We start from the raw sequence: 57,671 nt of genomic DNA, 5'->3' as shown, positions 1-57,671 counted from the left end.
TCTTGATGCGGTCGAAGCGGGCAAATACCCTGGCTCCCTGAAAAAACTTGATGTGGGTGTAGGCTCGCCCGGAAAACCACCCCCCGCCCAAGGGTTTGACTTCTACCAGGGTAAACTCAAAGTCAGCCGCCATGATCTTGTCGCCTACGCGCAAATTTGAGATCGGAGTTTGATTGCTGAGGTCTACCACCAGGGGTTTGCCGCATTGTACTCCGGTAGGCTTAGGAGTGGGCATTCTAAAATCTACGGTGGCGGTTTCTTCGCTGCCAAAGGCGTTGCAGTTGGCGGTAAGTTTGAACGAATAGGATACTCCAGGTTCCATATCATTGATTTGGGTGCGATTGGAGAGGGCGCGCTTGGTGTACCATTTATAGGCATCACCTTCACGCTTGAAGTGTAGGGTATAACCCGTGTGGTCGGGCAGGGCATCCCAGTCAAGCTGTACCTGGTAGGGGTTAAGGGCAGTCGCCTTTAAGCGAATCGGGATGGGGCAGGGTTTGCCATAACGAAACACTCGAATCTGGCTCACTCCATCGTTGATAAACAAGGTTCTGCCCTGGGGGTCGCGCGCCTGGATGCGAATGGCGTACCATTTGCCCAAGCCCAGCATAGGTTCGGCTTGCATGCCATAGTTATAAGTCAGGCTAGTTGTGCTGGTACGAAATATTTCTGGACCCAGACAATTGAATATTTCGCCTTGAGATATTCGGCTGGCGGCTTGGTTATTTGCGTCTATATTCGCATATTTGTTTTGACAATCGGGGCGTAGCTCATTCAATATCAATTCATACTCAGGATTGAAAGGAGTGTTGGCGGGTCTTGTCCAACTGATCGGAATGGGTTTTAAGCTTTGATTGCTTCCATTGGTCTGACTCATCATTAGAGGAAAATTCAGAATAGGTGGCTGCAAAGCAAATACCCTCAGTGTTTTCTCTGATAAAATATCTACATTGGACACCGACACGCTAGGGCGGTAACGGTCTACAAATGAGAAGGTTAGCTTGTAAATACCATCAGGGATTCTTTTCGTCTTTAAATACTGTTGTCGAGAGTATCCAAAAAAATCTAAATTGTTTACATCGAAGTAATCCGACAAATCGGAGCCATTCATTGTTTGGCTAGGTCCCAAATCGAGCAAAGGCAAATAGTTTGCCTTGGTTTGAATGACAATTCCCCGCCCATCCATACTTTCCAATTTGATACGTAAATAACCCGCATACGAGGTGACCCCATTTAATATAAGATGCAGGGTAAGGGCGCTAGAATAGCTATAGGAGTGTAAAAAGGGGCTATGAGGAGGACTGACTGTGGCGATTAACTTGACGCTATAGTTTCGTTGAGCAGTGGTGTGATCACTGGCTCCTAAAAGCAAAGCTCCCACAATAAGAAGGCACTTGAATAAATGGATACGCATGACCTTGGTTTGGTTTAAGTAGTTGGTTTTGAGCTTTAGCCATTAGCTTTTTTGTTCCTGGCTTTTGGGCTCCGTTGAATTTTAGCTGTTGGCTTTTCTTTATCTTGGCTATTGACTGAAAGGCTATCGATTAGATATACCCATCTCAGTGGTGGTTTTGGACAGTTTTAACAAAAAATATTTTGAAAATGTGGAAAGGCAGGCAGTATTTGTTCAAAGGTACTCATTTCAAGCAAATTTACCCCAACAATTCGCTCTTGAAACTGTCGGGGTAAGGTTTTTTTAGTTTTGGGGGGATTTCAGACAAAACCAATGCGCTCTAGCTGTGTAATTCGTTCTTCATTTACCGTTTAGCTACATCATCGTTTCCAAATACCACCCTCAAGCAGTATATTTATAAAGTAGATCACCTTCCTCATTAAACCCTAAATAACTACTTATGGCAAATAACAAAATGCTACTGGAAGAAAAGAGCCGCGACATTGGAAACTTTGTGGTGGGTAGGTTGCTGCCTGTGCGTGAAAAACGGCAAGTGGGTCCTTTTACTTTTATTGACCACATGGGTCCTTCGCTCATTGACAAAGGCAAATACGTAGATGTAGATCAACACCCTCATACTGGTTTGTCAACGCTTACTTATTTGTTCGAGGGTGAAATAGCTCACCGCGATAGCACAGGTGCCCACCAAGTAATTACCCCAGGCGATGTAGGTTTCATGACATCGGGCAGTGGTGTAGCACATACCGAGCGAACTCCTCAATATTTGCGCGGCAAAGCTCCTCACACTTTGCATGGCTATCAGGTGTGGGTGGCTTTGCCCAAAGAAAAAGAAGAAATGTCTCCCCGCTTCGATTTTATACCTAAAACAGATTTACCTCGCTGGCAGGAAAACAATCTTATGTTTACTTTGGTAGCAGGTGAGGGTTATGGCAAAAAATCGCCCTTGCCTGTATATTCTCCTTTGTTTATGGTAGACATTAAAGCTACCAAAAGTGCCTGGCTAGATATTAAAGGACAACTAGAAGGGGAAGTAGCAGTAGTGGTAGTAAAAGGCAAAGTAACCGATGACACCAACACCATAGAAGCAGGGCAAATGCTGGTATCGAAGACCGAAAACGAATGTTGCATCCAATTAGAGGCTGATACACAGTTGTTGTTATTTGGTGGGCAGCCTCTGCCCGAACCCCGCTACTTATTTTGGAACTTTGTGTCATCATCGCGTGACCGCCTAAAAAAAGCAAGTGAAGACTGGAAAAACAAACAGTTTCCGAAGGTACCAGGCGATGATACTTATATTCCTGTTCCATAACATTTGGGGGGTTGTTTAAACATTGAGTAAAAACTAAAAATAGTGACTCATTTATTTTATAAACACCTGAAAAAAAGAGCATTACAACTTTATTAATTACCTTTTGGAACAGGGCTTGGCTTGCCACCTGCCGCTTAAAGCTTGAGACTCTTGGTGCTCCTGACTAAAAACTGTAATTTTGCGGCTCAAAACATTAGAACAACAACAATGAAGATACGCAATATTATAGCAGGGCTTTTATTAGTGGTTTGTTTTCAGGGGAAGCCATTGGCCAATGCAGCAATGCCGGGTTTTTGGGACGTTGGCGCAGGTATTAACTTTATTCCGTTTTTTGCCAAAGACAGTGTACACCTTGACAAGATTCAAATGCAAAGTGAGTTGGTGACTATTATGCTATACCCAGGCTTTGCTGTAGTAAAAGGCGAATACCAGATGTACAACCACAGCGATGCAGCCATTAACCTTACTACAGGCTACCCTATCAATAGTGGGTTTATGAACAAAGCTGCTTATAGCGTGCAAATGTCTGACTTGTATGGTTTGCAAGTGAAGATAGATGGCAAAAATGCCACTGTAAAAAGAGCCAGTAGTGCCAATGTAGAAGCTTACCACCATAAAACCCTTGACCATACCGACAACTGGTACATTTGGGAGGCGGCTTATGCCCCTCAAAAGGTGACTCAATTGACCGTGTACTTTATTGTAAACACCAATACCGCCCAGCTCCGTAAAGGCTACAATGCCGACTATCACAATGGATTTAGCTATTTGCTAGAGTCAGGGCGTGCATGGGCAAAAAACATAGGCAAAGGTAGAATTTATGTACACTTGATGGATACGCTGAAAGTACAATCGGTACAAGGGGTATACCCTTTCAAAACGTTTAAAACTGATGGCAATCAACAAATGGTGTATGACTTTGCTGACCTTGAACCCACCGAAAACAGCAATGTAGTGATTCGTTATTCTAAAAAACTGGACAATTTTGACTTCAATAAAGTATTACAGACTGCTCAAGGGTATTTTAAGAAAATAGATGCACTTAAGGGGGATATGCTCAACACTGCCGAATGGAAAACAGTGCAAGCAACAGATTTTAATATTTATAGCAAAAATGGAGGAATTTTGGTCATTTTCCCACTCATTATGGCTTACCTTATTCCTATACTTATTGTGGCATTTGCCGTGATTATGTGGTACAAGTACAAACGAAAAAAAGCAAGACAATAAATATTATCCAGGGCAAACCATCCAAGGTTTGCCTTTTTTTCTACCTACCAACTTTTACCGTATTTCTACCGTATATTTTTATATCAATAAGTGCCAACACAGCATTCAATATACCTAAAAAGTAGATGCCACAAGCGGGCTATGAACAAACCAATCTCTTACTTGTAGTTTATCGCTGATTGCACCAATACGTATCGGCACCTCAGGGCTTGTTGCTACTTATTAACTGACCTTTCGCAGACCTACTTTATTTTGATGGTTATATGGCTTTATTGCTCAATGGTTGGGCTACGCATTGCGCAACAATATAGCCATTCAACAATAGAAACAGGTGACCTTCAGAAAACTGTGTAACTTGAGTTATTAACTATTTCATTTTTTAAATGATCATTACATGATGTTTTACATTAGTTCTATACCACCCCCTGCCAGGCGTTTGACCTCTGCATAAAATTTCCTCAAAAAAATTATTGATCAAACTCTTAACACATACCCTCTCATGTATACTACCCTTTTGGTAATGGCTACCCTTTTGTATATTTCTATATTTGTAACAACCATCGTAAAATGGGGCAGCATATTCATCCACCTTCGTAAAAGAAAAGGACTGGATGCCTTTGCTGATTTCTGCATTTTTCTACTGTTGGCAATGATCTCTTATTCCTTGCCATTGGTTTGGTTTTCGGGTACCATTGTTACTACCTCCAGCATAAGTATTTTAACCATTGTGGCGCTGATGAGCCTTGAAGCAAAAATATCGACCAATAGCCCGAAAAAACACAAACGTTCGAACAGGCACTCCAATGCTTATTTAAAGCCTCCCTTGAAAGCATTTTTTGAGGAGAAACCAATGCCTGTACATAAGATTCAAACCTTTGAAAAAAAAGCTAAAAAAATGTGGGATGCCTATCAGCGTGACAAGAAAACCCAGGCGCAGTTCTGGGCTGACTATGAAAAAACACTGAAAGTGGTAAAAGAACTAAAAGTCTGAAGCTACAAAAGCCAAAGCCGAAGAAACTATTCTTCAGCTTTGGCTTTTTTCATTCCCCAAGAGGGGATAAACACACAAAATCTATACTTCGCCCATTGCCGCCATCCCTTTCAACATAAAACCTGCTGAAGCGGGGTTAGTAGCTAAAGGTATGTTATACAAATCGCATATTCGCATCAACATTTGTACATCGGGCTCGTGTGGGTGCTTGCCCAAAGGGTCACGAAAAAAAATCACCGCACATAGTTGTTTCTCAGCCGCCATTGCGGCAATCTGTGCATCACCACCCATAGGACCCGATAGTTTGGCTTCTACTTCATACCCTGCTTTTGCTACATGGGTACCTGTAGTACCAGTGGCTATCAATGCTACTTTGGTGAGCACCTCTTCGTTTTCCTTCAGAAAATGTACCATTTCGGGTTTGCGCCCATCGTGTGCTATAATGGCAATCTTTTTCATATTTGATTGCTCATTACTTTAGTATCATTTCTTTTACGGCTTTCTTATTTTCGTAAGTCACTATATTTACATAGTACAAACCTTTGCCAAATTTTTTGGTGTCTGATAAGTCAAGCGTATGCTCAAACTCTCCTTCTACCTCGCCTACCTGATCGCTCGACAAGCCTACTCCTTCTACATTGGTCACGGCTACACTTATCTTGATTTTACGGGGTACTTTAAACTTTACTTTTGCCTTTTTAGCAGTACTATCTACTGTAATACTTATCACTTCAGGTTGGTTAGGCGGCAGCTCAGCCTGGGTGTTGGCAGTCGTATCTTTAGTTTCCCCTTTGTTTTTATTTTTTTTATCGCCACAGCTTGCCAACAAAGCTACAGCAAGCACAAATATCCAAGAATAACGCATCATTGTATTTCTATTTTTCGGTATGTAAAGGCTTGTTTAATGTTGATCATCCGGGTTAAAGAACTTATTATTTTTAACTCCAGAGACAAAGTTTAGACAAACCCTCATAATGGAAATTATTTAAAACACATAAATAACAAAAAATTAAAGTTTATGCTACTCCTCCTAAAACAATCTGCTTTGGCAAGCTGATATATGAGCATAAAGTTTCAGTACCTCCTATTATTTTGTAAAGTCAATAATTTGGACAAAAAACGATGATTGGTTGTGTGGTGTCAAAAATGAAACTTATAATCTATCAACTATTGTCTGTTTTTTACTAATTTTGCCTAATTCAAACAAAAGACAAAAAATATCTTATAATTCTGATGAAGTATAATGAGTACAAAGACCTCAATTACGCTCAGCTAGAGGCAGATATTCTTGAGTTTTGGGAAGAGAACCAAATATTTGAGAAATCTATAAGTAGTCGTGAGGGACAGAAAACCTTTACGTTTTATGAAGGCCCACCGTCAGCGAATGGAATGCCTGGAATTCACCACGTAATGGCTCGTACAATTAAAGATATTTTTTGTCGATACAAAACACTCAAAGGATTTCAGGTAAAACGTAAAGCTGGATGGGACACCCACGGCTTGCCCGTAGAGCTCAAGGTAGAACAACAGCTTGGCATTACTAAAGACGATATAGGTAAAAAAATATCGGTAGAAGACTACAACAAAGAATGCCGCAAAACAGTGATGCAGTTTACCGACATCTGGTCTAAGCTTACGCAAAAGATGGGGTATTGGGTAGACATGGGCAATCCATACATCACCTACCACAACGACTACATCGAGACTGTGTGGTATTTGCTGAAAAAACTCCACGAAAAAGACTGGTTGTATAAGGGTTATACCATTCAGCCATTTTCGCCCAAAGCAGGTACTGGGCTTAGCTCGCACGAACTAAACATGCCAGGTGCCTACAAAGATGTAACTGATACATCTATTGTAGCCCAGTTTAAAGTAAAACGCAGCGAACGTTCTGAGTTTTTGTTTGAAAACAATGACGAAGATGTGAGAATACTTGCCTGGACCACTACCCCCTGGACGTTGCCGTCTAACTGTGCGCTTGCTGTGGGCGAAAAGATTACTTATGTAAAAGTAAAAACCTTTAATGCATATACTCACCAGCCTATATCGGTCATACTTGCCAAAGATTTAGTAAGCAAGCACTTTTCTGACAAAGCTAAAGACCTAAAACTGGAAGACTACAAGAAAGAAGATAAGTTGATTCCTTTTGAAGTAGTACAAGAGTTTAAAGGAAGTGATATAACGGAGGTTCGCTATGAGCAGTTGATGCCTTATGTAACCAACGAAGAACTTGAAAAGAATGCATTCCGCGTAATACCTGGCGACTTTGTAACCACTGCCGATGGTACGGGTGTGGTACATACTGCCTCGGTGTTTGGTGCTGACGATTATCGTGTAGCCCAACAAAATAACGTGCCTCCGGTATTGGTCAAAGACGAAGAAGGTAACAATGTTCCTTTGGTTGATCGCCAAGGAAAGTTTGTAAAGGAAGTTACTGATTTTGCCGGACTATACGTAAAATCCGAATACGAGGAAAATCCGGAAGCAGTACCCGAATATAAATCTACTGATGTATTGATCTCTATCAAACTAAAAACTGAGAACAAGGCATTTAAAGTAGAAAAATACAAGCACAGTTACCCACACTGCTGGCGTACCGACAAACCCATATTGTATTACCCACTTGACTCTTGGTTTATCCGTACTACAGCGGCAAAAGACAAGTTGGTACAGTTGAACCATACAATTAACTGGAAGCCAGAGAGTACAGGGACAGGACGTTTTGGCAACTGGTTGGAAAACCTCGTAGACTGGAACTTGTCGCGTCAACGTTACTGGGGCATACCCTTGCCTATATGGCGTACCGAAGACGGTAAAGAAGAAGAATGTATAGGGTCGGTATACGAACTTTACGAAGCCGTAGAAAAATCAATCAAGGCTGGATTGATGCAAGAAAACCCAGTGGGCGAGTTTGAAAACATCAAAGAAGTAAAAACTGATGATGATGGCAGTACGCTGCTAAGTGCTGATGTGATTTCGGCTTATTTCAAACGCAAAAACTTTGACTTGCACCGCCCTTATGTAGACGATATTGTATTGGTATCGCCTAATGGTAAACCAATGTACCGTGAGCAAGACTTGATAGATGTTTGGTTTGACTCAGGGGCTATGCCTTATGCTCAATTACATTACCCTTTCCAAAACAAGGATATGATAGATGAGCGTGACGAGTTTCCGGCAGATTTTATTTCTGAGGGAGTAGACCAAACCCGTGGTTGGTTCTTTACTTTACACGCCATTGCTGGTATGCTGTTCGACTCGGTAGCTTTCAAAAATGTGGTCTCTACCGGATTGGTGCTGGATGCCGAAGGACGTAAAATGTCTAAACGATTGGGCAATGCGGTAGATCCTTTTGAAACAATGGATGCACACGGAGCTGATACTACCCGTTGGTATATGATCTCTAATGCCAACCCTTGGGATAACTTAAAGTTTGACATAGAAGGTGTAAAAGAAGTATCAAGAAGGTTTTTTGGTACACTTAAAAATACGTATTCGTTTTTTGCTACGTACGCCAACCTTGATGGATTTAACTACAGTCAAGCAGAAGTACCTATAGCACAACGCCCGGAAATAGACCGTTGGATATTGTCTAAGTTGAATACTTTGATCAAACAAGTAGATGGTTTTTATGATGACTTTGAACCTACCAAGGCAGCTAGAGCTATCCAGACCTTTACAATGGACGACTTGAGCAACTGGTATGTACGCCTCAACCGTAACCGTTTTTGGAAAACCAAGCTGAACGATGACAAAGTAGCCGCCTACCAAACATTGTATACTTGTTTGGAAACTATTTTGAAGCTGGCTTCGCCAGTCATGCCATTTATGAGTGAGGCATTGTTCCTTGACCTTAATAAGGTAAGCGGTCGTGATGCGTCTGAGTCTATTCACTTGACTACCTTCCCCGAAATAGATGAGGCAGTTATAGATACTGACCTGGAACGTAGAATGACTTTGGCGCAAAAGCTGTCTTCATTGACCCACTCATTGCGTAAAACAGCCAAAGGTAATAAGGGCATCAGGGTACGTCAGCCTTTGCAAAAAATCATTGTGCCAGCAGTAGATGCGACTACTCAAAGTCAGATAGAGGCAGTAAAAGATTTGATTCTTGCCGAAACCAATATCAAAGACATAGAATTTATTGGTGACAACTCTGACATTGTGGTCAAAAGCATCAAGCCTAACTTTAAAGTGTTGGGTAAAAAGTACGGCAAAGACATGAAAAAAGTGCAAGGCATTGTCAATGCGTTTAACAAAGATGAGATTGCTACTATAGACCGTACTGGTGCTTTGAGCAAAGACGGCTTTGATTTTGTTGCCGAAGATGTAGTGATTGTTTCGGAAGTAAAAGAAGGACACTCGGTGGCTTCTGACCCTGACGAAGCACTTACCGTAATATTAGATGAAACCATTACCGAAGATTTGCGCAAAGAAGGGATTGCCCGTGACTTTGTAAACCGAGTGCAAAACCTACGCAAAGATACTGGAATGGAAGTAATCAATAAAATAGGCATTGTATTTAACAGTACCGACGAATTGGTAAAAGATGCACTGAAAACACACCACGACTATATAAGTACTGAAACTCAAGCCCTTTCGCTGGCAGATCAGGCAACTATAGAAGGTGGAGAAACTTTAGAGATTGAAGAATTTACCTTGACTGTAAAAATTGAGGTACTTGCCAATGTAGAGAATAACTAAAAAGTATCGCTTTTTAGCCATTAATATATACATTTACTGGAAGGTCAAAGCACGAGCTATTGGCCTTCCAGTTTTTTTATGTCTCAAATTATGTTTGCTTTACAAAACCGTGCATTAATTATCAGCGTTGCTTATAGCATTTTGGGCAGTTACTCAGATGCTGAAGATGTGGCGCAAGATGTCACCGAAAAATGGTTGCAACTGGACACTACACATGTCACCAATCAAAAAAACTACCTCATCAGGCTTACTGTAAACCACTGCCTCAACCACCAACAACGCCAACAAAGGTTACAATACAAAGGGCAATGGTTGCCCGAACCAGTAAATAATGCTCTGTTAGAAACCAGTCAAACATTTGAATTACAAGACTTACTCAGCTACGAGCTTGCTACTCAACTTTCCCGCCTTAGTCCTTACGAAAGGGCTGCTTTTATCTTGAAAGAAGCTTTCGAATTGAATCACCATGAAATAGCCGAAATTATTGACAAAACCCCTGACAATACCCGACAGATATTTAGCCGGGCAAAGGCTAAAGTTAACCAATATAAAGCCCCCGTTGCTGCCTCAGTAACCGATAAAAACAAGGCGCTTCAATTTGCTTTGCATATCCAACAAGGTGACTTAGAACAATTGATTGCGCTTTTTAAAGATGACATTCAGGTATTTTCTGATGGGGGTGGCAAAGTTACCGCAGCCAGAGTGCCCATTATTGGCGCCCAAAAAGTGGCAAACTTTTATATCAAACTTGGTAAAAATGCCCCTGACAACACCAGAGTGGTGTATGATACTGTTTTGGGACACCCCGCATTGTTGCTGTATCGGGCAAGCCAACTGACTGGCGTGGTTATACTGAGTATTCACCAAGGCAAAATACGGCGCATTTATAGCGTGCTCAACCCTGATAAATTGACCAAAGTAATTTAACTGCCTCTCTCCTACCCAAAAAAATACACGAAAGCTGTCACACATCATACAACTTGTTTGTCTTATGTCAAATTGTTTGAAAAATACTCAAAGACAAAACGTATGAGACTCAAAACCAACACCCTGCATTATGTTTCGGGCATTACCCTCAGTATTTTTATTGGTGTACACTTACTCAACCACCTTACTGCATTAGCAGGAGCAGCAGTGCATGTCAAAGTAATGCACCTACTACGGCAAGTATACCGCCAGCCGATTATTGAGGTATTTTTACTAACGATAGTAGCCATACAAATAGCCAGTGGTATACAATTGGTGTGGCGCAAACGCAAAGAAAAGAGTACATTTTATGATAAACTGCAATGGTACAGTGGTTTGTACCTGGCTTTTTTTCTGATCGTACATACTCTAGCCACAGTATGGCAAGGCAGGCAAGTGCTCCAGCTAGACACTAATTTTTACTATGCAGCCATTGTAGTTAACAGCATTCCAGTTGCCTTATTTTTTATGCCTTATTATTTGCTTGCGGTTATGAGCGTATTTGGGCATACTGCCGCTGTGCATTACAAAAAAACATCGGGCAAAAACCTTATAAATGCTCAAAAACAAGCCCGGTTCATCTTAATCACAGGTTTTGTAATAGGTGTGTTGATTTTAATAAGCCTTCAGGAGTCTTATCAAGGCATTCGTATTCCGGCTGAATACCAAAAAGCCATTCAGTTTTAGACAAGCAAAGTGAAAACTATAAACCCCCACACTACAATAGAGTAATGTGGGGGTTTAACTATAAAAAAAGGTGAAACCAGCGGCTCACCTATGATGCTCAATTTCTTGAGTAAGGCAATTTTAAAAGGTCTTACTGATCTTTTTTCTTTTCTTCAAACTCTTTTTTAATTGCTTCGATATCTACCTTTTTGATGGTAGGTTTAGTTGATTGGTGTTTCATAACCGCCTTACGGTTATTTGCGCGGGCACGGTTTGTACGTCCCTTGCGCTCTAATCTGGTCACTGCCATTGTTCTATCTCCGTTCTGATTCTACAAAAAATTTCATGCGAAATTAAGCCTTTATTTTTCAATCTACAAATTGATGTCTGGTTTTAGCACATATCAACAAAAAAAATCCTTAGCTTTGTAGCTTATTCCAATAAATAAGTAATGTTTTATTATTTGTGTGTCAACATAGCTACAAGCAATTAGTTGTGACCAACAAGTAACGACAAATGGTTAATAGTCAGCATTTTGCCTACACTTGCCAATCCAAAACTAAGTACACTGTAAATTAAGTAAGTTGTTATTTAGTTCGAGTTTATTTTGTTTGCTGGCGATCTTTACAAATAGAGCATAGCCAAAGCTACGCGATTTTTGTAAAGAGAAGTCAGAGGGCAAAAGAAGCCGAAAAAAGCATAAGATATTTATTTTACAGTGTACTAAGGAATAGTACCAAAATAAATTTACATTTTTAACGTCATATTTCGCTGACAGAATTCGTTAAAAAAACTTGCCGTAGCGCTGCTATGCCGCGTTTTTTTGCCTCTTCTGCCAACAAAATATTTTGGCGTTACTATAGAACTTTATTTTTACACCATTCCTAAGGAATGGTGAGAAATTAAATTGCTATTCTTGAGGTAGATGTTTTGTTTTGAGACGAGGCTATTTTTTGCGCCCATAGCAGCGCTACGGGCAAAAACCGATGGCTACAGCTATGCTGTGCCGAGCTCTGCCAAAGGCTAAAAATAACGAAGTATCAAGGCGAAAAATCACCTCTCAGAGTGTAAATTTATTTTTGAACAATTCCTAAGCTTGTTTGAACACAATAATTAAACAAAGCCCAATACTCAAATAAGAGTTAATCAATAAAAAAAGCCAACATACAGAAATGAAAGCTCAAAAACCCAGCCTTCCTAAAGGCACCCGCGATTTTGGTCCGGAGGTAATGGCAAAGCGTAACTACATATTAGATACGATCAAATCTACCTTTCAGAAATTTGGTTTTGCCCCTCTCGAAACCCCTTCTATAGAAAAGTTGAGCGTACTTACCGGGAAATACGGCGACGAAGGTGACCAATTGATTTTTAAGATTTTAAACTCTGGTGATTATCTTGGAAAAGTAACCCAGGATGACATCGATGAAGGGGCTAAGCATCTTACCCCAAAAATCGCTGACAAAGCCCTTCGTTATGACCTTACTGTTCCTTTTGCCCGCTTTGTAGTCATGCATCGCGACAAGCTGGCTTTTCCTTTCAAGCGTTACCAAATACAACCTGTATGGCGTGGCGATCGCCCCCAAAAAGGACGTTACCGTGAGTTTTATCAGTGTGATGCCGATGTAGTAGGTACTGACTCTTTGATCTGTGAAGCTGAGATCATTATCATGATCAATGAGGTGTTACCTAAGCTTGGAATCGATGATTTTTCGTTGAAAATAAACAACCGAAAGGTTCTCACGGGCATTGCTCAGGTAATAGGACACGAAGAACGCATTGGAGATATTTGTGTAGCTATAGATAAACTGGATAAAATAGGTAAAGACAAAGTAATAGAAGAGCTTGCCACCCGTGGTATAGATGGTGCTGCTATAGAAAAGCTCCACCCGTTTTTCGACATCAAGGGAAGTATTACCGAAAAGATAGCCAAACTTAGGGCCATTTTTGCCGATAAAGCTCCTGCTGGGCTGCAAGGTTTAGATGAGGTAGAGCAAGTACTAAACTATATAAAAACCATGACCCAGTCGGCTGAACCTGAAAAAGACTTTAGCCTTGATTTTGACATTACCCTTGCCAGAGGCTTGAGTTATTATACGGGGGCTATTTTTGAGGTAAAAGTAAACAATGTTCAGATTGGAAGTATTAGTGGTGGGGGTCGTTACGACGACCTTACAGGTACTTTTGGCCTTTCAGGAGTATCAGGAGTAGGGTTTTCGTTTGGGGTAGATCGTATTTATGACGTAATGGATGAACTCAACCTGTTTCCAGCAAATACCCACGCTTCGGTACAGGTGATGTTTACCAACTTTGACCCCAAGGCTGAGGCTTATACTTTGCCTTTTTTGCCACGTTTTAGAAACAGAGGAATTAGTTGTGAGATATTTCCGGATGCGGCAAAGCTGAATAAACAATTTAAATATGCCAACCGTAAGTCTATTCCTTATGTGGTGATTGTGGGCGAAGAAGAAATGAAAAGTGGCAAGCTTACTTTGAAAAACATGGATTCTGGCGAGCAAGAAGCTTTGACTGTAGATGAGATCATTGAAAAGTTGAAGCCTATCCAGAAAGTGGTATAAAGATAGAAATACATAAGTAACGTGTGTTTCAACACTGTTACTTATGTATCAGTTTATTCATCATTTGCTCTTGAAGCTCTACCAAAAGTAGATGACTCGACTTAATTACTTTTACATCAGAAGCTAAATCAAATAAGCGGTTATTCTCTATATTTGATTTAGTTTGTAATACAATTTTTAATTGATAACCTTTTCCTTTGCAGGCTTTTTCCAGCTTTTCAATTGCATCTTCTAAACTCTCTGATTTTGTCTGAATCTTGATAGGAACGGGTTTATCATTAAAGTGATTTTTAAGAAAACCATCAATCCCTAAGTTTCTTTGTACAGGTATAGCATCTATACTTTTTAAAAGGTTAAGCTCTTCTTCTGTTTTTTCTATATAACTTTTTGCTCCCTTTTTCAACAACGCTGAATCAGTAATTAACATATCCTGTAACCTTTGGTTAGCCAGACTAATGGCTTCCTCCGAACTATCAATGCCTATAAAATTTCGTTCTAGGCTTTTAGCTGCCACACAAGTAGTTCCACTTCCACAAAAAGGATCTACTATTAAATCCCCTTTATTACTTCCTACGTTTAATATTTGTTTTAATAATAATACAGGTTTTTGGGTGGGATACCCAACTCTCTCTTTAGCCTTTGGATTCAAATAAGGAATTTCCCAAACATCTGATAAAGGTACCCCTTTCTTTTCTTTGCCTAATATAACCTTACCACTGTCATCTGTTTTATATACAGACTTCCCATTAGCTGTTTTCTTTCTCTCCTGTAAAATCTGATCAACATTGGTACTTGGGGCATAGTCGGTATAATATTGATTAAACTTAAACTCTTTAGTTTTTGAATAAAAATAAATATTCTGATGAGCGTTTAGCAAACCTTTTTTAGAGTTTGACCACCTTTTGTAACTCCATATAATTTCACTTCTAAAGTTTTTTACCCCAAAAACCTTGTCTAATACTGTTCTTATATGATGAGACACTGTTTTGTCACAATGCAAAAAAACACTTCCTGAGTTTTTAAGCACCCTTCGACTTTCTATTAGACACCCTTCTATTAAAACTAAATAACTATCTAAAGACTTCCAATGATCACTAAACTGATACTTTTTGCTACCATCTCTATTAGTTAATGTGTGATTCTTCTGAGTAAAAAAGGGAGGATCAAAATAAACTAAATCTACCGAATCAGCCTCTAGTTTTCTTAAAATCTCTATACAATGCCCTTGATATAATTTATTTACTTCCATTTTCTGGCATTCGTTTATTTGCAATATTTATCAATATACTTTTTAAATCATAGCCTGTATGCTCCCGAACAAAACTCCAGGCATCATCACCCACATAATACGTTCCTCCAACACCTGTATACAAAGTTTTTAAAGTTGCCTGTATTTTTTGTGCTTGTAATCTTTGAGGGTAATAAAACATAATGCGAACTGGTATATACCCCTGACTTTTGACTACCTGTATTCTAGTATGTTCTTTGGTAATATGATCACCATCTGTAGTGGCATCCCTCCACTTAATCTCAAAGGCATATTGTCCATCTACAAAGTCTATTTCAAAATTTTTAGGCTTTTTACCTTGAGTATTTTTCACAAATCTTTTACCACCTTTAAGATTATTAAACTTCAAACATATTGAAGTTGCTTCTTCGAGAAAAGAACCTGCATATTTATATAAAAAACGACCTGTATTTTGATATTCATCTATCAACCTCCCTTCTTGTCTAGCAATGCCTAACACACGATATATTAAATAATGTGAATTATCATCGTTTATCATTTCTTGCTTACGCTTCAAAACTTTAAGTTGCAGATTAGCGGCATATTCTTCTGCAAGCAATTCAATTTTTTGAGTTAATAAGCTCGTTGCCTGACCTGAAGTTATAGACCCTAATACCTCATTATCAAAATGAATACTAATAGCTGTTTTTAGCTCTTCTTTGCTTTTACCAACGACCTCCTCGATACCTATTTTTTTACAATACTCTATAAGTTCTGCTTTATTTAACTGTTCTATTCTAAACATAGTTGATTATATAGATAAGTTTGATAAAAATATTTATAATCCCTCTCCTCTATTGTTGTACAATGCCACATAGGTTTCTTATTTTTGCATTGTACTCATTAAACATCCATCAACCGTTCAACAGCGCATCTGATTACAAAGACTCTCACAATAACCTTTTATATAGGATGAGTGTCATTTGTGCTTTGTAAACAGAAAAAAATTTCAATATAGCAAAAATCAGATTAAGTAACAAAAAATCAAATTAAACGTTCTTCTGATTAGTATAACTATTGTAAAAAATAGCTTGAAACACTCAAAAATTGATTATTTATTAAACACTACTAAGTAATTTTTTTCAAAAACTAAACTATTAAAAAGCCATGATTTCTGCGATCATATTCTCACTATTATTAAACATAAACACCAGTAGTGACCACCTACTGGAAACCTACCACGTAGTACACGTCAAAGGCAAGATTCAAAACGTAAGCACAAAAAAATACTTACGCCGTGGTATGAAGATCAAATCTTCAGACAATTTAAAACTAAGCAAAGGAGCCAAAGCAGTAATGATTGGTAGCCGTCGTGGACGCTTTATTTTAACTACCAAACGTGCCAAGAAAAAAGGCACCGAATTTTATGCTTTTGTCAAAGATGTGGTATCGCCTCTTAAGAAAAACGCCAAAGCAAGTACGCGTGGCGCTGAAGACACCGATGTAGAAAGTTTGAAAGGTTATTTTGGTGACACTGATTTTGCCATTATTGGTAAAAAAGTAGCGTTTAATGTAAACTTGTCAAATTACCCATTGAGCAAAACCAAATTTTTGGTTTGTCGTTATGTGTACAATGGCAAGGCTATCAACAAAAAACTACCTTATCAAGGCAACACAGTTACTTTTGATAAAAGTAGAATTTTCACTAAAAATGGGGTTAAAATAAGCCCGGATGAAGTAGAGCAAATTGAGATTTACTACTTTGACAAAAGCAATCGTTCTTCAAGAAAAGAAGCCGCTTTTAATGTGGTTTTTGTTGATTCAGATGAATTAAAAAATGAGCTTACCGAGTTGTTAGCCATTTATAACAAAGACAAAAACCTGAACGACAACGCCAAATATACCCATGTATACACTTATGTAAGGGATGTACACGGTAAATACTTTGACGAAAAGGTATTTAAAAAATGGTTAAAAGCCAATGGCTTTATCTCATCTACTGATGTAAAATTTAAGCCTCAAAAATCAGAAAAATAGGTGTTTAACCATATCATACACTTTTTTGCTCTAAACATTGGTTGAAAGTTTATCATAACCCACCACCATCAAATTTATAGCATTATAATTGTAAAAAAGTAGCCAGACAGTTCACATTGCCTGGCTATTTTTTTACCATTAGATGAAGGTAAGATCTAACTCAGGCTTATAATTTAACCTGATTTCGTTTTTTTCGAGAAACTCAGCGTTTTTCCATTAAACACCCCCTCTCTATGGCGTTCAAAATCAATAAGAAAAAAGTACTGCGCGTATCAGCATTGAGCTTTTCTAATGCATTGCTGATGATGTGGCTAACATTTACGTTATTGAGCTATCCTTATGTATTCTTTGATGAGTTCCCGCTCATTCGTTATTCATCGGCGGTAAAAAACCTCATACTTAAATGGGAAAAACCACCCAACCCTGATCGATTTGCCTTTATAAATATTGCCTGGGACAAGGCTTTGATTGATAAAAACGACAGTGAAGGGTTTCCGATTGGTTATCAACCCATTACCGACCGCGAAAAGCTTGCTCAGTTTTTTACTATTCTCAGCAAAAAACCCAACTACAAATTTATGGTATGCGACATAGAATTTAAAGACTCTACTGAATATGACTCGACTATGTTGGCTGCCATCAAAAAACTCCCCCGAATGGCGGTATCTTATCATCGCGACGACAACGACAAACCTGTGCATCCAGATGTAAAAATACCCAAGAGTAAATTATCGCTGTCTGATTTAGAGAAAACATCTCAAAAAGCAGTTAAATTCAAGCTTTTTCATAACGATTCGCTTAAGTCTACCCCACTCATTATGTATGAAGGTATACACCCTGGCGAAAAGTTTGAAAAAAATACCTTTTATTACTCTTTAGGTGGACGCCCTATCTTTAATTCTTTCATCATCGACTACCGCATTCGTCCTTATGGTTTTAGCGGCGATGCTCAGGTAAACGACAGCACTCATAACAAAAAAGGAAAGGCAAAAGCAAAACCTGTACAGTATAGCAAGATATACCTGGGAGAGTTGCTTGCTTTGCTTGAAACCGATGACGATGGTAATGTTGTAAGTGCCGATGGGGTACATGAGTTTGTCAAAGATCGTATTGTATTTATTGGCGATTTTACGCTCACCAATGGCAACGATATACACGAAACAATTTACGGTGACACACAAGGTCCTCTGATTTTATTAAATGCTTTTTTGGCACTCGAAAACCGAGATAATCAAATTAAAGCAGGTTTTGTAATTTATTTGTTGTTAGCTTACTGGTTCATATCCTTTATTACTTTTTATTATAGAACCATTTATGGCAAGTGGATACAAAAACTGACCAGAAAGAGTGATGCAGGCAGTTTTTTGGCTTCAATGACTGTATTTGCTTCTTATTTTATGGTTATTTCAATTGTTTCCTTCTTTTTGTTCAATATTCACGTAGGAACCATTATTCTGGCATTTTATATGAACTTGATCGAAAAGGGTAAAAACCTCTTCAATAATAAATTTTCGCCTAAACAAGAAGAAGAAAAAGCAGTTTAGCAGAAAATTTATATATTTGTTAAATGTAACCTTTGGTAATTAAGCCAACCAAATTATTTTTAGTAAACAATTCTTATTACAGCATAGATCAAAACCTCACAACAAATGGAAAATTTAACCATAGAGGCTACTGAGTATAAACCGCGCATTGATTTTGATGCAAACTCTGGCGTATTAGAAGTTTCGAAAAACTCTTACGGAGAGTATACATTAGAATTTTTTAAGCCGGTATTCGAATGGCTCAAAGAATATACTCAGGAAGAAGGCAGAAAAATCGAGTTAAATTTTAAAATGACTTACTTTAATACCAGTACGTCACGCCGTTTTTTGGAGATACTCAACATATTGGAAGATTATTACGAAAACAAGGGTGGAGAAGTAAAAGTGAACTGGTACTATGATGAAAACGACATGGACATGCTGGAACAAGGAGAAGACTATCTAGAGGATGTGAGCCTACCTCTAAACTTGATTCCTTTATAGGCATTACGTGATTTTTTATTAAAAAAAGGAGGCATTCGGCTTATACCAAATACCTCCTTTTTTAATTTTGCTGTATACAAGCTTTCGCTACACTACATCATATTTTTTAACTCTGAACCTAACAAATATATAGGAGATAAAAAAGACAATAATGACCACTGCAGCCACGGTCAAGAGTCTATATTCAGTAATCTCTCCTTTCAAAGCACGGTTCATACGCCACATTTTAAGTACCACAAATACCAAAAACATATTGAGTACTCCTATAAAAGTCATCAACCAGGTATCCATTACAGCATAGTAATGATCGCGTGACTCTTCGTCTTTCAACCAAAAATCTGAATTTGGGGTAAAAGTTTTGAGCGCCTGCCTGGGCAATGCATGAAAGAGGTTTTTGAGTGCTACTGCCAAACCATTTAATAACAATATAAAACCTGTACCTACCCAAAATACCATGTTAGAAGTAGTAGACAATGCGGGCTTTTGGTTGGCGTCGAAATAGATGACCAGTCCCTTTGAATATAAATTAAGGTCATAGTACATCCCCAATAAAGCCATAAAGAAAAAAATGATTGTAAGTATTCTTACAATACTAAATACCTTTGCCATAGAATTAAATCATTCAGTTGTATATCTTTGTTTTAATTTGAGCCTTTTTTTCAATTATCTTATCCCACTTGCGTGTAAATCAGCATATTCTCCATTCTCCTGTAAAAGTAATTCAGCGTGAGTTCCACGCTCTACAATGTGCCCTTCTCTCACCACTAATATTTCATCTGCATTCTGAATGGTGCTCAAACGGTGAGCAATCACTAAAGATGTTCGGTTTTGCATCAGATTATTGATGGCGTCTTGTACCAATTGCTCTGTTTTAGGATCCATCGCCGCAGTAGCTTCATCTAATAACAGAATAGAAGGGTTTTTAAGTACCGCCCTTGCAATCGTAATTCGTTGCCGCTGTCCACCCGACAACTTATCACCCCTATCTCCTACCAAAGTTTGATAGCCCTGAGGCTTTTCTACAATAAAGTCGTGGGCATTGGCTATTTTTGCCGCCCTTTCTACTTGTGCATAGGTAGCATCTTCTACCGAAAAAGCAATGTTATTGAATATAGTATCATTGAACAGTACCGCTTCCTGACTTACAATGCCAATGTGTTGCAATACCGAACCTAATCGATAATCCTGTAGGTTTTCACCATCAATATAAATTCCACCTTTTTGTATATCATAAAAGCGAGGAATCAAATCGGCAATGGTAGACTTGCCACTTCCGGTTTTGCCTACCAAGGCTACAGTTTTACCCTTTTCCAGTTTAAAATTAATCCCTTGGAGAACCCAATCTTCTTCGTAGCGAAAGTGTACATCTTTGAACTCAATCTCGCTTTTAAACTCTTTTAATTCCAGTGCATTTTCCTTGTCGTTAATTTTCACCGCTTCATCCAGAATATTAAAAATACGATTGCCTGCTGCCAAACCTACCTGTACACCACTTGAAGCTACAGTTAGCCCTTTTGCGGGACGCATTACTTGCGAGAATAAAATAATATAAGTAATAAACTCGGTAGGCTGCAATAAAGGTTGTTCTCGTAGAATAAGGCTACCACCGTACAATAATATACCTACAACTACCAAAGCTCCGGTAGCCTCTGATATAGGTGATGCCATTTCGCGGGTACGAGCCATTGCGCGTACTACATCGCCGTAATGTTTATTTTCTTGGTCAAACTTGCTCCTTATATAACTAATCGCATTAAAGCCTTTGATTACCCTTAAGCCACCGAGTGTTTCATCCAGAATACTCATAATCACTGCCTGAGACTCTTGCAGTGAGTAAGATTGTTTTTTGAGCTTGTTGTTCAGAAAAGCAATAATGGTAGCAGATACAGGCAAAAATACCAGTGTAAACAAAGTGAGTGGTACCGAAATATAAAATAGCACAATGAAGAAGCTTACTAGTTGTATGGGGTGTTTGAAAAGTAGCTCTAAGCTATGAATTACCGCCCACTCCAGGTAGTTGGCATCACTGGTAATACGCGACATTAAATCGCCTTTCTTTTGGTCAGAAAAATAGCCCAGATGTAAAGAGGTTACTTTCTCAAAAAAAGTAGCCCTTACATTTTCTATCACCCTTGCCCGCATATACTCTTTTACCCTTATAGATAAATAAAGGAATATATTGGATAAGAAAATAGACGCAAGAAATATAATGCAAACAAATATCAAGGCTGAGTAGGCGCCTTCGGTAAATACCAGTTTTTTGAAAAAATAATTAAAATAATCGAGTAAGTATTGAAATGCTTTGCTCAGTTCAAAAACTGGTTCTTTTGGAACTTCTTTCACTTCTGCTTTACCAAATAGTACTTTTAACAGGGGAATTAAGAGGGTAAAGTTAAGTACCCCAAATATGGTGGCAAATATGGAGTATATAAAGTAAGGAATAGCATATTTGCTCAGCGGCTGAGCAAATGAAAGTATTCTAAAAAAAGTTTTCATTCAGGTGTATTTAAATAATGGTCACTTTTGTAGATAATGCCCAATAAAGCCGCAAAGTTAGCGCTTTTGTTAAAAAAACAGTAATCTCTGATAACAATTTGACAAAGGGTCGTTTATGAGCTCTTTAAGCAACCAATATTTTTCTACATTTGTTCTTTATCAAAGCATACATTTTTAAGTATATTATATATGCATATTTTACAAATCTGTAATGGCAGGGTGCCTGTGCAAAAATACGGTGGTACTGAACGAGTAGTATGGTGGTTGAGTAAAGAGTTGCACAAAAGGGGGCATCAAATCACTTTATTGGTGCCTGAGGGGTCAAATGCAGGCTTTGCCAAAGTACTTACTTACAACCCTGCGCTAAGCATTGACCAACAAATACCCGAAGAAGTAGATATAGTACATGCCCACCTTCCTATTACTCAGCCATTGAGTAAGCCTTATGTAGTAACCATGCATGGCAATAGTGGTCCTGGTGAAAACTATGATATCCATACTATTTTTGTATCACATAATCACGCACAACGCCATCAGGCAGAAGCCTTTGTATACAATGGGTTGGGGTTAGACGACTACGGAACCATTACATTAAATGCGTCGAGGCAACACTTGCTTTTTTTGGGGCAAGACAGAAAAGAGAAGAACTTGAAAGGATGCCAATATATAGCCAATAAAACTGGAGAAACATTGGTAGCAGGGGGAGCAGAAAAGAAAAAACCTTTGTTGAGTTTTCAAAAAGACAATACTATATACAAAGGAATGGTAGGAGGCGAAGATAAGCTTGAACTGTTGCGACATAGCAAAGCTTTGTTATTTCCAGTGCTCTGGGATGAACCTTTTGGTTTGGCTATGACCGAAAGCTTGTATTTTGGTGCTCCTGTATTTGGCACTTGCTATGGGTCGTTACCCGAAATTATCACTAAAGAAGTGGGCTTTTTATCTAATAGTAAGGAGGAGTTGGTGGCTGCCGTTCAAAACTTGCAGGACTTTGACGCTCAAGCCTGCCACGAATATGTTTGCGACAATTTTTCGGCAAAACAAATGACAGACAAGTACTTGATGTACTATGAGAAGGTTCTAAACGGTGAAAGTATCAACGCCGCCAGACCTCAATCAACGCTCACCAAAAAATTTAAGCGGTATAAATTTTAAACTATCAATATGAATGCTTTAGTTTTAATGACTGATTTTGGGCTACGCGACCGATTTGTGGCCAGCATGAAAGGGGTGGCTTTAGGAATAAACCCTGCGTTGCCTATCATAGATCTTACGCACGAAATTGCTCCTTTTAATATTTGGGAAGCTAGTCAAACACTGGCACACACTATTCCTTACTGGAGTCCCGGAACTGTATTTGTGGCAGTAATTGACCCAGGAGTAGGTACTCAACGCCGTTCGGTAGTGGCGCTTACCAATAACGATCACCTGATTGTCACCCCAGACAATGGCACCCTTACTCTGGTAGCTCAAGAGCAAGGCATTAAAAACGTATACCTTATTGACGAAGCAATACACCGACGTCCTGGTTCTGACTCTTTCCATACGTTTCATGGCAGAGATGTATATGTGTATGTGGGGGCACTACTTGCCAGTGGTAAACTAAAGCTCGATGATGTAGGAAAAAAACACACAAAACCTTTGACCCAACTACACATACCCGAAGCTGAAATATTGCCTGATGCAGGGCTAAAAGGAATCATTACTAAGACAGAGCACCCTTATGGCAATATTGTTACTAATATACCTTATTCATGGATAGATGCTTTGGGAGCGAGTGTAGATCAAAAATCTATGCTTCAGGTAAGGATTTGGCACAAAGAAACACCTGTATTTGCCGAAACGCTTGGAATAGTAAAAAGCTTTGGGTTTAAAAGTGCTGGAACTCCTTTGTTATACCAAGATTCACAGGGTAATCTGGGGCTGGCAATCAACCAAGGGAATTTTGCCAAGGTATATGGTATAGGGTCAGGCACCGATTGGCGCATAACAACACATCAGATAACCACTGATTCTTAAACAACTTTTTTCTTCTTTTTTGCTTGTTGGCTTTGCTATCAAATATTAATCGATGTTAATCAAGTATTTTGTATTTACCATGGCATATTTGTTGTGAAATGATATACACATCTCAACAGGAGATCATGACCCCTTGCCACTATATTACGTAACTATTAAAAAGGCATAGTAAGATTAAGGCTTAATGAGACAAACAGCATCTATGATAAATGCATCAAATAAATTATACTCTCCAACAGCGTACCTAGAACTGAAAGGTACGCTGGACCTTAGCAAGGAATATTTCTACTCAGATTGGTTATCTGTAGCAAACACAACTAAAAACCATCAGTTGATTGCCTCTAACCTTGTCAATATTTTTTCTGAGCACTTGAAAAACAATGATGCAGCTAGTGTTACCGGGCAAGACGATGTACCTCCTTATTTATTGTACAGTGATGGTATTCGTTTTGAAGCCATCAAAGACCGGTTTTACCCCAGTCCTGACTTGTTTATTACCCAATATCCTGATGAAGACTGTCCGGTGGGCTTTAAACGAGAGCCGTTGCTTGCGGTAGAAGTGTTATCTAAAATTACTGATGAGTTTGACCGTCATTGTAAGCTCAAAAAATACATGCAAGTGCCCACCCTACAAGTATACTTAATGGTATCTCAATACACCTTCAGGGTAGAGTTGTATACACGTAGTCAAACATCTGCCCCTTGGGGGTACGAAAATTTTGACACCTTGGAAAGCCTGGTATCTATTCCTTTGATAAACCTCGAAACTACCGTGGCAGAAATATACCACAACACAGGTATTGTGCCCAAGGCTTTTCCTCCTCCTAAAAAATAAGCACATATTTGCTCAAGTTCTATACTCTTCATTTCCCTGTTGCCTTCGTTGTTGAGAATATATCTAAGAATCTTGGATGCTTTTTCCAAAATAATTTGAAATGTTTTGTATATTTAAGAATGGTAATTGCTATACCTGATTTGAAAAGAGGCAAACATCAATCATATTAACTCGCGTGACTGAAAGTAAATATTTTATTCTATCCAATGACTTTCGGTTTTACATCCAAATTTTTTAAGGTCTTCTAAGATTTTTTACCCCTATGAAATTAGATGTCAGATTTATAAAATCGGTACTCACTATTTATGATGAACTAGTAACCAATGGAATTTCTTTGGTATACCTGGGTGAATTTAGTCATCAAATTACCAAAATGTTTACTTCTATGGCAGAAGATGACATGGACAAAAACCAAGAAGAACTGTCGGTCAAGCGTAAAGTGTATCATGTAATGGTAGAAACCTTACAAAACATGAATAAACACTCTGACGAAATTGCCGAGCAAGGCTCTATAGGAAAAGGGTTGTTTATGATTGGTAAAAAAGATGATACATATTATGTAATCACCTCGAATAAGGTATCGAGAGAAAAACAACCGATTCTTGAAGATATGCTCCAGCGTATTAATGCAGCAAGCAAAACGGAGCTCAAAGAAATGTACCGCAAGCAAATCAAAGAAGGTAAATTGTCTACCAAAGGAGGGGCTGGCTTAGGCTTGATTGACATTGCCCGGAAAACTACTGGAAAACATGATTATCACTTTTTGCCCCATGACGACAACAATTCTTTTTTTATTCTGAAAGTAGAAATAAACACCGGGAAAATCAGAAAAGAGATAGAAGAGTTTCATGCTTTACAGAAAAAGAAACCAAAAAACTAACTCACAGTTTACTCCGTCAGATGGTTAATTGTTGACATAACACAAGAATCAATGATTAACTATCTGTGGCTAAAAAGGCAACTCATTTTCACAATCCCACACAAAATCTTTGTTGCAGGCATTGGCAAACAAGCTGTACAAATACTCGCCTTTGCTGGCAAGCACATAATACCAGTTAAACTGAAATACCTCTCCCATTTTACGCATAAAAATATCATAGCTGCCTGCTTCTACTCTAAATACCTCTTTGAATTTGTCTATTGATTTAACATCACACAATATAGGTTTACTCATCTTCTTTCACTCTTAGTGATTACACGTTTTTTAGTTCAATTACTGTTGTATATCCCCCTTTTTTTTAGCCAAAATACCATTGCGAAACAGGTGTTAAAAGGGTGTTAAAGCCTCAAGGCTGATGGTATGGCTTTAATTCTTCTCCGTATTTTAGTATTGTAAAACTACTAGAAACACGAAATCATGGATATGCGCACTTCCCTCATTTTTATCTTGCTTGCAGGTTGGTTTTTGAACGCCTGTGCTCCTCAACAAAAAAAAAACACCTCCCAGGAAAAAGCCAATAACGCGCCTGAAAAAAACAGCCTATCACTTACCAAGGAGCAAAAGATAGTCAATACGGTGATTGCTCAACATGGGGGTGATTTGTACAAAAAAGCCCAGGTATCGTTCGACTTCCGAGACATTCATTACACCTATAAACGTAACGGAGGAAAGTATCAATACGAGCGTAGTTTCAAACATGATTCACTGGGTCAGGTGCATGATGTGTTAACAAATGAAGGGTTTACAAGAAGAGTAGAAGGCAAGGAAGTGGCAGTGAATAAAGAATGGACAAATAAATATTCAAATTCTATCAACTCAGTGGTGTACTTTATGTTTTTGCCTTTTAATTTAAACGACAATGCAGTAATAAAAAAATATATGGGCGAAACCACCATCAAAGGGCAACCTTACCACCAAATACAGGTCACATTTAAACAAGAGGGAGGAGGAGAAGACCACTCGGATGTATATATGTATTGGATGCACAAAGAAAAAAACACGATGGATTACTTTGCTTACTCTTATGAGATACATGAGGGGGGAGTAAGGTTTAGAGCTGCTTATAACCCACGTACTATTGAGGGCATTACATTTTTGGATTACGAAAATTACAAAGCAACCAAAGGTACTGACCTTAGTGAACTCACTAAAATGTATGAAGCGGGTAAACTAAAGCTGTTGTCTAAGATTGAAAATAAAAATATCAAGGTAAGCCTGATTAAATGATAAATAGTGGTTAAACTACAACAAACAATCAAACACTTGATCTTTGAAAATGAGCGCTGTTTAAAATTAGTCAAAATACTGCCCACTCCGAACTTGATTCGGAAAATCCAGCAAACAGATGAAGCTCCACGAAACCAAACACCCTCTAAATCAGATACTTACAGTTTGATTTGATGAAAATAAGCCGGGCTTGGCATTTGTACTTCAGGTTGCTTTGCTTTAATTTTTCCCTCCCTTTAACTTTCATCTTTGTTTTGGCTACGAAAAAGCCTAAATTTGCCCCCCATTGACATCGTTTATATAAAATGAATAATAAATTCGCATTCACTGCCATACTAGAACCAGCCTCTACTGGCTTTCGTGCCAAAATAGAGGAGTTACCTGCAATAACTACCACAGGACCTAAAATAGCGGGTATAAAAAAAGAGTTGCTCAAAAAATTGGCAACTCATCAAAATATTAGTCAAGATCAAATTATGCTTACCATTTCGGTGAGGGTAGAGATTGATTAGTAATAATACCCCTCCCTCCTATCTTTTTTTGATCAACCCAAAACACGTAAAATAACACTTGATGCAAGCCATAGTCCAAAACAAGCGTTTTTTGTACCTGGTTATAGGTATTATTGTGCTCAATTTATTTATCAATAACTGGTCTATCTCTTTTTGGGATCAGGATGAATCGGCTTATGCCGGATTTGCCCACAATATGCGAAAAACCAGCAATTGGGTTGTACCTGAGTTTGATTGGTCGGAACCTCACCGAAAAACACCGCTTCACTTTTGGGCAATCGCCGGATCATTTTGGTTGTTTGGCGAAAATGAATTTGCCACACGTTTTTCCAGTGTACTTGCCCTATTATTGGCAGGCTACATGCTGTTTGCCTTGGGCAAAAACCTATTTGGGCGCGAAACCTCACTACTGGCTGCGATCTTAATGCTGTCGTCTTTGTTTCTGCCTAGCCTTGCCAAAATAGGAGTTACCGATGCTACCCTGATGTTTTTTGAAACTGGGGCTGCTCTTGCCCTGCTCAATTTTATGCATCGTCCTGCCTGGAAATGGACTTTGCTGCTTTGGCTGATGGTAAGCGGGGGCATTATGGTTAAAGGTCCTCCAGTGCTTATTTTAGTATTTGGCATGATAGGCATGCTCTTCATATTTCATCCAAAGCGTTGGCGGCTGGTACACCTACACCCCTGGATTTTTGTACCACTTACGCTGGTTCCTTTGTATGTATGGGGGCAAGCTGCCTGGCAAGCCGATGGGGGTAAGTTTATCACTTGGTTAATTGACTGGTATATACTCAAAAGGGTAAGCGGCAATGTATTTGGACAAACGGGTCCTCCAGGCTACTTTTTATTGGTGTTTTGCATTGCTTTTTTACCGTGGCTCATGTACTTCCCTAAGGGCTTGGAAGACTTATTTAGCCATTGGCGTAAAAGGAAAAACGACGATTATTATTGGTATATGCTTGCCTGGCTCAGTGCAGGTTGGTTTGTATATGAGTTAGTGTCCAGCAAACTGCCTTCGTATGCGTTGGGGGCTTATCCAGCGGTAGCAGTCATTATTGCCCGACAAATACTACAGGTAAAAGCGGCAGACTTTACCCAGCTCAAAGTTTTGCGGGTGGGTCTATACATTTATTTGGTATTGGCACTTATTATTTCGGCAGGGCTTGTAGCAGGCAGTATTTTGTTTTTAGATACATTAGGTGTTGTAGCAGCAGTGATACTGGCAGTGCTTTGGGGAGGCTTAAGTATTTATAACTTTATAAACTATAAAAAAGGGGCGGTAGACCTGGGGCTTAAGGGCAGTTTAGTCAGTGCATTGGGCTTTTTTCTTATTGCCTGGGGGCTGATTGTGCCTTCACTGGATACATCACGTTCAGCCACCCGACAGGTAGCCCAATTGATTGAAAAAACAACTCCAGCGAAAACCAAGGTAGTACTTGCTCACGAGTTTTTACCTTCTATGCCTTTTTACATGATTTCGGTCGATCATCCTTACCAAAAGTTAAGCCCTTATAACCACCTAAAGGGGGAGCATTTTATGCAACTCAAAAAACTATACGATGCTCAAGAGCCTATAGCCATCGTGCTCAACGAAGAGATGTATATGCAGTTTAGGGCATACATGCACCAAAAGCTTTGTTATTACTGCCCTTATAATTATAAAGAACCCACCACTTATCAGTATTACATGAACTTGTCTGACAAGGTATTTGCTCAGGTACACTCAATAGATGGTTTTATTACAGACAAAACCCGCCCAGAGAGGTATTGGGTAGTGTATAACCGGAAGTTTTAAAAAAACAGCATAAACATACAGCCCCTGATAAATACATATTTATCAGGGGCTGTATAATTCATACCACTTTGTAATTTTTATACTCACCAATGCGCCACCCAGTAAGCTTTTCTACCATCGTAAGAAATGCCACTCTTGCCGAATAGTTCTTTTTGGCAATGTCGTGGTCAAACTTCCAGTTCATACGGTCAATGCGAGCTTGCATCACTTTGGGGTGGGTACCTTTAAACACGCTCAATGAGTCAATGTTAGAGTAATCAAACTCGCTGGCTTGTCCTACAAACTGGGCTACCTCGTCATCGTTTTTCCACAGGCTATGAAAAGCCCTTTGTTTATCTTGTTGCTTGTCGGGCTCGCGCACCCAACCATAGTGATAAATGTAGGCATCAATCAATTTTACGCGCAACTTATCGTTAGGTTGTTTACGAAAACCTTGAGCATCGCGGTAAGCAAAAATATCTTTGCGATTGCGCACCACTCTTATTTCACGCCGATACCACTTGCGCGAGTCTGCCACATAATCATAAGAACCATAAAAGTGTTGGTACTTAAACAACAACCCATCTATTTTGGGGTTGTCTTTGTACTTGAGCATTGCTTGCTTTACATTGTCAAGGTATTGTTCATGTATCACTTCGTCGCCTTGGATGTAAAACGCCCAGTCGGAGTCTTCGGCAAGTGCCGCAAAAGCTTTATCGGTTTCTACAGCCAACACCCTCCCTCCTTCTCGCAGGCGATCATCCCACACGGTTTCTATAATTTTTATTTTAGGAGAATCAATAGACCGAATCAGTTCGAGTGTTTCATCTTCTGAGTCGCCTATAGCTATTACAAACTCATCGCATATAGGCAATACCGAAGTAATGGCTTCTACAATAGGGTAGTCTAACTTGACCGCATTGCGCACAAAACTAAATCCTGAAACCTTCATATAAATTACGAATTTGGGAATTACGAATTACGATTTTTTTCAATTGTGAGCGTTATAAAGCGCATACTATACTATTCATATAAATTACGAATTTGGGAATTACGAACCGATCGTAGGGAGCTCTGCGAAGCTAATTACGATTTTTTCAATTGTGAGCGTTATAAAGCGCATACTATACTATTCATATAAATTACGAATTTGGGAATTACGAACCGATCGTAGGGAGCTCTGCGAAGCTAATTACGATTTTTTCAATTGTGAGCGTTATAAAGCGCATACTATACTATTCATATAAATTACGAATTTGGGAATTACGAACCAACCGTAGGGAGCTCTGCGAAGCTAATTACGATTTTTTTCAATTGTGAGCGTTATAAAGCGCATACTATACTATTCATATAAATTACGAATTTGGGAATTACGAACCGACCGTAGGGAGCTCTGCGAAGCTAATTACGATTTTTTTCAATTGTGAGCGTTATAAAGCGCATACTATACTATTCATATAAATTACGAATTTGGGAATTACGAATGAGTAAGCCAATTCCAAGGGTATTTACGATTTTAATTACGAATTGACGCAGAAAATCAGCGTTCTATAAAATCGGTAATAGACTTGAAGAGCAGTTCAAAGCTTGAGGCTGTAGCAGCTATCGAACAAGTTAACTACGTTTTTTCCCACAACAACTACTTACAATATTCGATTACTTTTCCATCTGCTTGAGGATGATTCAGGTTGGCGGCTTGCTTAAGGTGCATACAAGCATCCTCTTTTTTGTCTGCCAACAGTTCGGCCATACCTAAAGCATACAAAGCCTTGGCAAAGCGGGCATCTAGTTGTACTGCTGTTCTAAAATCAGCAATAGCTTCTTTAAACTTTTTTTGAGTGTACAAAATATTGCCTCGGTTGTAATAGGCGTTTTTATTTTGCTTATTTCTTTTGATTACTTCATTAAAGTCCTTCAAAGCTGCATCGTAGTTTTGCAGTTGGGCATTTACTACCCCTCGGTTTAGGTACAAATCAGGCACATTATTATTCAATGGAAGGGCTTGGGTATAGTCTGCCAAAGCACCTTTTAAGTCGTTGGTTTCACGTCTTACGTTGCCTCGGTTCATAAACGCCTTATAATCTTTATCGTTTAACTTTATAGACTGGTTAAAGTCTAACAAGGCATTGTCATAATCTTTCAGGCTAAAATAAGCGGCACCTCTGGCATTAAAAGCGGCATAGCTTTGTGCATCTTTTTCTACTGCCCAATTAAAATAACGCACTGCTTCTTTAAAGTTACCTTCTTGCATAAATGTACGTCCTTTTTCTAAAAATGCCTCCGATGATTTGCTACATGCCTGACACATCAGCAGGGTAATAATAACTATGTATTTGGCTAAATTTTGCATTTATATTGTCGTGTTTGGTCTATAGCATTTGTAGTTATAAATCTCAAGCAACCAGGGTTAGGTATACTAAAGTACTACCAATGGCTATGTTATTCTTGTACTATTATTTTTCAAAAAGTTCAAGGGCTTGTACAAAAAAAGCCTTGCTGAACTCAATTGTTCGGCAAAGCTTTTAATAAATTGCTTATGAAAAAAATATTTTTAAATTTTTCGAGCGTAATGGCTTATTGAATTTTAACACAAAGCCACCTACACATCCAACAACTCTACATTATCAACCTCCTTCTCCCTTAGAGATAGAGTCACGCATATCGGTATCGGCTTCTATGTTTTTCATTCGGTAGTAATCCATAATACCTAAATTACCATTGTTGAATGCCGACGAAATAGCTTTAGGAATCTCTGCTTCGGCTTCAATTACTTTGGCGCGGGCTTCCTGGGCTTTAGCAATCATTTCCTGCTCGTTGGCTACCGCCATTGCCCGTCGCTCTTCGGCTTTGGCGTTGGCAATTTTCAGATCTGCTTGGGCTTGTTCAGTTTGTAACTTTGCCCCAATGTTTTCTCCTATATCTATATCGGCAATATCAATAGATAAAATCTCAAAAGCACTACCTGCATCTAAGCCCTTTGCTAATACTAGTTTTGATATACCGTCTGGATTTTCAAGTACTTCTTTGTGGTTGCCCGAAGAACCAATAGAGGTTACGATACCTTCGCCTACCCTGGCTATAATGGTGTCTTCACCAGCTCCTCCTACCAATTGGGCAATGTTGGTTCTTACGGTTACCCTGGCTTTGGCAATCAATTGAATCCCATCTTGCGACACAGCTGCCACTGGTGGAGTATTGATTACTTTAGGTGTTACAGAGGTTTGTACAGCTTCAAATACATTACGACCAGCCAGGTCAATGGCTGTAGCTTGCTTAAACGAAAGCTGAATATTAGCTTTGTTTGCTGAAATCAAGGCACGAATAACTGATGGTACATGCCCACCTGCCAAGTAGTGTGTTTCAAGATCATCAGCGGTAAGCTCCAAACCTGCTTTAGTAGCGGTAATCAGCGAGTTGACTACAGTGCTGGGGGGCACCCGTCTAATACGCATAAAAACCAGTTGGAAGAGGTTTACCTTTACTCCAGAAAATATTGCTGTAATCCAGAGATTGACAGGTACGAAATACATAAAGGCAAAAAAGCCTATTATGGATGCCACCAAAATGGCAATAAATGTTGGTTCCATACTTGATCTATTTGTTTTTGTTAGCTATTTTATAATAATCTACAGCCTTGGCAGGGCTCCAGGTTTACCCTGTTCCACTAGCCACTAACAAGTTTATAACTTTGTTAGTGAGAGGTATAGTTAAACTTACCATTACTTCGCCAAGACCAAATTTAAGGACATGTTTGCATAATGGCTTTGTCCTTCTTCGTTGAAAAGCCAAGTAGTGTTTCACTAAACTTCATTCCTAATTCAATCATTGACTAAGTACTAGTACCTTAACCACTAAATACCTAACCCGTTATTTCGGCGATTTTTGCCCACTGACTTTACTTAAAAAAACTTGCGTAGCTAAGGCTATGCGCGATTTTTGAAGTGCGTCAGAAAACAAAACCGAGCTTTTCGCGAGCTCAACGTAGTTAATTCACCCCAAATAAAAGGGCATTTACTCAATGTTTAAGGTACTAGTGCATCAGGTACTAAGTTACTCACATATTATTTGGCGACTTTTGCCCCCTGACTTCCTCGTAAAAAAGTTAGATAGCTAAGGTTCCGATATGCATCGGAATTCAGAAAGCGAACTATCCGCCATTTTCACGACTCGTCAGAAAACAAAACCGAGCTTTTCGCGAGCTCAACGTAGTTAATTCATCCAAATTAATAGGCAACTTATTTAATCCCTAATGCACTAGTTAGGATGCCATCACCAAATTGTAGTGAAGTGTTTTGAGCCTGAATAAAAAAAACTATCAAACCGAAAAAACGGTGGAGTATTAATTTCAATGAGGCTATTCTTAAACATAAGAATTGTTGAGCATTTTTCAAACGAATGGTTTGAAAATAACCTACAAAAGACATTAGTTTGTGTTACTATTCACTCTTTGGATCATAAAAATAAAATAATGAACAATGACACTCCCAACAGAGAAACAATATTGCAAAGCGATGAAGTGATATTGAGAGTATTGACAAGCTCAGATGTACCTGATATTGCCCGACTGATGAACAACAAAAACATTTGGGACAATGTACGTGACTACATTCCTCACCCCTATACCGAGCAAGATGGGCAAGCATTTGTAGACGCCACCCAAACAGAAAACCCACCTCTTACTTTTGCCATCACTCATCAAGAAGCATTATGCGGAGTAATTGGCTTGGTGAGGCTGGTCAATGAACAACGCCATGTAGCCGAGCTTGGCTATTGGTTGGGGGAGCCTTATTGGGGAAAAAATATTATGACCAAAGCACTTAAGCTCACCACTGATTATGCTTTTCAACAACTGGGCATTATTCGTCTCCAAACTATAGTGTTTGAGTACAATACAGGCTCTATGCGTGTGTTAGAAAAGTGTGGCTACACAAGGGAAGCGGTTTGCAAAAAAGCGATTATCAAAAATGAAAACATATGGGATGCTCATACCTTTGCTTTGGTGCAATCTGACTAAAGTTGAAGTACAGGCTCCACTCTCCTACTTTTTAAGCAGCCAACGGCGTAACCAACCCATGTTCTCTACATCATTGGCGCGGTATTTTAGCAAGGTATCCATTTGCTTTTTTACCGAGCGTTCCACTTTTTCGCGTACTGCCATTTGAGCTGCTTTGTCGTCTGCCTTTCCGGCAAACTCGCTCACATCTATAGGTTCGCCAAATGACAGATAAAGGCGTTCGGGGCGAGGCAATAGTGTCCAGCCCAAACCTTTTACTATAGGAGGAAGCTCCTCACCATCACGAATGTATTTGGCAATTCCTGTATATTTAAGAAAACGCCCCAACCAGGTATTCATCATGTCATCAGCATCGTAAAGAATATCCATGGCATCTTCCAGACCTACCGATGCCAGTGGAATAATGGGGTAATTATGCTCTATAGCCATATGAGCAAAGCCACTACGGTTTTGCCAGTTTACTTTATATTGCTCGTTTTTGCGTTTAAACGCTTCTCTGGCTCCTCCCGGAAACACCAACACGCTTTCTCCAGCAGTCATCAATGCTGAGCAGTTTTCACGTGAAGCTTTGACCATTCCCATTTTTTCCCAAAACTGGTTCCAACCTGGTACTTTAAAATGAAAGGAATCGGCAAGTGAGCGTAGCATAATGTCTTTTTTGAGCAGCAACTCGGTCACGTAAAAAATATCGGTAATACTAAGTAAGGTATGGTAACCTACAAAAAAATAAGGTCGACTATTATCTATATTATCCAAACCCAAAAACCTGGGGGTAAAATAACTATAAAACGGTGCAGAAATATTGGCTACAAACTCTTTGGATGGTGGTTGAAAATTTAAAAAATCGAGCGTTGGAGCGTTCTCTTCGATGTTGGCGGGTAGATTGACTGCATTGGGTATTAGAGGAATCCGTTTACTTTGCTCTATTTTTTTTGAGTCGTTGTCTTCTTGGTCTTGATGCTCGTTCATTGGGTATGGTGGTTACTAAATATAAAAGGATGATCAAAACTACAACTTTCCTTTTATACCCCAAAATCTACCTACAACAAAGGAAACGTTCTGCTCAGGCGAACCTTTGCGATCAATATTATCGTCTTACATGTACGTTTGACTTTCTACCTGTATGCTGTAGAAGAAAATAAAAATTCGGGCTAAAGAAATCAAAATTATACTATCTTTGCTATAAAAAAGACTATATGCGCAAACTATTTATTGTGTGGGTAGTGGGCTTGTTCTCTGTAAACATGGCATTGGCTCAAAACTCTACCCAATCCCCTTCTAAATTCTTGGGTTATCAAATGGGGCAACGTTTTACTTTTCATCACCGAGTAGTAGACTATGTTCAACACTTGGCTACCTACTCCCCCAGGGTTAACTACATAGAATATGGTAAAACCAATGAAGGGCGCCCTTTAGTGGTTGCAGTTATTTCTTCGCCCGAAAACCTTCGTAAGCGGCAACAAATTCAAGCAAATAACCTGATTGCTGCTGGGCTCAAATCAGGCACTGTACAAGGCAAACACCTACCCTTTGTGTGGTTGAGTTACAACGTACATGGAGATGAAGCATCTTGTACTGAGGCGGCACTTATTACATTGCATACCTTGGCTACTTCTAACGACTCTAATATAAAAGCCTGGCTAGACAACTTGATCATAATGATCGACCCTTGTGAAAACCCTGATGGGCGAGAGCGTTATGTCAATTGGTTTAACCAAGTGGGTAGCCGTATACCTAACCCATCGCTCAATGGCTGGGAACACCACCAAGGTTGGGCAAGAGGGCGTTTTAACCACTACATGTTTGACCTAAACCGCGACTGGGCGTGGCAAACCCAGATAGAGTCTCAGCAAAGGGTAAAACTATACCAACAATGGATGCCGCATATTCATGTCGATTTTCACGAAATGAACCATAACAACTCCTACTTTTTTGCTCCGGCAGCCAAGCCCTACCATCAAGACATTACCCCTTGGCAAAGAAAGTTTCAAGAGTACATAGGTGCCAATCATGCCAAGTATTTTAATCAAAAAAAATGGTTGTATTTTACTCAACAAGTGTATGATTTGTTGTACCCCAGCTATGGCGATACCTGGCCTATGTTCAATGGAGCCATGGGATTTACTTATGAACAGGCTGGCTCAGGGCGTGCTGGGGTAGCAGTTACCCAGAACACTGGCGACACGCTCACCCTTAGCAAGCGTTTTACCCGCCACGTAACTACAAGCTTGTCGACTATTGAAATCGCCTATAAACACAAAGACAAAATTTTAGAAAAGTTCAAGAGTTATTTTAAAGAAGCAGTAAAAAATCCACCAGGAAAATATAAAACTTATGTAGTTAAAAATCAGCAACAAAAAGCCAAGGTAAATGCTTTACTGCGATTGCTCGACAAACAGCAAATAAGGTATCAGGTAGCCGAAGAAAGTAATAAAAAACTTACTGGTTTTGATTACCGCAATAAAAAAGCAAATCAAGGTTTTAAAGTAGAAAAAGACGATGTCATCATCAGTGCCTACCAACCTAAAGCTGTATTGGTAAAAGTACTATTTGAACCTGAAACTTTTTTGGAGGATTCGCTTACTTATGATCTCACCGCTTGGTCAGTGCCTTATATATATAATGTAGAAACGTATGCTACCACGGCAAAAATAGAGGGTAAAAAAACTACAGAAGCAGCCAGTACATACCGTGCCGCAAGCCCTGAGGGTGAAGCTTTACCTTATGCATATATCAGCAACTGGGAAGGGTTTAACCAAGTCAAGTTTTTATCTGCATTGCTCAAGCAAAATATTCAGGTAAGGTTTAGTCGTGAACCATTTACCATTGCCCGACAAAGGTTTAACCGGGGCACCCTGGTTATTTTGTCTGCCGATAACAAACGCAATAAAAATCTGGCTTACGTATTAAACCAAGCAGCTGTAGAATTTCAGGTACAGTTGACCCCAGTAAATACAGCCATTGTAGAAAAAGGGCAAGACTTGGGCACAAGTGCTTATCGACGCATAAAAAAGCCTAACATTGCTTTACTTGCTGGCGAACATATTTACAATACTGCTTTTGGCGAAATATGGCACTTTCTTGAAAAAGACATACACTATCCAGTGACAGTGATCAATACCAAACATTTATCTGAAACCGATTTATATAAGTTTGATGTTTTGATATTACCTTCTGGCAATTATGAAGAAATAGACCAAAGGTTTACCAACTTTGTGCAACAGGGTGGTAAAGTGATTGCGATGGAACATGCGCTTAGGGAGTTTAGGCGAGACAAACGTTTGTTATTAAGTAAGGGATCTTTCAGAAAGCGTAGTGCTAAAAAAAGAAAACGCCAACACATTACCCGGTTCTATGGACAAAGTCGTCAAAGGTTGATGAACAGGGTTGCAGGGGCTATTTATAAGGTAAACCTGGACAATACTCACCCGTTGGCGTATGGCGAAGATAAGTTTACATTTTTGATTAAGCGCAATAACAGTTTGCTTCCTTATTTGCCCAGAGGCGGCTGGAACGTGGGGCGTTATGGCAGTGATAGTCACGTCAGTGGTTTTGTAGGTGCCCATCTCAAAGAACGCATCAACCAAACATTATCGCTTGGGGTAGAGTCGTATGGTAAAGGCAAGCTCGTCTATATGGCAGACTCCCCTATTTTTCGCGGGTTTTGGTATGGAGGCAAGTTGCTATTTGGCAACGCTTTGTTTTTTGTAGGCAATTAAGGATTCTTCTATAGGCCACTCATAAAAAAGGTTCCAGCACACCGTGCTGGAACCCTTTTTATAGAAAAACTTTAATCAACTTTCAGGCTAGAAGCTAAGTGATGAGTTTTGCAAAGCCAATGCATCAGATAATTGTTATATCTGAGATTTTCCATTAAACTTTACCCCCATAATCAAGATATCGTCTACCTGTACCTTATCGCCTTCTTCCATCCAGGCAGTCAGGCTCTCATCTAACAATGCTCTTTGCTTTGTCAAAGGATAACGATGGATGTCCATAATTAATTGACGTAAACGCCTGCTTCTAAACTTTTTACCATCTTTTCCTCCAAACTGGTCCTGATAGCCATCAGAAAACAGATACACTACGGTAGGCACGCTTATGTCAATGGTATGCAGGGTATAACTACGAGCCATATCTATCTGTTCTTTGCCAATGGGCATACGGTCGGCTTTGACCAAATTCATTTCTCCATTCTGAATACACAACATAGGGTTATTGGCTCCTGCATACTCAAGTATACACTTGTCAAAGTCTACCATACACAAGGCCATGTCCATACTATCAGAGTTTTGGGTTACGTGTTGCTGTAATATATAATCTATTTCTTTGCTCAACTGATTGAGTATTTCATGGGGTTTGGTAATGCCTTGTTGTAGTACAATATTGGTAAGTGAAGTATTGCCCAACATGCTCATAAATGCACCTGGCACTCCATGACCTGTACAATCAATCACACTGAAAAAAAACTTGTTTTGGTACTCAACTACCCAATAAAAATCTCCACTTACAATGTCTCGTGGTTTGTTATAAATAAAATATTCATCGGCTAATTTAGCTATTTGTTCGTCCAGTGGCAAAATGGCTTTTTGAATACGTTGGGCGTAGTTTATGCTGGAAGTAATGGCTTCATTTTGGGCATTGATTTGGATATTTTTACGATTAATTTCCTCATTCTTATTTTGCAACAATTGATTGGTTCGTTGCTTTTGCAAAATGTTTCGGTACATTATAAATGCAATGATAAGAATGACTATAAAACCTCCAATAAAAAGGTTACGCACAATTTGAGCTCGTTGGTTTTTGGCTTCTTTGAGTGCATTGTCTTTGGTAAGCAAGTTAATCTCGGCTTGCTTCTTTTCCAGGTCAAACTCTGCCCTGATAGTAGCAATCTCACGGGCATTTTGCTCCCCAAATAATTTATCTTTTTGCTTTACATACGCTCTATAATAATGATAAGATGAGTCTATGTTTCCCTGGGCTTTAAAAATTTCTGACAATGCCTCCAATCCTTTTTTTATTTCCTTGGCGGCTCCTATTTCCTGGGCTCTCTTAAGGCTTTTTCTGGCATACTCCAGGGCGGTGTCATACGCCCTCATTTCGCTGTGAATAAGGGCTATTTCACGCTCCATATTGCTGGTGCCTTGCTTGTCGTTTATCTCAATACTCATGTCACGCCCAATGCCATAGTACCTCAAAGCCTCACGGTACTGCTTTCTTTTGGTTTTTACCTGCCCTATTACTTTATAAGCAGTCACCAAGCCCATTTTATCAGTGATACGTTGTGCTATTTCCTTACTTTTTTGGGCATACTCAAGTGCTTTTGAGTACTTCCCTTCGTAAAAATAAAATTCTGCCAGATTACCTAAACAAATTACCTCCCCTACCTCGTTTTTCACTTTTGTTTTGAGTAAATGAAGGGCTTTTTGGGCTGTTTCAATTGCCAACTTCAGTTTTTGTTGTTGAAAGTATATCGTACTTATGTTGGTTAGCACGTCTACTTTTGATTTGTACTGCTGGTGAGCTTCTGCCACCTTTAGCCCCTTAAAGTAGCTTTTTAGCGCTTTAGGATAGTTTCCTTGCTCGTCATAAATTACACCTACGTTAGATGAAAATTTCCCGATGTATACATCATCCTTCAATTTTTCGGCTATAGCCAAGCCAGCCAGCAGGTTCTCTAACGACTTTTTATAGTTTGACATGGCATAATAATACACACCCAAAACATTGTACAAAACCATGGCTTGTCTTTCTGTGCCTTTCTTCTGTTTGATCAGGTCAAAGCCTTTGTTAATAATCTCGACTGATTTTTGTATTTTCCCTTGTGTCGAGAATAGTTTGGCTTCGGTAATAAGCGTGTTTATTTGTCCTTCCAAAAAATTGGCATTCTCTGCCAATACGCGGGCTTTATTAATATATTCTTGGGCTTGTTTCTGATCGGTTTTGATATAAGCTTTGGCTACCTTTAAGGCAATGAATGTTTTTGTAGTATCATGAGAAGCATTTGAGAAGGCAGTTTTTAAGCTATCAACAATAGAGAGTTGAGCAAACGATTTTACTGCAAAGAGAAGACATAATGAGATGATAAAAAAAAGGTGTTTCATGTAAACTTTAAATTTTTCCCTCGTGTCGAATGGACAAGCAAAAATACTGCACATTCAAATCACATCCATACAATTGCACAAATTTATATTTTAGCTCCCCACACCAGTATATCATCAGTTTGTTTAGTATTGCCGTCAGTAATCCATCGATTGAGTGTATCTTCGAGTATATTTTTTTGTTGGGGCAAGGGCATTTGATGTATTTCTGTAAGTAAAGACTTGAGTTGTCGAGTCATAAATTTTTTATCATTAGGTCCACCAAACTGATCTTGGTACCCATCGGAACACATGTAAAAAATTGTCTCTTTTGAGATGTCTATCACGTTTTCCTCAAAGGTTTTATTCTCCTGATAGCCTCCAATAGACAGTTTAGTGCCTTTTACTATATTTAGTTGCCCATCTTGAAAATAATATAAAGGATGATGAGCTCCAGCAAACTCCATTTGCTTTTCTTCATAGTTTATCACACAAACCCCAATGTCCATCCCGTCTCTGATCTCATTTTTATCTGCACGCAAAATCGCCTCTACAACATTGCTCAAATTGTTTAAAATAATGTCAGCATTTAATATTTTTTTATTTAAAATAATATCTGACAAGGCTGTACTTCCCAACATACTCATCATAGCACCCGGAATACCATGTCCAGTACAATCTGCTATCACTACTATTTTTTTTCCTTCTACTTCTTCTACCCAATAAAAGTCTCCGCTGACAATGTCACGAGGACGATATACTATAAAGTGTTGAGAGAACAACTGCGAAATTCTTTCACTATAAGGCAATACTCCTTTTTGCAACTTGTGTGCATACCGCATGCTTGCGTGCAAATCTCCATTCTTTTTATTGAGTGTATTGTTGAGTTGTTTTAACTGTTCGGTACGCTCTTGCACTTTGCTTTCGAGTTGTTTATTGGCATTTTCCTGTACTACGATGACCTCTTCTTGTGCCCTGCGTTTTTCTTTATCGTTTAAACGGATTCGGTACCCTAGCCCCAGCGAAAAACATAAAATTTCGAGTAAAGTACCCGCTTGAAAATACAAGTTCCCATTATAGGAGCCTTTAAAGATACTAATACTCATACCTATATATAAACAAAAAAACCCTGCAATGATGTAAATCACCATTTTGGTTTTGGTGGTTGCCCATACCATCACCAACACTAAAAAGAAGGCAGACTCAACCAAAGCATATTGACGATGAAAATTGTGAATAAAAGCAAAGTTATCGCTGGTATGTAACACTGCTTCAAGTACTAAGAATTCAATTATTCGCCCTACCATCCACCAACACATAACCTTGTCCCAAAAAGGTATATTTTTTTGCGTGTTTAAAAAAACGCGAATAAACTGAATATAAAATACCTGTAGAAAAACAGTAGAAAACAGGTACACATCATAAAACAAATGAGGGTATTCCGGAAACAGGTACTCGGTAGAAAATCCAGCGTAGTTGAAAAAATAGGCTCCTGTACAAAAGAGATAACCACTATAGTAGACATATATCTTGTTGCCACTCAACACATATAAAAACAGGTTATACAATAATATAAGCCCTACAGCCCCCTGAAATATACCTTGCACCAAGTTACGACGTTGGATAAAACTGTCCCAATGTTCCTTAGTTTGGGCTTCAAGCCCGATGCTCAAGTTTTTTTGGTTAACATTTTGGAAGCGAATATAAATGGTTTTGGTTTGCCCTGGTTTGAGGTATAATCTTACTTTGGGTATGGTACGGTTTATATTAAGGTCTTTCTCGCTGCCCCTTACATGCCCTCCTGTTTTCTTGAGCACTACCTCCCCTTGATCATTTTGTTGATACACCTCTGCTATGTTAATATAACGTTTGCCCAGTATAAGGATACCGTTAAAGTCATGGCTTTGCTTGCTTTGAATTTTAATTTTCCCCCACACTGTGGATACTTTTTTAATGTTTTCCCGGGCAGATGCAAACAATTGGAATTGAGTGTCAGGCAGGTTTTGTACTTGTGTAAAACTAAATGATGCAGCATTTTTCGACAGCACATATAAGCAAGAGTTCAGTTGTTTGTATTGATTGCTGTCTCCTTCGATATAAAAGACTTTTTGAGCTTTTGCATCATACGCCAACAACAAGTACAAACTAAAACACAAATACTTTAAGTACTGCATTGAAAAAAATAATGAGTTGAAAAATAATTTATATCTAAACTAAAAACGCAACTGTTTTATCAGATACTGGTTTAGGGAGATCATTGTTTGCCTGGCCAGTGCGCACCTATTACCATAATGTCATCTACTTGTTTTTCGTTGGCTTGTTCACGCCATTTTTCAATGGTATCATCCAATATCTGACGTTGTTCGGGCATAGGTTTTTGGTGTATACGCAACAACAGTTCACGCAAGTTTCGTCGCATAAATTTTTTTCCTTCTGGACCTCCAAATTGATCTTGATAACCGTCAGAGTAAAGATAAAAAGTAGTAGGTTTTGAGATGTCAATGACATGGCGGGCGTACTTTCGCTCTACTTCGAGTTGCTCACCCCCAATAGCAAGCTTATCTCCTTTGAGTTGGTACAACTGATTGTCTTGAATATACAATAGAGGGTTTTTTGCTCCAGCAAACTCTATCACATGTTTCTTTTTACATACTACCACCAACGTCATGTCCATTCCATCGCGGTTGTGGCTATCTTGTTGCCGCAAAGCATAACGAACTCCGTCGTGTAAATCTCTCAATATGTGGTCGGGTTTGGTTGTGCCTCGCACATTTACAATCTCATCTAACAAGGAGTGCCCAATCATACTCATAAAAGCTCCTGGCACCCCGTGCCCGGTACAATCTACCGCTGCAATCATTAGTTTATGTTTGGGTATACTGTTGCCACTTTCGTCGTATTGGTGGGGGGCAGCAAACCAGTAAAAGTCTCCACTTACAATATCTCTGGGCTTAAACAACACAAACAAGTTGGGCAGTTCTTGCTTTACGGTGTTGAGGTTGGGCAACATAGCGGCTTGTATTCTTTGCGCATAGTTGATGCTTTCGGTAATGTGGTGATTTTTGTCTTTGAGTTCATTGTTGGCATCTAACAACATTTTTTCTGCTTCTTTGCGCTTGGTAATATTAATAATAATGGCAACATAGTTTGTTAGGTTAAGCGCATAGTCATAGGTGGGAGTCAAATTCATTAAAACCCATAAAACTTCCCCTTGTCGATTTTTTATTTCAAGCTCTTTGCTTACCGACTGACTAGAGGAGAGACTATCGCCAAACTCATCATAATTTTTCAAGTCACCTTCACACAAAGCCAACACTTCTGGCAGACGCTTTCCTTGTAAATCGTCATAAGTATACCCTGTCATCCGGGTATACCCATCATTCATCCACTCAAGCTTTAGGTCTTTATCCAGAATAAATACGGCATTGGAAGTTTTGGCTGCTACCAATGACAAACGCTCAAGTTTTGCTTGTGACTCTTTACGTACAGTAATGTCTTGTACTATGCCTAGTAATTTGGCTGGTTGGCTGGTTTGTTCATCAAACACCAGTTTTAGCGTAAGCTCTACAATTTTTAGTTGTTGGTTTGCCAACAAAAGACTGTGCTCGAAAGAGTAATTTTCACGGTTGATAAATACTTTTTGAATCGCTGCTCCCAACCTATCCCCATCTTCATCGGTCATCATTTGCTTGTAAAGCTTCATATCAGGCTTTAGCTGTTTATCGGCTCCTAAAATCTCTCTAAAACCATCTGACCAATGCAATTCTTGATTCTGCAGATTGGTTTCCCAATAACCTATGCGGGCAAGTTTTTCTGATATGTCAAACCTCACCTCAAGCGCTCTTTTGTCCATCAATATCCACTGGTTGATTTTTTCAGCTTCGTTGAGACGTTGCTCCAGTTTACGCACTTGTTCTTCAAGTAACTGAACCTGTTGAGGGCTAATAGGTTGTTGGTCTGCCATTAGTTATTCATTAAGTTAAATATATGCCAGCAAATTTAAATTAAGTTTCAGAATAGGTTTAATCAAGACACACTTAAAAGCATTTGATTTAGCACTCCTAAGTTGTCTATATTTTTGGCAAATACCTACAACTTACTTACCAAAACTCGTTTGATATGTTAAGAATTGCCACCACATCAGCAAGTGTAACCTACCTGATATACACATACGCTTGATTTAAGCTGCCTGAGCATTGATTTCCATCAAACTTGCAATAATTGCGGCTGGTTCGGCACGTTTGGTATAATCAGCATCTACAAAACGATATACAACTCTCCCCTCTGCATTGAGCACAAAAGTAGCCGGCACGGGCACATCTACTGAACTTTGGCTACCATTGATTGCCTTAAGGTCTACTCCAAACGCACTAAAAGCGTTGATCATTTGGTTGGGCATAGAAAACATCAATCCATAGCTATCAGCAATTTTATTTCCTTCGTCTGACAACACATTGTATTGTACATTTCTTTTATCGGCGACCATGTGTGAATATGATACACTTTGAGGAGAAATTCCTATTAAACTTGCTCCCAGCTTTTTAAACTCTGCCAGCGACCTTTGCAAAGCCCTTAGTTCAAGACTACAGAACACACACCAATCGCCTCTAAAAAACGAAATAATCAAAGGTCCTTTTTCCAACAATGTATTACTACTTACAATGTTTCCTTTATCATCGGGTAGCATAAAGGGCGGCGCAATATCACCCAATTGGGGCACTTGCTCTAACTTGCCCGAATTATTAATATCTTGGACAAAGTCGTGGTGACCTAATACTGTTTCTCCTCCATTAGCGCTCTGCGCTTTGGCTTTTAAAGTGTCTAGTTCTTCTTGTAAAGTCATAACTCATACTTTATTGATGTTTGTAAACAATGTGCAAGTTTATAAACTAACGCTATAAACAATGACAGAGTTAGTAGGGCTCATAACAAAAATGATTCTTGAAAACAGCATATTTGCGCTCAACTAGACCAATCTGTCATATTAACATTTAAACGTTTTATTAAGTGCCATAAGTTGTGCTTTATATCAAGAAACTTTGCCTATTTGTCACTCTTTGGCAAAGTTTCTGAACATTGGGTATTGGATGTAGTGCAAGTCTTGGTATTTATTGTAGCATCGGTGCACTCCCCTTCAACAGGTTTGTTAAACGATATTAGCCTATTGACAATCAACCAGATATAATTTTAATTCTGACAAAAAGCTTTGGGTGTTGGGAGACACTTATCACCCAATAATGCTATAAGCAATATTTTATATAAAAAGAATGAAGATCAACATACGAATAAAGTTACTTTTAAACTTCTTGCTGGTAGGCATAGTGCCTCTGATCATTCTTATGTTTCTGGGATTTTGGTTTACAGGCAATTTATTGCGTAAAAAAAACTTTGATCAACTGAACGCCATTCGCGAATACAAAAAACAAACCATAGAGGAATACTTTCAACTGGTACGCAATGAGATTCAGTACCTATCAAAAAATCACACTATTGTAAATGCAATGCGTGAATTTAAAGATTCATTTCACGCTTCTGCACCAACACGTTTGAATGAAAATGACATAGCAAAGGTAAAAAGCTATTATAAAGATAAGATTTTTAAAAAATTAGGAAACAATCTTAGCAATTTTGAACTAAACCGCCTTATTCCTCAAGATTCTACCACACTTTTTTTTCAAAGGTATTATATGGCCGAAATGGCTGGGATAAAAAACGATCACCCCTATCATGATGTCCACACCAAATACAATCAAGACATTACCAATTTTCTGAAGAAATTTAAATACTATGACATTCTGTTGATTGACAACGAAACTGGTCATATTATTTATTCGGTAGACAAAGAAATTGATTTTGCTACCAGCCTCAAAACAGGTCCTTACTCTCAAAGTAATATAGCCAAGGTATTTCAGGAAGTTAAACAAGCCCGTGAACCAGACTTTGTCAAAATATACGATTTTGAACAATACACACCTTCCTTTATGTTTCCTGCCATGTTTATAGGTACACCAGTGTTTGACGGTAAAAGAAACATAGGGACCCTGGTATTTGAGCTATCAACCAAAGAGATTGACCGCACAATGACCAATGAGCATAAATGGACAGAGGTAGGGTTAGGCAAAACGGGGGAAAGTTATATTGTAGGCAGAGACTCCAAAATGCGTAATGATGCCAGGGCAATGATAGAGGACCCCAAAGCATTTTTAAAATTGTTAACCAAGCTTAAGCTCAATGCAGGTGATCTTGAAAAGATGAAGCAATTTCAATCTTCTATTCTTTTTCAGGAAATAAAAACTGAAGCAGTGAAAGATGCCTACTTAGGCAGAGTAGATGCTAAAATTGCTACAGATTACCGAAACCAAAGAGTACTTACCTCTTATACTCCCCTCAAAATCCCTGATCTTGAGTGGTTTTTGGTCACCCAAATAGACGAAAAAGAGGTAATGCAACCTATGGATAGTTTTGCCCGAAAAGCATACCAGGGTGTCTTGATATTACTCATCATTATTTTGGTAATTACTCTTTTGTTGTCCAAAAACTTGTCTTCTCCGATCAAGCAATTATTAGAAGGAACTAAAAATATTCAACAAGGGAAACTTGATACCGAAGTGCAGGTAACCTCCAAAGATGAAATTGGCGATCTGGCCCATTCATTTAACCAAATGGCACAAAATATCAAGGAAAAAAATGAATCGCTGGATGAGAAACGCCAAAAGCTAGAAACATCTAACACCGCACTGGAAGCTCGACAGTGGCTATCAAACGGGGTAATAGAATTTTTACCTGTACTGCAACGCAACGACCATAACATTGAAGCAATGGCTGAGGATATTCTTAATCATTTGACGCAATATGTAGATGCAACGCAGGCAGCCATGTATGTAGCCGAGGCTGATGAACACACTACATTTTTAAAATTGCTGGCACACCGAGGACATAATGAAAAATTTGTCACCAGCCACACGAAAATGCCGCTAGGTACCGGGTTGGCAGGTACTTGTGCCAAAGATAAAGAAGTGATGCACTTGACTCCTAAAGAAGAAGAGTATGACATCATCACATCGGCCACATTTAACGCCAAACCAACCACCTTGCTGTTGGTACCTTTGCTCAATAACCAAAGATTGGTAGGGGTATTGGAAATAAGTTATTTGAGAAAAATCACTGAAAATGAAGTAGCTTTTGTGAGACGCATTAGTGAGCGTATCAGTTTGGCGGTATACAACATGAAAGCCGACATACTTACTCAAGAACTATTACAAGAGGTAAAAATCCAAAACGAACAGTTATCTGCCAAGGAAGATGCTTTACGCAAAAACTCTGAAGAGCTTAAAAACTTGAATGAATCGCTAGAGGAAAAAGTAGAGGCTGCCACGAAAAACATTCAGGAAAAAAATCAACAACTGCTGGCACAAGAAGAAGAGTTGAGACAAAATCTTGAAGAGCTCAACGCTATTAATGAGTCGCTTGACCAAAAGGTAGAAGAACGTACCAGAGAACTAAAAGAAAAAGAAAGAATACTGGTGCAAAACCTGGCAAAACTTAAGGTGAGCCAACGAGAGCAACACAAGTTGTCATTGATGCTCAATAATTCTGATGACTTTATTGTACTTACTGGCATAGAAGGCAATGTAATATATATGAACAATGCCGCCAGAGCTATGAAAGGGGTTGCACAAGGCGCAGATATTAGCCACCTGACTTTGATGGACTTTAAGGTACCTGATGATACTCTTGACCTAATAGAGGAGGTGATACCTATTGTTGCTAAAGAAGGGATATGGAAGGGGGAGCTTCACCAACAACACCTGGGCACTGACGCTATGTTGAATGTAGAGACTACTGTGTTTCCAGTAAAAGACCCTAATACCCAGGAGTGGATTTGTTTTACATTGATTCAAAGTGATATTACCGAGCGGAAAGAAGCCCAAAACAAGCTTGTTCAACAGGAAGAAGAACTCAGACAAAATGCAGAAGAACTTCAGGCCTTAAATGAATCACTGGAAAAAAGAATACAAGAAGCTACTCAGGATATTCAGGAAAAAAACCAACGTTTGCTGGCACAAGAAGAGGAGTTAAGACAAAATATAGAAGAGCTCAATAGCTTGAATGAGTCGCTAGACGACAAAGTGGCACAAAGAACCCAGGAACTGGTAGATAAGGAGAAGTTGTTACAAAAAAACCTTCACAACCTGAGGGAGGCTCAAATAGAGCAACAAAAGCTGGCTACTATGATTGATAATAGTGACGATATGATTGCTATGGCAGGCTTTGATGGTAAAGTACTGTATATGAACCGTCAAGCGCGTAAAGTATGGGGCATTTCAGTTGATGCCAATGTGAGCACTTTGAAAATTGATGACCTGGAATTGAAAAATGCCAAAGGTAAAAAAGTAAGTATATTTAATAACATATTCCCAAAAGTAGCTGAGCAAGGTGTCTGGAAAGGAGAGTTTATTCAACGAAGTGTCATTACTGGTGAAGACATTAACATAGATTCTAAAATTTTCACGGTAATAGATGAAAATACCCAACAACCTATTTGTATTGCTACTATCCAAAGGGACATTACTGACCGGAAAAAATCACAAGCCAAAATGAAGGCTGCCTTTGAAGAGTCCAAACGTTCGCGGGAGCTTATTCAGGCAGTAATAGATGCTACTCCAGATTGGATTTCGGTAAAAGATCGTAACTATCAATATATTTTGTGTAACCGTAGTTTTGCCCGTGCATTTAACCGCACCAAAAAACAAGTATTAGGTGAAGATGATTATAGCCTTGGATTTCCTAAGCACTTGATTGAAGGCGATGAAGCACAAGGAATTAAGGGTTTTAGAGAAGATGATAGACGAGTGTTTGAATACGAGCACTTTATTCAAAATACCAATGACCCAGGTATTATGATTCACGGCGAACTTAGATTTTTTGACACTCAAAAACTCCCTTTGTTTGATTCAACTGGGCAAGTATATGCGGTACTTTCTATTGCTCGTGATTTTACCGACCGTAAAATATTTGAGGATAAACTTCAATCAAAAAACGTAGAAATCACTCAACAGCAGCAAAATATAAGAGCAAGTATAAGCTACGCCAAAAGAATTCAGAATGCACTGCTCCCTCACCGAAAGCATATCAAAGAATCCTTGCCTGATTCTTTTATCTTGTTCAAACCACGCGACATTGTAAGTGGGGACTTTTATTGGTTTGCTCATACTGAAGCCAAACCTTTGTATGAGGAAGTGAGCAGTTTTCAAGGAATAGAAAAAGTGCTGAAGGGTTTTAGAAATGAAAAGATTGTAATTGCTGCGGTAGATTGTACTGGGCATGGGGTACCAGGGGCATTTATGAGTTTGATTGGCAATGACATATTAAATAATGCGGTAATTCAGCATGAAACTACTGAACCAGATCAAATTTTAACGAAGCTAAATGAAGGAGTAAAAAAGTCACTGAAACAACAAGAAAACGCTGATAGTCGCGATGGTATGGATATAGCCTTGTGTACCATTGATTTAGATGCACGCACAGTGGAATTTGCAGGAGCAAAAAACCCCTTGGTATATATTCAAAATGGGCAAGTGAACGAAATTAAAGGAAGCAAGTTTAGTATTGGTGGGCGAGAAAGAGGTACGGAACGAACATATGACAAACACACTATAGATGCCAGTGAACCTACCACCTTGTATATCTACTCTGATGGTTACCAGGATCAGTTTGGAGGACCTAATAAACAAAAGTTTATGAAAAAACGGTTGCGGGAGTTACTATTAGAAATTCACCAAAAGCCTATGGAGGAACAAAAACAGATTTTAGATGATACACTTGCCCAGTGGATGAAGGAAGGTAACGAACGTCAGATTGATGATGTATTGGTTATTGGCATAAGAATTTAATATAAAGATAGACCTAAAACAAACACGAGCATTACCCATCTGGATAATGTTCGTGTTTGTTGTTTCTGGTATACTCTGTCAATCTCGCACTTTGATAAACCTTTCTTCCTTCCTGTTCCGTATATTACCGTTAAAATACAATCCTACAGATTTAGAGTTCAACAGGTTTTGATATTCTTGTTTATCTACGTTGGCATACTCATAAATACCTCCACGGCAAAAAACTACTTCAAGCACCTTACTAAAAGCATCGTAAGCAACTGAAGTAATCAAAGAAGAATGAATGTGAACGCGCTTAAATCTTGTCATATTTCAATATTTAGTGTATATATTATTTAACGTGTTTAAGCAAGTAAAGTTGTTTTTAAGTGCGATAAAACAGGCTCTTAAAGCCTTTAAAATCAGTATATTACAAAAAAATCGTGAATAAACTATCCACGATTTTACTTCAATCACTCACGATTTGTGATTGTATTATTTGGCTTAAGAGAATAACCCTTTACCTGTCAGGATAACAGGTAGAGTTAAAGTTGCATAGTTGGTAATTACTCTGAAATATGGCTTATGGTTTGGTTTCTTTGCAAGGTTTTATTGGCCAGTAGCTTGCACACTTCGCAAGGTTTGAAAAACCTTATGATCAATTGCTCCTATTTGCTCTGCCCGGTCTTGTTGCCCTTTATTTTTAAGATAGGTTTTGTAGTAAATCAATGCCAATGAAATTTCCTGAAGTTCATCTACTGAAGAAACCATCAAAGGAATTTCGTTGTTATTATTTATAGGTTCATGGTGTTGTGTTGTAATGACCGATTGCAATTCCTCAGATTTTTCTTTTTGAACAAAAGTTAATTGTGTACCATTGGGTAAGGGAATTCTAATTTCACTCATGATGCTAAAGAATTAAGTTTATTGTTAATAATATTAGCAAAAATAAAGTTAAAATTGAATTACACAAACAATTTCAGCCAATAAATTTAACATTAATTTATTTTGTTAATTTTAACGGCAAAAACAAACTCTGTTATCAAGAACAGCACCTCAATAATTGGCTTATGCATAATTGTAAAACCCAGCTATAGGATGTATTATACGACTACCTTTCACCTCTTTGCTCACAATGTTGGTATAACATTTGGCTGATCTTTAATCAATATCTACGAACTTTGTCATTATCATTTATGAGAGCTTTTTTTATCGCTTTAATACTATTTTCCCCCATTGTTGGACATGCTCAAACTCCTGAAATAGACAGTTTAGAAAGAATTTTACCAGCCATGTCTGACGACACCTCAAAAGTTCAGGTACTGAACAGACTTACTTGGAAACTCAGGGATATAGACCTAAACAGGGCATTACAATATGGCAAACGCAGCTTGGATATTGTACACGCACTTCAGTACAAAGCTAAACATGCTGAAATACTTAGTTTTTTAGGAATTATATATCGTAACCTTGGTGATTATGCCAGTGCGTTCGAGTATTATCATCGTGCCCTCAGAATAGCAAAAAAAAACCAGCAAGGCATTCAAATTGGCTATAGTTACAACAATATAGGCGAGGTTTTTAAATTTCAAAAACGGTATGATGAGGCCGTAGAGAACATGAAAAATGCCATTAAAGTATTTGTAAAATTGGGAAATAAAAGTGGAGAGGCTTATGGATATTTACGTATGGGAGAAACTTTTCAAGAACAAAAAAAGTATGATGAAGCACTGAAAGCATTTTTTAAAGTAAAACAAATAAGGGAGTCTACTAAAAAGAAAAAATCGTTGGATGTTGCCCTTAATCGAATTGGAGTAGTATACAACCTTCAGGCAAAGTATGAAAAAGCACTTGATTACCTCAATCAAGCGCTGGACATGAATATCAAGGATAAGAATTTGAGAGGTATTAGCGACATGCAAAATGACATTGCGGAAGTATACCTTAACCAAAAAAACTATACAAAAGCCATTGAATATGCCCAGAAAGGCTTAAAGGGCGCTACAAGTATACCTGCCCACCCTATTATGCAACATAGTACTAAAATACTCAATGAAGCCTATGCTAATCAAAATGATTTTATCAAAGCCTACAGGTACCAAAAACAATACATAGACATTACACAAAGTTTGTTAAACGAAGAAAATGCTCGGCGAATTCAAGCATTACAAACCAATTATCAAATAGAGAAAAAACAAACAGAACTTGATCTAAAAAGTAAAGAAAATCGATTATTGAAAATAGAGCAGAAAGAAAATGAGTTAAGAAAAGAGCTAGTATATCTACTGGTTGGCGGCCTAATACTTACCTTGGGTTTAGTGGTAGCGGTCATTATAGGCATATTTCAGAAACAAAAGGCTAACAAGTTGTTACATATAAAAAACGAGCAATTGATAGAGTCAGAGCAAATAGAACGTGCTCAAACCGCACAAATGAAAGCGACCAACGATGAGTTAAAAACTGCTCAACAAGAGTTACAGATAGCATTGGAAAAAGAACAACAAAGTCACATTGAGCTCGAAAATGCCCACGAAGAACTCAAGGCGACTCAGTCGCAAATGATTCAATCCGAAAAAATGGCTGCATTAGGTCAACTTATTGCGGGGGTAGCCCACGAAATCAATACACCCTTGGGAGCCATTCGCTCTTCTATTGAAAGCGTAGCTTCTGCTTTAAAAGACACTTTACAAAAACTTCCAGATTTACTCACAGTACTTACCCCACAAGAACAAGCCCTCTTCATGAGTTTGTTAGACACATCTATGAACCAAACGAATGTAATTACGCTCAAAGAAAAAAAACAACTACGCAAAGCACTTATTGAAAAACTGAAAATCCATGAGGTACCCGATGCTCGTAAGGCAGCAGATATTCTTGTAAACCTAAGGGCAGAAGAGTCTTATGAAGACTTTCTGAGTTTGCTAAAACATGCCCATAGCAACCTTATATTACACACATCGAATAAGCTATCCAATATATTAAGAGGTACAAGTAATATAGAACTGGCTATAAGAAAAGCACACAAGATCGTATTTGCACTAAAAAATTATGCTTATCGCAACCCACAGGAAGTAAAAGTACAAAGTGACATAAAACAAGGCATAGAAACTGTACTTACACTTTACCACAATCACCTAAAACAGGGCATACATCTTGAGCGTGATTATCACGAAAATATACCGCAAATTTGGTGTTACCCTGATGAATTGAATCAAGTATGGACAAATCTTATTCATAATGCGCTACAGGCAATGGATTTTAAGGGTGATCTAACCGTGGGTATACATAATCAAAATAATCGTTTGGAGGTAATCATAGCTGATACAGGCAGTGGTATACCCGCAGACATTATTGATAAAATATTTGATCCTTTCTTTACTACCAAACCAGCTGGCGAAGGAAGTGGCTTAGGACTGGATATAGTTCGTAAAATTGTGCAAAAACACGACGGAGATATTCAGGTACAGAGTACGGCAGGTGTGGGCACCGCTTTTACTGTGTGGCTACCTCTACCAGCTACTACCACCTAAACCAAGCGTAATAGTAATATTGCATTTAAGACGAATTCCTTCTATATTCAACTGCTTAAAATAATACAAAAGCTAACGCGTAACTAAACAGGAAGATATGAATAATAAAGTGATACTTTGTGTAGATGATGATGAGATTATTCTCAATAGCCTTGAAATGCAACTTAAAGAACATTTAGGCGACCACTACATGTATGAGTTTGCCGAGAATGCAGATGATGCGATGGAGATTTTAGACGAATTGGAAAACGATGGTTACCAAACTTTGTTGGTAGTTTCAGACTGGCTCATGCCTGGGTTAAAAGGAGATAATCTCCTTATAAAAATCCATGAAAGGTTTCCTAACGTAGTAAAAATTATGCTTACCGGACAAGCCGATGAAGAAGCAGTAGAACGTAGCCGGAAAGAAGCTAATTTATTTGCCTGCTTAGGCAAACCTTGGGAAACTAATGATTTGATAAGTACAATTAAACGTGGGTTACAAACAGCAGTATGACAGAACCTGTAATATTATGTGTAGATGATGAAGAGATTGTTTTGGAAAGCCTTGAAATCGAGCTTTCTGAAAAATTTGGGAACGACTATGTAATAGAGATAGCACAAGGAGCTGAAGAAGCCCTTGAGATTGTAGAAGAACTCATTGATGAGGGAAGAGAGATTACTGTAGTTATTTCAGACTATATTATGCCTGAAGTAAAGGGAGATGAACTACTACGTAAAATCCATGAAATGTCTCCCCGTACCATTAAAATTATGCTTACCGGACAAGCTAGTATGGAGGGCGTAACCAACGCCATTAACAATGCCCGCCTCTATAGGTATATCACAAAACCGTGGCAAAAAGAAGATTTATCTCTTACTATTTCAGAAGCTAATCGCACTTTTTTTCAGGATAAATTGCTCGAAGAGCAAAACAAGAGGCTTGTAGAAAAAAATGATCAACTCAAAGAACTCAATAGTACTTTAGAACAAAAAGTAGAAGAAAGGACGACAGAAATTGTCCACCAAAAAGCTGAGTTAGAGAAAAAAAACAATAATATAACCGCAAGTATCCGGTATGCACAACGTATCCAAAATGCCATACTACCTAATATCAGTGAGATACAAAGGGAATACCTCAAGCCCTTTATTTTTTTTCGTCCTCGTGATATTGTAAGCGGTGATTTTTATTGGTTTTCACATAATGAAGAAACAAATCAGTTGATTATAGCAGCAGCTGATTGTACTGGGCATGGGGTACCAGGTGCATTTATGAGCTTTATAGGCATAGAACAGCTTACAGAAATAGTAACAATAAAGAAAGTTACTCAGGCAGATGAAATATTGAATCAACTACATCAAGGGGTACTCAAAGTTCTTCAACACGGAGATGGTTCGGTCAAAGATGGAATGGATATAGCTTTGTGTGTTATCAACCTTGATTCTAAAACGATGGATTTTGCTGGAGCAAAAAACCCTTTAATATATATACAAGATGGTCACCTAAAGCAGATAGTAGGTGACAAACTTGCCATTGGAGGTAATTACCTAGATCAAACAACTTTTACGAAACAAACTATAGATGTATCCACCCTTACTACTTGTTACCTATTCTCAGATGGTTTTCAAGACCAGTTTGGGGGACCAAAGGGTAGAAAGTTTATGAAACATAATTTTCGCGAATTACTTTACATTATTCATCATCGTCCAGTAGAAAATCAGGAACAAATTCTAAACGATACCCTCAATCACTGGATCAGTTTTCCTGTGAAGTATGGCGAAGCACACAAACAAATAGATGATATAGTGGTAGTAGGATTTCAAATTGACCTTTAAATTATCTTTTTCGTTAAAAAACTTCCTTGCAAAAGTTTAGCACATATTATAAAGAAATGTATATTAACGGCATAATATCCATGCTATATTATAAATCCTTTGACATCTGGTTTTTCCTTTTTTTGTTGCTCACCCTAGGTCATATCTTCCTGAAAATACCTTATATAAAGGGAACGTTCATTTAACTGTGCCTCAATACTGATAATCAGTGAGTTAAAAATCACTGACACGATTTTGTGAACGCTACCAATATAAATAACTACCTAATTGTTTTTAATAAGGTGTAGAAGATATGATGTCAGTATTTGGTGCATCAAACTTTATCATCGCAAATATTGTAACAAGAAGGAAAAACTAAGAAGTCAAAGAGCTTCCCCTTCTATTACCACCTCAGGTTAATCATCCTCAAAAAAATATCGCTCTGCTCTACCATAGAGTTGTTTATCAAAGTTTCAATATACCAACTCCTAACTATTCTTATGAAAGTAATCATTGCTCCCGACTCCTTCAAAGACTCTTTATCGGCTACACAAGTGGCCAAACACATACACCAAGGAATAAAACAAGTGGCTCCATCTATAGAAACCTTACAGATACCTATGGCTGATGGCGGTGAAGGTACTATGGACATACTTACCCAGATACTTGGGGGAGTGAAAATAACGGTAAATGTATTAGACCCTTTACTGCGTCCTGTCAAAGCTAGTTTTGGGTGGGTTGCATCAACCAATACTGCAATTATAGAAATGGCGCAAGCTTCTGGGATACAATTACTCACTCAGGCAGAACGGAACCCCTTGTTCACATCATCTTATGGTACAGGGCAGCTCATAGTCGCTGCATTGCAACATCAATGCAAACGAATATTGATATGTATAGGTGGAAGTGCCACTAATGATGTAGGATGTGGAATGCTTCAAGCATTAGGAGTCAAGTTCAAAGATAACCAAGGAAGTACATTACCCACTATTACAGGACAACAGTTAACCAGTATACACCAGATAGATATTGGTCCCCTTTCTGAACTTATCAATGGTGTCTCCATTGAAATATTGAATGATGTTACCAATCCACTTTATGGCACCAACGGAGCAACTCAAGTGTATGCCCCACAAAAAGGGGCAACAACTGAGGTGGTATGCCTGCTTGAAAAAGCTATTATAGGCTTAGCTCACACTATTTTTGATACTACTGGCATAGACATACAATCAATAGCAGGTGCTGGTGCAGCAGGGGGCATAGGTGGGGCTTTGAAATGTTTTTTACAAGGTAGTATAATGAACGGAGTACAAAGTGTAATGGATGCATATAAACTTGAAGAGGTGTTTAAACAAGCAGACGCAAAAAACTCCTTAGTCATTACTGGTGAAGGGAAGCTAGATACACAGTCAAGTCAGGGTAAGGTTATTAGTGGAGTAGCTCAATTAGCAAAAAATACAAATTGCCTGTAGTAGCTTTAGCAGGAAAAGTTGATATTATAGCAACGGAAAATAAAAGGTTAAATATTGATGCCGCATTTTCTATTGTAAATGCACCTATGAGTTTGACAGATGCCTTAAATAATGTTGGGAAATTGATAGAAAATACAACTACAAACATTGTAAGCCTGTGGATTTCAAATAAAGCATCAGAATAATCAATTTACTCTAGAGCCAAAAAACCCTCACTGTTTTCACAATGAGGGTTGGTATTGGATCGGCAGCGACCTACTCTTCCACATTTGATTGTAGTACCATCGGCGCAATGGGGCTTAACTGCTCTGTTCGGAATGGGAAAAGGTGAGCACCCATGCTCTAACCACCGTTAGATCTTGCAATGTTTCATAAAGCATTTTGCTTTACTGCGCATTGACTTATTTCTTTAAAGTTCTTATATATGATTTGTAATGGAATTTGATATGTGAACCATTATTACTTATAACCATTGATTGATTATCAATAATTATAACATAATGGAAGGCAGAAATTCTCAACACCGAAGCATTTTCTTTGTTCATACTTCTCTCTCTCTCACTTTGCTAACCCTTCATTTCCAGGAAGTTTTCGGGTAATTAGTATTGCTCAGCTCAGCGTCTTTCAACTCTTACACTTGCAACCTATCTACGTCGTCATCTCCAACGACCCTTATATAGATATCTCATCTCGAGGCGAGTTTCGCGCTTAGATGCTTTCAGCGCTTATCTCTTCCGAACGTAGCTACTCAGCGATGCATCTGACAACACAACTGATACACCAGAGGTTCGTCCAACCCGGTCCTCTCGTACTAAGGTCAGGTCCTCTCAAATATCTTACGCCCACAACAGATAGGGACCGAACTGTCTCACGACGTTCTGAACCCAGCTCGCGTGCCACTTTAATGGGCGAACAGCCCAACCCTTGGAACCTTCTCCAGCTCCAGGATGTGACGAGC

At 38.7% G+C, this 57,671-nt stretch carries 42 protein-coding genes, 2 rRNA genes and 1 pseudogene (2 of these 45 cut by a window edge); 24 read left to right on the top strand and 21 right to left on the bottom strand.

From position 1 onward, the window contains the following. Window positions 1-1,414, bottom strand: partial view of a fibronectin type III domain-containing protein gene (locus tag M23134_RS08200; RefSeq protein WP_002695335.1) — the 5' portion only. The gene continues 944 nt to the left of window position 1, outside the view; 1,414 of the gene's 2,358 nt are visible here — the first part of the coding sequence; it begins with the start codon at window positions 1,412-1,414; its stop codon lies off the left edge, out of view. 439 nt (window positions 1,415-1,853) lie between these two features. On the opposite strand from M23134_RS08200, the gene M23134_RS08195 reads away from it, so the two are divergent. The 3 genes from M23134_RS08195 (at window position 1,854) to M23134_RS08185 (ending at window position 4,944) form a co-directional block, all read left to right on the top strand. Next, entirely contained in the window at window positions 1,854-2,723 is an 870-nt protein-coding gene (locus tag M23134_RS08195; RefSeq protein ID WP_002695331.1) for a pirin family protein, read from the top strand. A 207-nt stretch (window positions 2,724-2,930) separates the two neighbouring features. Further along, on the top strand, window positions 2,931-3,953 hold the full coding sequence (locus tag M23134_RS08190; RefSeq protein ID WP_045113211.1) for a hypothetical protein: 1,023 nt from the start codon (window positions 2,931-2,933) through the stop codon (window positions 3,951-3,953). A gap of 499 nt (window positions 3,954-4,452) precedes the next feature. Next, window positions 4,453-4,944: a hypothetical protein gene (locus M23134_RS08185; protein ID WP_002695327.1), complete on the top strand. Its 492-nt coding sequence runs from the start codon at window positions 4,453-4,455 to the stop codon at window positions 4,942-4,944. 81 nt (window positions 4,945-5,025) lie between these two features. Here M23134_RS08185 and M23134_RS08180 read toward each other — a convergent pair whose 3' ends face one another. Together M23134_RS08180 and M23134_RS08175 are read right to left on the bottom strand one after the other, a co-directional pair. Continuing rightward, window positions 5,026-5,403, bottom strand: a complete 378-nt coding sequence (locus M23134_RS08180) for a methylglyoxal synthase (protein WP_002695325.1) — start codon at window positions 5,401-5,403, stop codon at window positions 5,026-5,028. Between the two features lie 13 nt (window positions 5,404-5,416). Continuing rightward, window positions 5,417-5,812: a hypothetical protein gene (locus tag M23134_RS08175; RefSeq protein WP_002695323.1), complete on the bottom strand. Its 396-nt coding sequence runs from the start codon at window positions 5,810-5,812 to the stop codon at window positions 5,417-5,419. Window positions 5,813-6,177: 365 nt separating this feature from the next. Between M23134_RS08175 and ileS the strand changes: the two genes are divergently transcribed. The 3 genes from ileS (at window position 6,178) to M23134_RS08160 (ending at window position 11,301) form a co-directional block, all read left to right on the top strand. Beyond that, a complete protein-coding gene (gene ileS / locus M23134_RS08170; RefSeq protein ID WP_002695321.1) occupies window positions 6,178-9,648 on the top strand; it encodes an isoleucine--tRNA ligase in 3,471 nt (1,156 codons plus the stop codon). Window positions 9,649-9,738: 90 nt separating this feature from the next. Next, window positions 9,739-10,575 carry a sigma-70 family RNA polymerase sigma factor gene (locus tag M23134_RS08165; protein ID WP_002695320.1) on the top strand — a complete coding sequence of 279 codons (837 nt, stop codon included), beginning with the start codon at window positions 9,739-9,741 and terminating at the stop codon, window positions 10,573-10,575. 102 nt (window positions 10,576-10,677) lie between these two features. Further along, window positions 10,678-11,301 carry a hypothetical protein gene (locus M23134_RS08160; RefSeq protein WP_045113209.1) on the top strand — a complete coding sequence of 208 codons (624 nt, stop codon included), beginning with the start codon at window positions 10,678-10,680 and terminating at the stop codon, window positions 11,299-11,301. Between the two features lie 130 nt (window positions 11,302-11,431). Here the strand turns inward: M23134_RS08160 and M23134_RS41745 are convergent, their stop codons facing one another. Next, on the bottom strand, window positions 11,432-11,590 hold the full coding sequence (locus M23134_RS41745; protein WP_002695318.1) for a hypothetical protein: 159 nt from the start codon (window positions 11,588-11,590) through the stop codon (window positions 11,432-11,434). 862 nt (window positions 11,591-12,452) lie between these two features. Between M23134_RS41745 and hisS the strand changes: the two genes are divergently transcribed. Then, the gene (gene hisS, locus M23134_RS08155) at window positions 12,453-13,856 is read left to right on the top strand and encodes a histidine--tRNA ligase (protein ID WP_002695317.1); all 1,404 of its coding nucleotides are present in this window, start codon (window positions 12,453-12,455) and stop codon (window positions 13,854-13,856) included. A gap of 37 nt (window positions 13,857-13,893) precedes the next feature. On the opposite strand, the gene M23134_RS08150 is transcribed toward hisS, so the two are convergent. Next, the gene (locus M23134_RS08150) at window positions 13,894-15,105 is read right to left on the bottom strand and encodes a DNA-methyltransferase (protein ID WP_002695316.1); all 1,212 of its coding nucleotides are present in this window, start codon (window positions 15,103-15,105) and stop codon (window positions 13,894-13,896) included. Then, window positions 15,092-15,889 (bottom strand): ApaLI family restriction endonuclease, encoded by a 798-nt coding sequence (locus tag M23134_RS08145; RefSeq protein WP_002695315.1) that lies wholly within the window; start codon window positions 15,887-15,889, stop codon window positions 15,092-15,094. The genes M23134_RS08150 and M23134_RS08145 overlap by 14 nt, the downstream gene beginning before the upstream one ends. 362 nt (window positions 15,890-16,251) lie before the next feature. Between M23134_RS08145 and M23134_RS08140 the strand changes: the two genes are divergently transcribed. The 3 genes from M23134_RS08140 (at window position 16,252) to M23134_RS08130 (ending at window position 19,148) form a co-directional block, all read left to right on the top strand. Further along, entirely contained in the window at window positions 16,252-17,121 is an 870-nt protein-coding gene (locus M23134_RS08140) for a hypothetical protein (protein ID WP_002695314.1), read from the top strand. A 233-nt stretch (window positions 17,122-17,354) separates the two neighbouring features. Then, on the top strand, window positions 17,355-18,665 hold the full coding sequence (locus M23134_RS08135) for a CHASE2 domain-containing protein (protein WP_002695312.1): 1,311 nt from the start codon (window positions 17,355-17,357) through the stop codon (window positions 18,663-18,665). Window positions 18,666-18,770: 105 nt separating this feature from the next. Further along, window positions 18,771-19,148: a DUF1987 domain-containing protein gene (locus M23134_RS08130; protein WP_002695310.1), complete on the top strand. Its 378-nt coding sequence runs from the start codon at window positions 18,771-18,773 to the stop codon at window positions 19,146-19,148. Window positions 19,149-19,235: 87 nt separating this feature from the next. Here the strand turns inward: M23134_RS08130 and M23134_RS08125 are convergent, their stop codons facing one another. Next, window positions 19,236-19,757, bottom strand: a complete 522-nt coding sequence (locus tag M23134_RS08125) for a hypothetical protein (protein WP_002695308.1) — start codon at window positions 19,755-19,757, stop codon at window positions 19,236-19,238. 54 nt (window positions 19,758-19,811) lie between these two features. Then, window positions 19,812-21,644 carry an ABC transporter ATP-binding protein gene (locus tag M23134_RS08120; RefSeq protein ID WP_002695306.1) on the bottom strand — a complete coding sequence of 611 codons (1,833 nt, stop codon included), beginning with the start codon at window positions 21,642-21,644 and terminating at the stop codon, window positions 19,812-19,814. Window positions 21,645-21,833: 189 nt separating this feature from the next. Here M23134_RS08120 and M23134_RS08115 point away from each other — a divergent pair, with 189 nt between their 5' ends. The 4 genes from M23134_RS08115 (at window position 21,834) to M23134_RS08100 (ending at window position 25,378) form a co-directional block, all read left to right on the top strand. Beyond that, window positions 21,834-22,799, top strand: a complete 966-nt coding sequence (locus M23134_RS08115) for a glycosyltransferase family 4 protein (protein WP_002695304.1) — start codon at window positions 21,834-21,836, stop codon at window positions 22,797-22,799. A gap of 9 nt (window positions 22,800-22,808) precedes the next feature. After that, the gene (locus M23134_RS08110; RefSeq protein ID WP_002695301.1) at window positions 22,809-23,663 is read left to right on the top strand and encodes an SAM hydrolase/SAM-dependent halogenase family protein; all 855 of its coding nucleotides are present in this window, start codon (window positions 22,809-22,811) and stop codon (window positions 23,661-23,663) included. 202 nt (window positions 23,664-23,865) lie between these two features. Continuing rightward, window positions 23,866-24,498, top strand: coding sequence for a Uma2 family endonuclease (locus M23134_RS08105; RefSeq protein ID WP_002695299.1), 633 nt, complete (start codon window positions 23,866-23,868; stop codon window positions 24,496-24,498). 262 nt (window positions 24,499-24,760) lie between these two features. Further along, a complete protein-coding gene (locus tag M23134_RS08100) occupies window positions 24,761-25,378 on the top strand; it encodes a SiaB family protein kinase (RefSeq protein WP_002695298.1) in 618 nt (205 codons plus the stop codon). Between the two features lie 69 nt (window positions 25,379-25,447). Here the strand turns inward: M23134_RS08100 and M23134_RS08095 are convergent, their stop codons facing one another. Then, window positions 25,448-25,672 (bottom strand): hypothetical protein, encoded by a 225-nt coding sequence (locus M23134_RS08095; RefSeq protein ID WP_002695295.1) that lies wholly within the window; start codon window positions 25,670-25,672, stop codon window positions 25,448-25,450. 189 nt (window positions 25,673-25,861) lie between these two features. Between M23134_RS08095 and M23134_RS08090 the strand changes: the two genes are divergently transcribed. The 3 genes from M23134_RS08090 (at window position 25,862) to M23134_RS08080 (ending at window position 28,972) form a co-directional block, all read left to right on the top strand. Further along, window positions 25,862-26,665: a DUF6503 family protein gene (locus M23134_RS08090; RefSeq protein WP_002695294.1), complete on the top strand. Its 804-nt coding sequence runs from the start codon at window positions 25,862-25,864 to the stop codon at window positions 26,663-26,665. Between the two features lie 305 nt (window positions 26,666-26,970). After that, entirely contained in the window at window positions 26,971-27,177 is a 207-nt protein-coding gene (locus M23134_RS08085) for a hypothetical protein (RefSeq protein ID WP_002695291.1), read from the top strand. A 61-nt stretch (window positions 27,178-27,238) separates the two neighbouring features. Beyond that, window positions 27,239-28,972, top strand: coding sequence for an ArnT family glycosyltransferase (locus M23134_RS08080; RefSeq protein ID WP_002695286.1), 1,734 nt, complete (start codon window positions 27,239-27,241; stop codon window positions 28,970-28,972). A 58-nt stretch (window positions 28,973-29,030) separates the two neighbouring features. On the opposite strand, the gene M23134_RS08075 is transcribed toward M23134_RS08080, so the two are convergent. The 3 genes from M23134_RS08075 to floA form a co-directional block, all read right to left on the bottom strand. Beyond that, the gene (locus tag M23134_RS08075; RefSeq protein WP_002695284.1) at window positions 29,031-29,903 is read right to left on the bottom strand and encodes a glycosyltransferase family protein; all 873 of its coding nucleotides are present in this window, start codon (window positions 29,901-29,903) and stop codon (window positions 29,031-29,033) included. Window positions 29,904-30,590: 687 nt separating this feature from the next. Further along, window positions 30,591-31,301 (bottom strand): tetratricopeptide repeat protein, encoded by a 711-nt coding sequence (locus M23134_RS08070; RefSeq protein WP_002695282.1) that lies wholly within the window; start codon window positions 31,299-31,301, stop codon window positions 30,591-30,593. A 274-nt stretch (window positions 31,302-31,575) separates the two neighbouring features. Next, on the bottom strand, window positions 31,576-32,538 hold the full coding sequence (gene floA / locus M23134_RS08065; RefSeq protein ID WP_002695280.1) for a flotillin-like protein FloA: 963 nt from the start codon (window positions 32,536-32,538) through the stop codon (window positions 31,576-31,578). Between the two features lie 881 nt (window positions 32,539-33,419). On the opposite strand from floA, the gene M23134_RS08060 reads away from it, so the two are divergent. Then, entirely contained in the window at window positions 33,420-33,965 is a 546-nt protein-coding gene (locus M23134_RS08060; RefSeq protein WP_045113208.1) for a GNAT family N-acetyltransferase, read from the top strand. Between the two features lie 24 nt (window positions 33,966-33,989). On the opposite strand, the gene M23134_RS08055 is transcribed toward M23134_RS08060, so the two are convergent. Beyond that, on the bottom strand, window positions 33,990-34,934 hold the full coding sequence (locus M23134_RS08055; RefSeq protein ID WP_002695276.1) for a lysophospholipid acyltransferase family protein: 945 nt from the start codon (window positions 34,932-34,934) through the stop codon (window positions 33,990-33,992). A 227-nt stretch (window positions 34,935-35,161) separates the two neighbouring features. Here M23134_RS08055 and M23134_RS08050 point away from each other — a divergent pair, with 227 nt between their 5' ends. Next, a complete protein-coding gene (locus M23134_RS08050; protein ID WP_002695274.1) occupies window positions 35,162-37,684 on the top strand; it encodes a M14 family zinc carboxypeptidase in 2,523 nt (840 codons plus the stop codon). A 135-nt stretch (window positions 37,685-37,819) separates the two neighbouring features. On the opposite strand, the gene M23134_RS08045 is transcribed toward M23134_RS08050, so the two are convergent. The 4 genes from M23134_RS08045 to M23134_RS08030 all read right to left on the bottom strand — a co-directional run bounded on the left by M23134_RS08045 (window position 37,820) and on the right by M23134_RS08030 (window position 44,888). Next, window positions 37,820-40,069: a tetratricopeptide repeat protein gene (locus M23134_RS08045; RefSeq protein WP_002695272.1), complete on the bottom strand. Its 2,250-nt coding sequence runs from the start codon at window positions 40,067-40,069 to the stop codon at window positions 37,820-37,822. A gap of 83 nt (window positions 40,070-40,152) precedes the next feature. Beyond that, window positions 40,153-42,219, bottom strand: a complete 2,067-nt coding sequence (locus tag M23134_RS08040; RefSeq protein WP_002695271.1) for a 7TM diverse intracellular signaling domain-containing protein — start codon at window positions 42,217-42,219, stop codon at window positions 40,153-40,155. Window positions 42,220-42,299: 80 nt separating this feature from the next. Next, the gene (locus tag M23134_RS08035; protein WP_002695269.1) at window positions 42,300-44,009 is read right to left on the bottom strand and encodes a PAS domain S-box protein; all 1,710 of its coding nucleotides are present in this window, start codon (window positions 44,007-44,009) and stop codon (window positions 42,300-42,302) included. A gap of 216 nt (window positions 44,010-44,225) precedes the next feature. Beyond that, window positions 44,226-44,888, bottom strand: a complete 663-nt coding sequence (locus M23134_RS08030) for a peroxiredoxin-like family protein (protein WP_002695268.1) — start codon at window positions 44,886-44,888, stop codon at window positions 44,226-44,228. A 424-nt stretch (window positions 44,889-45,312) separates the two neighbouring features. Between M23134_RS08030 and M23134_RS08025 the strand changes: the two genes are divergently transcribed. After that, the gene (locus M23134_RS08025; RefSeq protein ID WP_045113207.1) at window positions 45,313-49,938 is read left to right on the top strand and encodes a PAS domain-containing protein; all 4,626 of its coding nucleotides are present in this window, start codon (window positions 45,313-45,315) and stop codon (window positions 49,936-49,938) included. Window positions 49,939-50,016: 78 nt separating this feature from the next. Here M23134_RS08025 and M23134_RS08020 read toward each other — a convergent pair whose 3' ends face one another. Together M23134_RS08020 and M23134_RS08015 are read right to left on the bottom strand one after the other, a co-directional pair. After that, window positions 50,017-50,247 carry a KTSC domain-containing protein gene (locus tag M23134_RS08020; RefSeq protein ID WP_002695262.1) on the bottom strand — a complete coding sequence of 77 codons (231 nt, stop codon included), beginning with the start codon at window positions 50,245-50,247 and terminating at the stop codon, window positions 50,017-50,019. 279 nt (window positions 50,248-50,526) lie between these two features. Further along, on the bottom strand, window positions 50,527-50,823 hold the full coding sequence (locus M23134_RS08015; protein WP_002695260.1) for a hypothetical protein: 297 nt from the start codon (window positions 50,821-50,823) through the stop codon (window positions 50,527-50,529). Window positions 50,824-51,113: 290 nt separating this feature from the next. Between M23134_RS08015 and M23134_RS37710 the strand changes: the two genes are divergently transcribed. The 4 genes and pseudogenes from M23134_RS37710 to M23134_RS07995 all read left to right on the top strand — a co-directional run bounded on the left by M23134_RS37710 (window position 51,114) and on the right by M23134_RS07995 (window position 56,898). Then, a complete protein-coding gene (locus M23134_RS37710; RefSeq protein WP_002695258.1) occupies window positions 51,114-53,447 on the top strand; it encodes a tetratricopeptide repeat-containing sensor histidine kinase in 2,334 nt (777 codons plus the stop codon). A 97-nt stretch (window positions 53,448-53,544) separates the two neighbouring features. Further along, entirely contained in the window at window positions 53,545-53,943 is a 399-nt protein-coding gene (locus tag M23134_RS08005) for a response regulator (RefSeq protein ID WP_002695256.1), read from the top strand. Beyond that, window positions 53,940-55,262: a PP2C family protein-serine/threonine phosphatase gene (locus M23134_RS37705; RefSeq protein ID WP_002695254.1), complete on the top strand. Its 1,323-nt coding sequence runs from the start codon at window positions 53,940-53,942 to the stop codon at window positions 55,260-55,262. The genes M23134_RS08005 and M23134_RS37705 overlap by 4 nt, the downstream gene beginning before the upstream one ends. A 479-nt stretch (window positions 55,263-55,741) precedes the next feature. Continuing rightward, window positions 55,742-56,898 (top strand): annotated as a pseudogene (locus M23134_RS07995) (glycerate kinase). Between the two features lie 57 nt (window positions 56,899-56,955). On the opposite strand, the gene rrf reads toward M23134_RS07995, so the two are convergent. Then, window positions 56,956-57,067, bottom strand: a 5S ribosomal RNA gene (rrf, locus tag M23134_RS07990). Between the two features lie 225 nt (window positions 57,068-57,292). Next, a 23S ribosomal RNA gene (locus tag M23134_RS07985) occupies window positions 57,293-57,671 on the bottom strand (it continues 2,494 nt past the right edge of the window).

It is taken from the genome of Microscilla marina ATCC 23134 (genome assembly GCF_000169175.1).
In the GTDB taxonomy this organism is placed as follows: Bacteria; Bacteroidota; Bacteroidia; order Cytophagales; family Microscillaceae; genus Microscilla; species Microscilla marina.
The sequence above is the reverse complement of the archived record's forward strand: the minus strand, read 5'-3'. Positions and strand labels throughout refer to the sequence as shown.

What these genes read in the sequence shown, in the direction of transcription:
- M23134_RS08195 (WP_002695331.1), top strand. Translation starts at nt 1,854, where the DNA reads ATGGCAAATAACAAAATGCTACTGGAAGAAAAGAGCCGCGACATTGGA.
- M23134_RS08190 (WP_045113211.1), top strand. Translation starts at nt 2,931, where the DNA reads ATGAAGATACGCAATATTATAGCAGGGCTTTTATTAGTGGTTTGTTTT.
- M23134_RS08185 (WP_002695327.1), top strand. Translation starts at nt 4,453, where the DNA reads ATGTATACTACCCTTTTGGTAATGGCTACCCTTTTGTATATTTCTATA.
- M23134_RS08180 (WP_002695325.1), bottom strand. Translation starts at nt 5,403, where the DNA reads ATGAAAAAGATTGCCATTATAGCACACGATGGGCGCAAACCCGAAATG.
- M23134_RS08175 (WP_002695323.1), bottom strand. Translation starts at nt 5,812, where the DNA reads ATGATGCGTTATTCTTGGATATTTGTGCTTGCTGTAGCTTTGTTGGCA.
- ileS (WP_002695321.1), top strand. Translation starts at nt 6,178, where the DNA reads ATGAAGTATAATGAGTACAAAGACCTCAATTACGCTCAGCTAGAGGCA.
- M23134_RS08165 (WP_002695320.1), top strand. Translation starts at nt 9,739, where the DNA reads ATGTTTGCTTTACAAAACCGTGCATTAATTATCAGCGTTGCTTATAGC.
- M23134_RS08160 (WP_045113209.1), top strand. Translation starts at nt 10,678, where the DNA reads ATGAGACTCAAAACCAACACCCTGCATTATGTTTCGGGCATTACCCTC.
- M23134_RS41745 (WP_002695318.1), bottom strand. Translation starts at nt 11,590, where the DNA reads ATGGCAGTGACCAGATTAGAGCGCAAGGGACGTACAAACCGTGCCCGC.
- hisS (WP_002695317.1), top strand. Translation starts at nt 12,453, where the DNA reads ATGAAAGCTCAAAAACCCAGCCTTCCTAAAGGCACCCGCGATTTTGGT.
- M23134_RS08150 (WP_002695316.1), bottom strand. Translation starts at nt 15,105, where the DNA reads ATGGAAGTAAATAAATTATATCAAGGGCATTGTATAGAGATTTTAAGA.
- M23134_RS08145 (WP_002695315.1), bottom strand. Translation starts at nt 15,889, where the DNA reads ATGTTTAGAATAGAACAGTTAAATAAAGCAGAACTTATAGAGTATTGT.
- M23134_RS08140 (WP_002695314.1), top strand. Translation starts at nt 16,252, where the DNA reads ATGATTTCTGCGATCATATTCTCACTATTATTAAACATAAACACCAGT.
- M23134_RS08135 (WP_002695312.1), top strand. Translation starts at nt 17,355, where the DNA reads ATGGCGTTCAAAATCAATAAGAAAAAAGTACTGCGCGTATCAGCATTG.
- M23134_RS08130 (WP_002695310.1), top strand. Translation starts at nt 18,771, where the DNA reads ATGGAAAATTTAACCATAGAGGCTACTGAGTATAAACCGCGCATTGAT.
- M23134_RS08125 (WP_002695308.1), bottom strand. Translation starts at nt 19,757, where the DNA reads ATGGCAAAGGTATTTAGTATTGTAAGAATACTTACAATCATTTTTTTC.
- M23134_RS08120 (WP_002695306.1), bottom strand. Translation starts at nt 21,644, where the DNA reads ATGAAAACTTTTTTTAGAATACTTTCATTTGCTCAGCCGCTGAGCAAA.
- M23134_RS08115 (WP_002695304.1), top strand. Translation starts at nt 21,834, where the DNA reads ATGCATATTTTACAAATCTGTAATGGCAGGGTGCCTGTGCAAAAATAC.
- M23134_RS08110 (WP_002695301.1), top strand. Translation starts at nt 22,809, where the DNA reads ATGAATGCTTTAGTTTTAATGACTGATTTTGGGCTACGCGACCGATTT.
- M23134_RS08105 (WP_002695299.1), top strand. Translation starts at nt 23,866, where the DNA reads ATGATAAATGCATCAAATAAATTATACTCTCCAACAGCGTACCTAGAA.
- M23134_RS08100 (WP_002695298.1), top strand. Translation starts at nt 24,761, where the DNA reads ATGAAATTAGATGTCAGATTTATAAAATCGGTACTCACTATTTATGAT.
- M23134_RS08095 (WP_002695295.1), bottom strand. Translation starts at nt 25,672, where the DNA reads ATGAGTAAACCTATATTGTGTGATGTTAAATCAATAGACAAATTCAAA.
- M23134_RS08090 (WP_002695294.1), top strand. Translation starts at nt 25,862, where the DNA reads ATGCGCACTTCCCTCATTTTTATCTTGCTTGCAGGTTGGTTTTTGAAC.
- M23134_RS08085 (WP_002695291.1), top strand. Translation starts at nt 26,971, where the DNA reads ATGAATAATAAATTCGCATTCACTGCCATACTAGAACCAGCCTCTACT.
- M23134_RS08080 (WP_002695286.1), top strand. Translation starts at nt 27,239, where the DNA reads ATGCAAGCCATAGTCCAAAACAAGCGTTTTTTGTACCTGGTTATAGGT.
- M23134_RS08075 (WP_002695284.1), bottom strand. Translation starts at nt 29,903, where the DNA reads ATGAAGGTTTCAGGATTTAGTTTTGTGCGCAATGCGGTCAAGTTAGAC.
- M23134_RS08070 (WP_002695282.1), bottom strand. Translation starts at nt 31,301, where the DNA reads ATGCAAAATTTAGCCAAATACATAGTTATTATTACCCTGCTGATGTGT.
- floA (WP_002695280.1), bottom strand. Translation starts at nt 32,538, where the DNA reads ATGGAACCAACATTTATTGCCATTTTGGTGGCATCCATAATAGGCTTT.
- M23134_RS08060 (WP_045113208.1), top strand. Translation starts at nt 33,420, where the DNA reads ATGAACAATGACACTCCCAACAGAGAAACAATATTGCAAAGCGATGAA.
- M23134_RS08055 (WP_002695276.1), bottom strand. Translation starts at nt 34,934, where the DNA reads ATGAACGAGCATCAAGACCAAGAAGACAACGACTCAAAAAAAATAGAG.
- M23134_RS08050 (WP_002695274.1), top strand. Translation starts at nt 35,162, where the DNA reads ATGCGCAAACTATTTATTGTGTGGGTAGTGGGCTTGTTCTCTGTAAAC.
- M23134_RS08045 (WP_002695272.1), bottom strand. Translation starts at nt 40,069, where the DNA reads ATGAAACACCTTTTTTTTATCATCTCATTATGTCTTCTCTTTGCAGTA.
- M23134_RS08040 (WP_002695271.1), bottom strand. Translation starts at nt 42,219, where the DNA reads ATGCAGTACTTAAAGTATTTGTGTTTTAGTTTGTACTTGTTGTTGGCG.
- M23134_RS08035 (WP_002695269.1), bottom strand. Translation starts at nt 44,009, where the DNA reads ATGGCAGACCAACAACCTATTAGCCCTCAACAGGTTCAGTTACTTGAA.
- M23134_RS08030 (WP_002695268.1), bottom strand. Translation starts at nt 44,888, where the DNA reads ATGACTTTACAAGAAGAACTAGACACTTTAAAAGCCAAAGCGCAGAGC.
- M23134_RS08025 (WP_045113207.1), top strand. Translation starts at nt 45,313, where the DNA reads ATGAAGATCAACATACGAATAAAGTTACTTTTAAACTTCTTGCTGGTA.
- M23134_RS08020 (WP_002695262.1), bottom strand. Translation starts at nt 50,247, where the DNA reads ATGACAAGATTTAAGCGCGTTCACATTCATTCTTCTTTGATTACTTCA.
- M23134_RS08015 (WP_002695260.1), bottom strand. Translation starts at nt 50,823, where the DNA reads ATGAGTGAAATTAGAATTCCCTTACCCAATGGTACACAATTAACTTTT.
- M23134_RS37710 (WP_002695258.1), top strand. Translation starts at nt 51,114, where the DNA reads ATGAGAGCTTTTTTTATCGCTTTAATACTATTTTCCCCCATTGTTGGA.
- M23134_RS08005 (WP_002695256.1), top strand. Translation starts at nt 53,545, where the DNA reads ATGAATAATAAAGTGATACTTTGTGTAGATGATGATGAGATTATTCTC.
- M23134_RS37705 (WP_002695254.1), top strand. Translation starts at nt 53,940, where the DNA reads ATGACAGAACCTGTAATATTATGTGTAGATGATGAAGAGATTGTTTTG.